The organism is Caballeronia sp. LZ028, assembly GCF_031451415.1.
GTDB classification, from domain to species: Bacteria; Pseudomonadota; Gammaproteobacteria; order Burkholderiales; family Burkholderiaceae; genus Caballeronia; species Caballeronia zhejiangensis.
Genome location: NZ_JARUXN010000018.1, coordinates 1 through 42,161, shown reverse-complemented (window position 1 = coordinate 42,161; position 42,161 = coordinate 1). Strand labels below are relative to the sequence as shown.

Sequence of the window (42,161 nt, the reverse complement as noted above, 5' to 3'; positions counted from 1 at the left end):
AATCCGATGACGGTGATGTCGCGCCTGCGCCTCACGCGTCAGTTGAGCGAGCAGGGCTGCGCGCTGTCCGAGCGCTCGGTCGATGCGCTCGTGTGCCGTCTGCGGCAGGTCGTCGAGGACGATCCCGCAGAGCCGCGCCTCATTCAGACGATACGCGGGCGCGGCTACGCGTTCAGTCCCAGCGGCGCGGTCATGCCAGTTCATTCGTAATCGCCGAACACGGACGGCGCCGGACTCTTCGCGGGCAACGGCGTATAACCGGGCACGCTTGCCTTGAACTGCTCGGATATACCGCTGCGCCGCAATGCCGACCGACCAGCATTGCGCATCGTATTGAACACCGATGAGTCCCGCCGTCACGCGATGCGCGCATATCGAAGTCCATGCGGTCGACGCTCGACAGATGCTGGATGATCGGCTGATCGGCGGGCGCCACGAGATCGGCGCGCATGAAACGATATCCCAGGTTGAGCATGCGCGCCTTAAACTTTGCGCGAAGCCAGCCGTGGAGCGCGCCAGCTAATTACCGTCCTGTTTGAACTGCGCGGTTGCTCGATTGCCAGGCACGGGCCGAGATCGAGCGTCGCGACCGCGACCGATCCCAATTCGCCAATTAATGCGTGTCGCCCGGGTAAAGGGACACGCGCTGGGTGGGAACGACGCACGACTGGGCAACATCGCATCCCAGGTAGCCGCCATCGGCAGCGACCTCGTTCTTTCGATCGTGTCGGAAACCGGAAGACGCAGCGCCGCTTCCTTCGTCCTCGAACACGGAGACAGGAGACCGCACGTGTGTTAGTGGCGTCTGTTTTCGACCCGACGATCGAAGTCGTCTAACGAAAAAAAACGACTCACCAGAAGTACGATGGCGAGCCGCAAGAGGGATCGGCAGACAACTTTCGCGAAACCAGATTAGCACCGGTTCCACGCGTGAAATAGCATTTGGAGGACGCCTATTGCTTCACCGACGCGACGTTAAATCCCTCAACGCCTTATCCGCCGGGGTTCTCGCCGGTTTTTGATCGCTCCCTCGGCTCGAACGTCGATAAGAATTTTAGATAGCTCAGATGTAATTTTGCATAGCAGGCCTGAGGTGGGCGGCTTTGCCCGATCCCCGGATCCATCTGGTGCGACGGCATGGCGCACCCGCATAGCTGCTATGCATCGCATGCCGTAAGCATCGTCGCTCCCGCTTGCATACTTTCTTCGCCAGTAAGCGAAGCGTTTCAGAGGAATTAAAAGAGATTCAACGAGCGCTGCAACGCGCGATACGAAGGAGACGACAGATGCAACCGTCGTATCGGAGCGTGGTGCCCGTGCACCAACGCACTTTCTGGGCGTGCTTTCTCGGCCGGGTTCTGTGCAGTATGGACGCCCAAACACTACGCGGCGCGAGGTCTTTGTGCGCCATCGGCCACCGCTCAATGCTCCAGCCAACCTAGATATAGTCCGCAACGCAGTTCGCAATGCCGCAGAACGGCGCGATTTACAAGAGTGCGTGCGTGGCACCCATGTTTTCCGTCACACCATGGCTTGCCGGATGGTACAAGGCGGTGCTCCATTCAAGGAGATCGGCGACATGTCGCGCCACCGTGAACTCCAGCGACGACACCTTGCAGACGATCGAGCTCTCGCTCGACTTGCGGCCGCAACGAGAGTGCGCTCAATAGCCGGATCTCGAGCTGGACGAGCTCGCCCCTTCAGCAATGAATGGGCGTGAACGAGCCCTCGCTCAGCGACAGCGAGAGCCTCGGCGCTCGCAAACACGCGCAGTGATAGCTCTCCAACGTTTGCGGCAATAATCTCGCCGGCCTTACAACGTCTTTTGCCCAAGGGCTTCATCGCGCGGCATTGCGCAGCGTGAAGACACGTCGATGCAGAGATCTCCGCGTGGTCGGGTGCACCACCGTCACGCTCCGAGAGGCGTCGCGACTCATCGAACTATTCGGATGGGTAGGCAGGTCGCGCTGCGCGGCATTCGGAGCGCCTTCGGCCCAAGATGCCCCGCGGCGTGCATCCGTGGGGCGTGTTGGAAGCGGACTGCATCGTTGCTTTCGCGATGCAGGCGTTGGTAGTGCGTTTCCTTCATGTGCCGTTGAATCGGGCTACCGCATCCAAGTCGTCACTGGTCGGCCGCGCGAGCCTTCGCCGCCAGCACCACCGACTCGGCCAGTGCCGCCGGGAGATAGGACACGTGATTTGCACCTGGGTATAGCCCCACCGATACGTCATATGCAGAATTCTGCTCTAGCGTCGCTGCCAGTGCGTGCAGGTTATCAAGCATTGCTGCGCGCCGAACCCGCTCGATGCGCGCAGGCGTTGCATCGGGGCTCACGGTTTGCTCCTCGCCGCCGGCACGAAGAACGATCGTGAGCGACCCTTCACGTGTCCCGAGGGACGGTGTCCGAAGCAACTCACGGTCGTTCCACCATAACGACGGGCTGGCAGCCACGATGCGCGAGAAGCGCGACGCCGGTCTCGACAGCGCGTGATGAAGTACAAAAAAGCCGCCGAGCGAGTGTCCGAACAACGTACGACGTGTCCGCGATACAGGAACACGCGCTTCGATCGCGCGTAGCAAAGGGCCGTCGAGCAAATCATCAAAAGCACGGGCACCCCCAAACTGCAGCATTCGACCGTCCGCACCGCGTGGCACGCCCCATGTGTCTGAGGCGGCCGTGGTGAAGTCGCGAAAGCGTTGCCGCTCGTCGAAAATTGCCTCGTTCGGCGCGGCGATCGCGGCGATCACCACGGGGCCGATCAGCCGCGCCTGCAATCGAGCCGCGCTCACCGCGAGAGCGAAGGTCGCGTTGCCATCTAGAAGGACGAGAAGCGGCGGCGCGTCACGTCCGCCAGTTTCGTTCGGCGCTTCACCATCGGTCGACGTTTGTGCCGCGCTCGAATGTGCCGATGAGGGTTTGTACAGCCAGATTCGATAGCATGGCGCGTCAGCAGTGACACGCAGCGTGAATGACTCGACATCTGGCAGTAGCGCCAATGCCGGCGTCCGGGCCGTCGGCGTATCGTAAAGATCTTCCGCGTGCGCCTGCACCGTCAAGATGGCCAACGCGGAAAGCATGACGCAAAGTGTGCGTTTCACGTGGGTCCTCACCATTGAAAGCGCGCGGTGCCAAGCACTTCGCGGCGCGCGCCGTAGAAACATTGCGTCGCGCTTGCGCAGGCAGCCACATATTGACGGTCGAACAGATTCGACGCATTGAGCCCAAAGCGCCAGTTGCGCCATTCGTAATGCAGTGCCAAATCGAACAACGTGTAGGAACTCACGCTGAAAGAATCATCGCTCGCGCCATATGTGCTGCCGATGAAGCGAACGCCCGCGCCGGCGCCGAAGCCCTTGAGCGCGCCGCGATGCAGCGTGTAATCCGCCCATAGCGACGCGGCGTGCCGGGGCACCGCGACGGGCGTGTGTCCGAGGGAGGTATCGTTGGCGCTCGCAACCCACGCGCTGATGTAGCTGTACGCAGCAATCAGCGACAATTCGCGCGTCAGGTCCAGGTGCGCTTCTACCTCTGCACCCCGGCTGCGCACTGTGCCCGTTTGCACGCGATACGCCGAGTTGACCGGATCGGGGGTGGAGACGTTATGCTGTTCGAGATCGTACAGCGAGACGGACGTAAAGCTGGTGGTTCCGGGAATTTGATACTTGATGCCCACTTCATACTGCCGTCCCGTCGACGGATTGAGCGCGGCGCCGCTTGATGTGGTGCCGGACGTGATCGGCTGAAACGACTCGGAATAGCTCGCAAAGGGCGACAAACCGTTGTCGAAGGCATATGTGCCGCCGACCCGCCACGTGAAAGCCTGGTCGAATTGCTGAGAGGAAGTGTGTTTGACGTATTCATTCAGGCTCGTCGATGCGTAATCCTCCCGCCCGCCTAGCACGAACGACCACTGGCCCACTGCGATCTGGTCCTGTACGTATAGCCCAAGATCGTCCGTGCGCTGGCGGGTATAGCTTGCGAGCGTCGGCGATGCGATTGCGACGCCGTACACGGGCGCAGTGATATCGAGCGACGGGGCCTTGCCGGAAGAAAGCGCGCGGTCGGCCATGACCGTCTGATAGTCAATGCCCATCAGCACCGTATGCGCGAGGGGCCCGGTGCGGAAGTTGGCTTGCGCCTGGGTATCGGTGGACAGCGCATCGAAGTGTTCGTGCGACGCGCTCGTCAACCGGTTCAGATAGCGCATGCTGCCGTCTGTATAGCCGCTGGAATAGGCGGTGCGATTGTCGCTCCACATGTGCATGTAGCGCGTGTTCTGGCGAATCGTCCATACATCGTTGATGCGATGTCGAACCGACACACCCACCGACGCTTGTTCGCGTCGGAAATAATCGAAGTCAGGGTCGCCGTCGTTGAAGCCGGTGCCGAGCATGCCGTTCGGGTTATATGACACCGTGCCGTAGCGCGGCAGAAACCCGTAATAGCCGTTAGCCGGGTCGTATTGATAGGTCGCGAGCAGCGTAATGTCCGTATCCGCGCTCGGCTTGAGCGTCACCGTGGGTGCCAGGTAGATGCGCTGCTCCTTCGTGCCGGAGACCTGCGTGTCGGCGTCGCGCGCGAGGCCAACGAAGCGGTACAGCACGCGTTTGTCGGCATCGACTGCGCCGCCGAGATCGAACGCGCCCTCCCAGCGATCATGTGTGCCACCCTCGAGCATTACCTCGTTGACGTGATTGGCCTCAGGCTGCTTGCTTTCGAGCACGACCACCCCACCAGGATTCGCTTGTCCGTAAAGGATAGAGCTAGGTCCGCGTAGGACCTCGATCCTTTGCAATCCATACTGCTCAACTTGCGGCACGGCATAGGATAACCCGCGCCCCATGTTCAGCCCGTCCAGGAAACTGACGTAGACAGCATTGCCGCCGAAGCCACCGAACCCGCGCATTTGCACGCTGTCGTACCGGTCGCCGATACCGCGCGTCTCCGCCACCACGCCCGCCGAATAGCGCAACGCCTGCGCGACCGATTGCACGTTCTGTTCGTCCATCTGCGCGCGCTCGATGACAGAGACGCTCTGCGGCGTTTCCGCCAACGGCGTTCGCGTCTTTGTTGCTGCTATTGCGACGGTGGGATCCTCATCGACGATGCTACGGCCCACCACGCTCACGGCCGGAAGCATTGTGGGCGCCTGAGCGTCAGATGCCAGTTCAACGGGTGCGTCGGGTTGCAGGACATAACTCGCGTCTTGCCCCGGCACGGCGTGCATGCCAGTACCCTGAAGCACGGCGGCTAGCGCCGTATCGCGCTGTGCCCGCCCGGAAAAACCCACTGAGCGCTTGCCTGTGACCAACCCAGGCCGATACGCGAGCTGCACGCCGCTCGCCTCCGCGAAGGCGTTGAGCACATCGGTCAGTGCGCCGGCAGGGAGGTTGAAATCGACTCGCGTATCGTGGCCGGCACCAATGTGATCCGCTTGCGCGGGCAGGCTTTGAGCACGAATGGATGCCGTCGTAAAAAGCGCAGCGAGCGCTGCGCATAATGCGAGCCGACGTGACGGCGAGGTAGCGTGTAACACCGGTATTCCCCCGTTTGTTGACTGTTTAGGGGGATAGACGTTCGAGCCATGAAAAACCGGACGTCGTCCGCAAAATTTTTTTCCGGCGGAGCGCGCGTTGTTCTCGCCGATTGTTTAGCAAGCTGCTGAAATCCGCCCCGATGTACACGGACTGCGATTAGTCCAGCACCGATGCGGATGCACAGTCGTTCAAGAAGAGTCGCGGTACGCCGTCGGTGCTGTGCTATCAGGGACACGTTCTAATCGAGAACCGCTCGGGTCTGGTGGTAGGCGCTGTGGTGAGTCATGCCGATGGCTTTGCCGAACGAGCCAGCGGCTTGCGTTTGCTCGACCGCGTGCCGGGGCGTCACGCCAAGACATTGGGCGCTGACCTGTTAGGCATTAGTTGGCGTGCAGGACGACGACTCGTTGAACAACGGTGAAGGTGTGAAGGCCGAACGTCTCGGCGAGCGTGCCAACGGCCTCGCGGGGAGCGTTGAGATCGAAATTGCCGGAGACGCGCAAGCGCGCCGCGCGTCCGATCACAACAAGGCTGTGGCCGCGCCAATAGCGGTTCAGGGTTGCGACAACAACGTCGAGCGGTGTGTCGTCAAATATCAGCCGACCGCGTTGCCAAGCGGTCTCACGACCCGCGGTGACATCAAGCCGGACGGGAGGATGTGCGTCGTCCGTGTAGGCGACCGTGGTGTTCTCGCCGGCGATCGTGCCGCCCGATGCATTGACCACCCGCACACGCCCCGCCGTGACGGTAACGCGAACCTCTCGGCCGGGCGCATTGGCATCAACTTGAAACGATGTGCCGATATCCTGTGTCGAGCCGCCGCGCGCCACGACGGTGAAAGGCCGGGTATCACCATGACGCACGTCGAAGGCCGCGCGGCCTCGAAGCAGCACTACCTCCCGGCGGCTCGAGGTATATCGGACATCCACCGCGGAATCGGCATCGAGTTTGAGTGCACTACCGTCTGCAAGCGCGACCCTGCGCAGTTCGCCCGTGCCGGTCGCGAAGTCAGCGCGCGAATACAGATGAAGCCCGCCCGCGACGAGCGCCATGCAGAAGGCAAACGCGCTGACGGTCAGCCAGGGCGCGCATCGCGCCACGGGCTCGCGAGCAGCCATCTGCTCGCGAGCCCGTAAACCATCCGCACTGCGCCAACGTTGCATCGCGCGCTCGAACGCCAGACGATGATCGGGGGAGCGGGCGCGCCATTTGTCGAGCCGCACGTCGTCGATGCCCGCGCGCCCCGTGTCAACGCGAATAACCCAGACGGCGGCTTGCGCATCGAGCCGGCGACGACGTGCGAGTTGCTTTGCCGACGACAAGTCCCGGATGTCGTCGGTCATGAAACGTCGTCCTCGTGCAGATCAATCGCCGCTGCCCGCCCGGCGCTCTCGAATTCGACCAGCGAAACCAATGCGCGCCTCAAATGTTTCTCAACCATGTTCTTGCTGATCCCGAGCCGCTCCGCGATGGCCTCATGGGAGAGCCCTTCTACCTTGCGCAAGAGGAAGGTCTCGCGGCAGCGCGCGGGTAACGCACTGATCGCGTGATCCAGCGCGGCGGCCGTCTGCGACGCTTCAAGCAATTGACATGGACCGACAGAGTCGACGATGTGCTCGTCCACCCGGTCGTCATCGTTGTGGCCGGAAAGTGCGCCGACCACATGCCGCCCCGCAGTCCTCGCGTGGCGGACGCGATCGATCAACAGGTTGTCGATCATGCGTGCGAAGAACGCCTGGGGCTGACGCACCGTTTCCGACGTCTGCAGTTGCGCGACCTTGACAAAAACGTCGTGAACAAGGTCCGATGCCATTTCCGCGGACCGCACTCGCCGCCTCGCGAATGCCAGCAATGCACGGTAGTGCATCGAGAAGGCGTGGACGAGACTTTGAGCTGGTTGCACGAGAATATCGAGAAGTGAAATGCGAATTATTATCATTTGCGATGGTTTATGCAAGCGTCGGCCGTGCGCGCGCGTAGATGCATCGCCGAACATACGCCCTCCGATGCGGCGCCGAGCTGGTCATGACGTGCCGGCGGAATACCGGCTCTGGCCTTCAGTCGCGCGCGCATCGCGCCTTTCGCGAGAGGTCCGTCATGAGGCGAACCGTGCGTCATTCCGGTCGGGGCGTGTGCCGATGCATTCCGTCCTGCGCCGGCCTTTTTGGGATCCCGAGCAAACCTTGGAAGTCCGGTTGTTCAGATTTCAAGCAAACGGTTTTCAACGATACACTTCGCCGCAGCGACGATAGCCTCGCTTGGCGAGCGCGGTGTCCAGCCCAGTACTCGTCGCGCCTTTTCGTTCGAAGTCTTTTTCGCATAACCGAGCTCAGGCAGGAACGCGCGAAGCTCGGGCTTGACTAGCGAAAGCACTCGCACAACCACATCAGGGAGAGTGCGCGTGGGAACGCGCTGGCTGGTGGGACCGAGATTCGCTTTGATGATGGCGCCGATCTCCCGCAGTGCAAGCGCCGGCCCATTCGAAAGTAAAAAGCGCTCCCCGGCTGCACTCGCATTTTCCATCGCGAGTATGTGCGCTTTCGCGACGTCACGAACATCGACAATAGGGATAAACAAATTGGGGAACGCCGGCAAGGCACCAGCGAGCATTCTCTGAATGATATGATTGGCGCCAGAGACGCTACTACCGATTACGGGCCCCATGACGGCCACGGGAAGCATCGTGATGAGCTCCAGCGGACCGCCGTTCGTCGCGATAAATTCCCATGCTGCCCGCTCAGCGAGCGTTTTGCTTTTACCATACGTATCGACTCCCGGACCGTCGAGCCTCGTCCAGTCTTGCTCGGTGAAGGTTCGATTATTGTGGCCGTGTCCCCATCCCACCGCGTGAAATGCGGAGGTGAGGACAACGCGTTGCACACCAGCGGCGCAAGCCGCACGCAACACCCGTAATGTGCCTTCACGCGCGGGAACAATCGTTTTCACGCTGGACATGCCCGGGCTGGACTGGCGAAGCGACATGAAACACGACATTGATGCCGGATGCAGCGTCGGCCCAGCCGTCATCGGACAGCAGATCGGCGGGAACAAAGCTCAAATTGGTGCCGCGAATCATGCCAGCTTCTGCAAGGACACCACGGACGGCGGATTCTTTCGCGAAGGACCGAATTGTGCTGCGGACCTCATACCCTTGCTCAAGAAGCTGAAGAATGCAGTGTCCGGCGATGAAACCCGATCCACCCGTGACAAGAACGCGTTGGAGATTCATAGGCCTATGTCCTTCGTTGCAGACAGCGACTGCTCGGTATGGCGGTCACGCCAGCGCTGCGGAGTGGTGCGCTCCCACGAGCGGAACGCGCGCGCAAACGAATTTGGTTCGGCAAACCCGAGCAGCAGAGCAATGGCGATCGCATCAAGATCAGTGTTGGCCAGTAAGCGGCGTGCTATGGTGTGTCTGACCGACGCGAGCTGACGCTGATAGTTCGTCCCATATGCGCCGAGCTGACGTTGTAGTGTCCGGCTGCTGAGACCAAGCCTGCGTGCGACATCGCTGATGCTCGGCTGACGCCCCTCACTTAACTGGCGCGCAATGGCCACGCGCAGTTCACTGACGGCCATCGAAGGCCCCTCACCGCTCGCGAACCGCGCCTCAAAACTCTTCAGTACGTGCCCGAATGCGCCGCTGTCGGCGGTGACAAATGGTGTCGAGCGCGGCCCGCTCGAAAACCATAGCGTTCTTTTGTGCGCTGAAGACAATCTGGCATCCGAAGTGTCGGTTCAGCAGCGCTTCGTCCGCAGGCAAACGAGCCAGTTCTAAACGAATGGGTGACACCCGTCCTGCGGTCCCCCGGCGCGCCATCGCGCATAGAGACGCCATAGTTGTGTCTACCAGTAGGCGTGGCACGTCGCCGGTTGTCAGGAGCCAGCGATATCGCACGCTGACCTCGTCGTCCTCGACTTCTATCTCAACAAGTTCTGGACACGTGCGCCGCTTGTATCGGGCCAGCGCCGAGAGTGCATGTCGAAGGTCTGGGGCGTGGAGCGCCACGATGGCGGCAACGGCATAACCACGCGCGACGCCCTCTGCACCAAAGCGCAGCCCTGCCGACCGGTCGCTCAACGCGTCATCAGCGGCGCTCCACAGCCGGAAGAAATCGCTCGTCGCCCAGGCGTCGGATACCGCGACACCCGCGCGCGCGCATAGCTCCTCCAAGGAGAGATCGAGTAACGCGAGCGTGCGCGGGGAAATGGAAAAAGTTTCAGGGCTAGCCATCAACGTAAGATAGCCTCTTCCGGCGTTTCAGAAAAATCCGATCGCGCCAAACCAACCTTTCGCCCGATTTCTCTACGGCTATGCGTTTGCCCCGCCGTCCACGGTAACTATGGAGCCCGTGAACAAGCTGGCCGCGGGGCTGGCCAGAAACGCAACGGGGCCATCACCTCGTCTGGCTTACCGTGTCGCCCGAGTGCCGGGCTGAACGCAAGCCACCGAGCGCTTCGCTGGCCGACATCATGTGGCTCTGCGCAATAGCATTGGCGCGAACCACCGCGTCAAACGCTTGAAATATGCGTGAACGTGAGCCCCCCTGTCGAACCGAACCGCCCGTGATCGCGCCGGGCCGACGAGTGCGCCATGGCGGCGACGCTCGCTAAACGTCTAAAGCCCGAAGGACGCCCCGCCACAGTGGTTCGTTGTTACGAACGTTTGACGAGGCAGCGCTATCAGGACGGCTGTTGGAACTCGGCTACGTCGAGCGCTTCACGCAATGGCGTGGCCGCGCGCCGCAGGCTTTTTGTGGTGTCGCAATCGAGACCGCGCGAGAATGACTGCGTAAGCGCGAATAAGCAACGATTATCTACCTAGCCAAAGCGCCGGTGGTTTGCCACGTTTTTGCTATGCGGTTTATCGAACATTGGCGCATCGATTATTGTCAATTGAAAGACTTTAAAAGGCAAACGGCTGTCATATCAAATCACGTAAAGCGATCGGTAAGAAAGCGTTACAAGTAGCAAATCCGTTCTGTGTTAAAACGGTCGAGGCGGTTGCGTGGCGCCTGCACAAGCGGCTTCTCGGCGCGCAAAGCATGTTTATTGGCTCCCACCAATTTTCTATGTTCGCTTTTCCTGAATCGGCGCCTGACGCTTTGGCGTCGATTATTCCGTGGTTAAGAGTTTGAGTGTCGGAGGTATCCCAATGCTGGCCCCAGCGGCAAAACTGGTCAGGCGACGATTAAACGGCGTTCATCAGGACCACAAAAGAATCGCGCGAAGCGCGGTCGTTCTCCTTGCTTTTGTTTTAGCCGGAAAATGCATAGGTGCATCGAAGGAAATGGCGATCGCCTATCGCTATGGAATCAGCGGTGTCGTCGACGCTTATCAGCTTGCGCTGACGCTCGTCACCTGGCTGCCGACGATGATCACGAATCAATTGAGCGTCCTATTGGTACCCGCGCTCGTTGCGCTGCGCAAGGACAAGTCGGAGCAGGATGGGTTTCTCGGCGAACTGGAAGGCATGGGGCTCGCCATCGGCATCGGGTCTTGTCTGCTACTGTTCGCATCTTGGCCGTATATGGCGGAGCTCGTCGCCAAGAATCTCGCCGAATCCACGCGCGAAACGGTACGCCACATGATCCTTGGCATGATGCCGGCGGGCGTGCTCACTTTCACGATCTGTATTTCGGCGTCGCGGCTTCAGTCGTTGGGCCGGCATATCAACACCTTGCTCGAGTGCGTGCCGGCCATCGGACTTCTAGTCTTCGTCCTGGCCGCACCGGATGACGAATCGATCATGCCACTTCTTCTCGGCATTTCGATCGGCTTCGTCGTTCAAGGCGTCTGGCTACGCATGCTCGCGCGTCGCGCCGATTCGCTTCGCGCCGTGCCGCGCCTCACCACGCGCGCGCAACAATGGCCCGGCACCATCCGCTCAATGGGCACCCTGATGATTGGCTCGGTCGCCGCAGGCTTGTGGTTGCCGGTCGATCAATACTTCATGGCTCAACAAGGCGACGGCGCCATTGCCACGCTCGGCTACGCGAATCGCTTGCTTTCGCTTTTGCTCAGCATGGGCGCGCTCGCCATCAGCCGCGCGACACTGCCGATTCTTTCCGAAATTCTGCTGCAAGGCGACAACGGCCGCGCGCGGAGCACCGCGCTCAAGTGGTCGGGCATCATGTCAACGGCCGGGTTCCTCGGTGCGTGCATTGCTTATGCGCTTGCCCCTTATCTTATCAAGCTGCTGTTTGAGAAAGGCGCGTTCACGCCGCAGGACACCGTCGCCGTGACGGAACTGTTTCGCTACGGACTCGTGCAGGTGCCGTTCTACTTCGGCATGTGCGTGCTGGTACAACTGTTCGCGAGCGAAACGCGCTATCGCACCATCTCGCTCATTTCCCTGTTGGGCTTCGCGGTGAAGATCCTTGGCAATGTCGTGTTGGCCAAGCTTTACGGCGCACAAGGCGTCCTGCTCGCAACGGGCGTCGGCGCGGCGAGCGTGCTCGCGTGCTATGTCTTCAGCACCCGCTACACGCTGCCCGCTCGCGACAACTGATCAGGACGTTTCTTCGTGCCGCTCCGGCCCGCGCGTCGGCGCACCCGGTTGTGCGAACTTTACTGCGCGGTCGGGGGCGCGGATTCGTAAATCGCACGAATCGATCGAGATTGCCGAATTGCCGTGCCTCGACGCGACAACCGCTCTTGCGTATGCGATGCCACGACTCGATCGTCCAACGTCGGTCGTACCATTCCGGGCGCTCCAGTGCTTCGCTTCGCGAGTATTCGTGGTACTTGAATGACGTCCAACGGATGCTTCACCGTAAAGTTCCCAGGTGCGACCTTCGTTTCCGGAAGCTCTGCGCGCCGCAGCGCGTCCTGCTCGTGATGTTCCGACCATCGCCGGGCGACAGTTGGCCGGCTTGGTGGCGTCAACCCTGCCGCGACGCATCGACGTCGAACCTCAAACAACAGATCGGTAGCTGAGTGGGCGCGATGGTGCTGTGCCGGTAGCCAGGACTGCACGACTTCATCAATCACACTGTTCCTATGCGATCCAGCGGTGAGCGCACTCGGGAAATCTTAGACCTCGCTCCAAGCCCAATTACGCGGCGTTAGGGCAGATCGGCCATTAGTGGCATCTCTGGAGACCACTAGCACGAAAAAGGAACATCAACAACAACTGTCATCGCCGCGCCTGCCGATTTGAGACGTTTTTGCTCACATGAATGCGCTGCCGACCTCGAACGCCTCGCCACCCGGACGGGTTCGCATCCCTTGCGCAAGGCGTGTCCAAGGCAAGTCAGCCGGGTCGGCCACCATTGGCCCCTGGTGCCTTCGCCACAAGAACGGCCTGTGCGATCGGCTCGAAATCAGCCCGGAAATGCACCGAGCTTTTGTTGACCAGAATTTTCATGTCCTCGGGGTGGATGCCTGCGACGCGATAAAGATTTCGATCCAGCATCTGCGCCTTGCCCGAACTCACCGCGATCAATACGCCATCAAAACGCAGACACGCCACCGGGCCGAGTTCGGCCTGCATCCCGTTCATCATCGGGCCGTCGTAGCGGCAACGTCCGTCAGATAGCGATACAACCTCGAATACGCCTGTGAACGGCGCATCGCCCGGCACGTTGGATTGCCCGCCCAGCGACAGCTCCAGGCGCGCGCCGACTCCTGCACGGTGCGCCGCCGCGGCCGCAGCGGGATCGTAGATCAGGCCGAAGGCCGCGCCGTTCGCGCCGTTGCGTACTAGCGCACGCAGCATCTCCATCGTATTGGCATCGCCACCCGCGCCAGGATTGTCCTGCGTATCCGCGATGACGACCGGGCGGCTTGCACCTTCGGACAGGCGCATCGCTTCGCGGACGGCTTCGTCGGGCGACAGGAACGGCACGCACCAGGCGGGCTCTTCAGCGAGCATGCGGCGGTACAGCGAGTCGACGGCCGCGTCTACCGCCTCGGCCGAATGTGCGTAAGCCCAGATCACTGGACCGCATTCGGCGAAATCCGCGGCCGGAAAACCCGGCGCGAACGACGCGGACACCACCGCGCCCGCCTCCGCCGCGCTCACGGCTTCGTACATGCCGCGCGACGGCTCGAGCAAGGTGCACATGCCGTTGATCGGAATCAGGAATGGCAACCGCCGCGACGCGCCATGCAGCGTCTCGCCCGCCAGGAGCCGTTCGAGCAGTGCGGCCGCGCGCGCACCGGTGTCCGCCATATCGACGTGCGGATACGTGCGGTATGCGACCAGCGCATCCGCGTTACGCAACATGCGCTCCGTGACGTTTGCATGCAGATCGAGCGAAGCGACGATCGGCACATCGCGCCCGACGGTTTCGCGTACGCGCGCGAGGACCTCGCCTTCGCCGTCGTCGACATGCTCGGCGACCATCGCGCCGTGCAGATCAAGGTAGACCGCGTCGAAGTCGCGCGCACTCGCGGCCTCGACGATTTCGCCCACGATCCGCTCGAAGGCGTCGCGGGTGACGTGCGCCGATGGACTCGCGCCCGCCCAGATGACTGGCACAAGCGTGTGCCCCGACGCTTGCGCCGCGCGGATGAATCCGCCTGCGGGAATGTTGACCTCCCGCAGCGCGAGCACGTCATCGCCGCGAGACATCAGCGGAAAACCTTCGCCGCGCTCAAAATTTTCATAGGTGGCTTTCGACGGCGCGAACGTGTTCGTTTCGTGCTGGAAGCCGGCGATGAGAATGTTGCGATCGGAATTCGGCAAGATGGAAACCTCTCGTTTAGTGGTCTGTTCGATGAACGGGCGAAGGTCAAGCCGTCCGCACGGGACGCATGATGACCAGCACGAGCGCGCCAATGGCGAGCAGCGCGACCATCACGTACAAGCCGGCGTGCAGGCTGCCGGTCGCGCTTTGCGCCCAGCCGATGATCGTCGGGCTGAGAAAGCCGCCGATCAGCCCGATGGTGTTAATCAGCGCGATTCCACCCGAGGCGGCGTCGCCCTTCAAATGCTCGGAAGGCATCGCCCAGAACACCGTGTAGGCGGACCACATCATCGCGGTCGCGATGGTCATGCAACTCAGCGATATCGCTAGGTCGCCGCCGAAGAAGGTTGCGAGCGCAAGCGCCAGCGAGCCGACGAGCGCCGGAATCGCGCTGTGATAGCGCCGCTCGCCGCGCCGGTCGGAACTGCGCCCGATGACAATCATCGTGATTGCGGCGGCGGCATAGGGAATCGCGGAATACAGGCCGATCTGCATCGTGTCCTTGACGCCCGCCGCCTTGATGATGGAGGGGAGCCAGAAGCTCACGGCATAGATGCCGCAGATGAAGCAGAAGTACGGCACGGCCATCAGATAGACACGGGGATCGCGCGCCACCTGCGCGAACGAATGATGACCGCCGGATGTATCGAGTTCGGACGCGAGCAGACGTTTTTCATCGTCAGAAAGCCAGCGTGCGTCGGCAGGACGGTCCGCGAGCACGAACAGCGCGAGCATACCGAACAGCACACACGGAAGTCCTTCGATGAGGAACATCCACTGCCAGCCGTCGAGACCATGCGCGCCGGAGAAAGACGTCATGATCCAGGTCGAGAGCGGCCCGCCGAAGACGCCGCCGATCGGCCCGGCGAGCATCACGATCGCCATCACTTGGGCCATGCGCGCGCGGCCGTACCAGTACGTCAGATAGAAAATCATGCCCGGCGCAAATCCAGCCTCGAACACGCCCAGCAGGAAGCGCATTCCATAGAAGGTCGTTTCGCTGCGCACGAACAGCATCGCCGCCGACGTCACACCCCAGAGAATCATGATGCGGCTGATGGTCTTTCGCGCACCGACCTTCGGCAGCAAGAGATTGCTCGGAACTTTGAACAGTACATAGCCGAGAAAGAAGATACCCGCGCCGAGGCCATAAACGGCGTCGGAGAAACCTAGGTCGCTCTGCATCTGCAGTTTGGCGAATCCGATATTGACGCGGTCGAGGTACGCGAACGTGTAGCAAACCAGCAGGAACGGAAGGAGCCGCCAGTCGAGCTTGCGATACAGCGCCGCGTGCATTTCGGTCATGTGCGTCGAGGGAATGGCGGACAAGGGCGTTCTCCGATGAACATTTCGGTCGTAAGGTCTATTCATCTTCGTCAACCAATATGCGACGAGCAAGAGCAACCGAAGTCGGCTATCGTTGCCTCTTGGGCAACGCTCGAAAGTGGTCGTGAGATGCGCGAACTGAATCAACGAAGGCTGCGGTATTTCCACGAAGTGCTCACGCAAGGCTCCATCCGCGCGGCGGCGGACAGTCTCAACACGGCGGCATCCGTCATCACACGGCAAATTCGCTTGCTCGAGGAAGAAGTCGGCGCGCCACTGTTCGAACGACAGGCGCGCGGCGTGAAGCCGACCGAGGCGGCGGCGCATCTGCTCGAATACTGGCGCGGCTGTCAGGCACAGCAGGAACAACTCGAAGACCGGCTACGTGCTTTGCACGGCCTGCAGCGCGGGCACATCCGGCTTGCGATCAGCGAGGGTTATATCGACGGCCTGATGGAAGAAGTGCTGCGCGACTTCCACATGCAGTATCCAAAGCTCGATGTCGCGGTCGATATCCTGCCCGTCAACGATGTTCTGGAAGAAGTCGCCCAGAGCCGCGCGCACATCGGCCTTGCGTACAATCCGCCGGCCCATCCCGATATCGTGTATCGGGCGACGTCATCGCAGCCGGTGGTATTGCTGGTCAATGCGGCGCATCCGCTTGCAAAACGCGGCGGCGCCGTGACCATCGGCGAGATGTTGCGGTATCCGCTCGCATTAATGCCGCCGGCCTTCGGCCTCGGACAAGTCATCGAAATGCTCGCCTACACGGAAAATGTCGAGGTCAGACCAACGCTCGTCACCAACTCGTTGCAGGTACTGCGCCAGTTCGTGACCCGCGGCGAAGGCGCGACGTTGATCGGCGTGTTTTCCGTGTACCGGGAGATCGATGCGGGCGAGTTGGTCGCGTTACCCATCCTTCACCCGCTATTCGAGGCAGCGAAAGCACGCATTCTCGTGAAGGCGCGACGGCCGCTTTCCGGCGCGGCGGAAGAACTGCTGAGTTGGGTTCTGCGTCGGATGAGCGTATTCGCGGCGAGTGCCTAGGGCGCGCTCAACGAGGCCTACATGCGCGATGTCGCAGACGCATCGGCCGATAACTGAACGAGCGGCGAGCAATACGCCGGAAACTGGCCAACAGCGGACGCGGGGACATTTCGGCTGTTGCGAATGCTCGCCGGCCTGTCGCTCCGCGACGACTGCGTACTGGCCGCCGCCGTCAGAATGCAGAAGATCAACCTCGGAACCCAAGAGGGTGAACGAAACTTCACCGCCTCCCTGATGCCACTCGAGTCACCTGGCAAAAGTAACGGCCGCGCCGACGCGCACCCGCCCTGACAGCCCCATCCGACGATTCGCGCACCGAGTGCTGCGCGCGATCTGCCTCTTCGATGGCGAGGCACGTGTTCTTAGAACCGCTGACCAGCGTCCGTTGGCACCAGCCCCCGGGTCGAGCGAATTAACAGCCGGGCATTGAGGTGAGCGACGAAGGTTTCCATCGCAGCCAGACGAGACATGGCGTGTGTATCCCGGGAAAGGGCTCTTCCAGTTCCGCGATCGATTTCGAGCCGGCCGGCTGTCCGATCTTAAGCCGCCGCGCTGGAGCCCAGAACGAGCCCGCCTCTACCACACCGGAACGGGAGGCGCGGCGAGTTGAAGTGGGACACATGTTGTCGGCGACAAACGTTCGATTGAGTCGTCCGGTCCGCTACTAAACGGCCGCATGCAACGCGTCCTCGACTCACCGCGCTTCGGGGCAAGATGTGCGGATTAACCAGCGTCCGCCGCGCCTGCGATCTTGACAAGTACGCCAATGGCCTCGGCGAGCTTCCTACGCTCGCTTTCGCTGGTTCTGGCAAGCAGCACCTCGGTCAGCCACTCGGTTCGCGCCTTTCTATCCTTACACAGTTGTGCTTTGCCCGACTGCGTGAGATGCACGAGATAAGCGCGTCCGTCTTTGGCATCCTGCATCAGGTCGAGCAGGCCGGCATCGACGAGCTTCATTACGATGAGACGCATCGTCTGATGCGTGACGCCCCTGCTTTGTGCGAGCGCCGATATGCTCACTGGTCCGACGCGCTCCATCTGAGCAAGCGTTTCGTTCTGCGCATTCGAGCGTGTGCCGCTGTGCTCCCGCACGGAGCGCACGAAACGCCCCACGACATCGCGAATGGACTCCGCGAGAACCATGACCTCGTCCTTGGACACATACGCATGCGGTCGTGCAAGTTGGTCGATAGCCATGTTCACTTGCTGCTCAGTTGAGCGATGACGGCGGAAAGCGTGTTGATGCCCCAGTGTTCGACGTACTGCCCGCCTCGTACGCGCACGATATCGATGACGTCGATCGACAGCGATTGACCTGTCGGCTCAACGCCCAGCAACGGCCCGATGTGTTTGCCGCGCAGCGTCTTGCGCGTCGTGACCTTGTCGCCGTCCAGAAGCTGGTCATGAATCACGACGTGCAGCCCCGAGAGCGCGGGGCGCAGTACGCCGTCAAAGGTCTTCCACATGTTCTCGCCGCCGCGAAGCGATGCATCGGGCGCCGTCCAGTTCACGAAGTCCGGCGCCATCAGCGCTTCGAACGACGAGCGGTTGCCGTCTTCGATGACTTCGCGATTGAAGCGCAGCACGACGTTCTTCGGGTTATTGGTTTGCATGGCAAAAAGGAGTGGAATGGCTGAACTGATATTATACAGCATGGCTGTATATATGGCATTCCGATGCGCGAAGCAAGGAGTCCCTGCATGTGTTCCGACGTGCAGCAGGAAATCATAGGAAACTCCGATGGAGGCGCATCGAAATTTCCCACTTGTTCGGCTGGGCCGGCCTTCCTACACTCGCCCTGACCATAACTACCGACAACGGAGACAACGCATGCTCATCGAACCTATCGGTCCTGCGGCACGGCAGTTCGGCGCGGTGATAAGCGGCCTGCACGCAGACGAGATCGCCTCTGACGCCACCCTCGATCTGTTGAACAGTACGCTCACGCAATATGCCGTCGTGGGCATCCGCGACCTGCCGCTAGACGACGAAGCGCAGCTTGCGCTTGCAGACCGGTTCGGTCCGGTTCATCAGTCGATCCTCGATGCATCACGGCGGCGTCTCGCCGACCGGAGACTGAACGACGTCGGCAACATCGACGTGCAGGGCAACCTCAAGGACGCCTCTGCGCGCGGCTACGGCGACTCGAATCTGCTGTGGCACGCGGATCTGTCGTTTCTCGCGCGTTCCGCCCGCATCACGCTGTTGTCCGCGCGCGCCCTGCCGCCCGAACCGCCGCCCACGGAGTACGCCGATATGCGCGCCGCATGGGACGCCCTTCCCGCCGCGCGTCAGGCCGAGCTCGCGTCGCTAGACGTCGTGCACAGCGTGTTCGTGCAGCGCGCCAAATGCGGCTTCACGGAATTCACCAGCGAGGAGCGCCACCTCGCGCCGCCCGTGCGCCATCCGCTCGTGCGCCGCCATCCCGTGAGCGGTCGGCGTGCCCTTTATCTCTCGTCGAGCGCGTCGCATATCGCTGGCTGGCCCGAGGACGAAGGCCGCACGTTGATCGACGAACTGACCGCGCACGCGACACAGCCCCAATTCATGCTGCGCTACGAATGGCGAGCGAACGACCTTCTGATGTGGGACAACAGCGTCACCATGCATCGCGCGACACCGTTCGAATCGACCGAGCACCGGCGCGAGTTGCGCTGGACCGCGGTCGTCGAAGCGGCCTGACCGAACCCACTTGTACAGAATGCACCGCAGTGCATCGCAAGGAGACACATTTCAATGAGCACAGTTTCCCCTTCGGTCCCGGCCGATCTCTCGATGGTCGAACGCAGTGCCTATCGCAAGATCGATCTGCGCATCGCGGCAGTGCTGTTCGGCTGCTTCGTGCTGTCCTTCATCGATCGCGTCAACATCAGCTTCGCGCACTTGCAGATGCGCGAGGACATCGGACTGACTGACGGACAGTATGGTTTCGCGGTCGGGCTACTGTTCTTCAGCTACGTGCTCTTCGAAGTGCCCAGCAATCTGTTAATGGTGCGCATCGGCGCGCGCAAAACGCTTTCACGCATAATGATTTTATGGGGGATCGTCTCCACGCTGACCTTCGCCGTACAGACGCCCGCGCAGTTGTATGTGGCGCGTCTCGCGCTCGGCGCGGCTGAAGCGGGATTCTTTCCCGGCGCGCTGCTGTTCTTCACGCACTGGTATCCGGCCAAACGGCGCGCGCGCGTGATCGGCATCTTCGCGCTGGCGGTGCCCGTCTCCGGCTTCGTCGGCGGACCGCTGTCCGGCTGGATCCTGCACGCGATGAACGACGTCGGCGGCATGCACGCGTGGCGCTGGCTGTTCTTCATCGAAGGCCTGCCCTCCATCGTCGTGGGCGCCCTGCTCTACTTCTTCCTGACGGAGCGGCCTGCCGACGCGCGCTGGCTCACGAACGCCGAGCGGTCGCTGATCACCGGCGCGCTGGCCGCAGAACAGATGGCCAAGGGCCGCGAAGCCGCGTCGCATCACTTCGGGGCGGCGCTGAAAACACCCCGCATTTACATTGCGGCGCTCGTCTACACGGCAGTGCCCTGGGTCGCCAACGTCATCACGTACTGGAGCCCTGCCATCATCAAACAATCCGGCGCGGGTAACGCCTTCGACGTCGGGCTCTTCTCAATGATTCCGTATGCCATCGGCGGCGTCTGCATGTTGCTGATCTGCCGCAGTTCGGACCTGCGACTCGAACGACGGTGGCATTGGGCGGCAAGTGGCACGCTCGCGTCTGCGTCGCTCGTCGCGCTGACCTTCGTCATGCACGACCTGACCATGACGATCGTCGCCATCACCTTCATGACGATCGGCTTTCTCGGCATCGCCGCCCTGTTCTTCACGATACCCCTCGCTTACCTGTCGGGCACGGCGGCGGCGGGCGGTCTCGCGTTGATCAGCGCGCTCGGGCAACTGTTCGGCTCGTTTGCGCCGATGGTGATCGGCCATGTCAAGCAAAGCACTGGCAGCGTCGCGGGCGGCCTGTATGTCGTCGCGGCGGTCGTCATGTGCGCCGTCCTGATCGTGCTATTGCTGATTCCCGCCCGATCGCTGCACGAGCGGACTTGACCGCTCGCTGTTCCCGCATCGTCGTCGCTTGATCGCGACCATCGCCCACAACAAAGACTGGAAACATCATGATCAAAGTGCAGCGCCTGTGCGCGCTTGCGCTCGGGGCAACCTGCGCGCAACTTTCACACGCGCAATCGAGTGTCACGCTATACGGGCTTATCGATACAGGGATAACCTGGTCCAGCAATCAGCATGGCAGCAGCAATCTGGAGATGTCATCGGGCAAGCTCTCAGGCACGCGCTGGGGCATGCGCGTGACCGAAAACTTCGGCGGCGGATGGCGTGCGCTCGGCGTGCTGGAGAACGGCTTCAACTCGGCAAACGGCGCGGCCTTGCAGAACGGGCGGATGTTCGGCCGCCAGGCGTACATCGGCGTATCGGGCGTTAGCTACGGCACGCTGCTGTTCGGTCGCCAGTACACGCCGCTCGCACTGTACGGCGGCTTTCTGACCGCCGCGTTGCGCTGGGGAACATCATTGATGGTGCATCCGCTCGATCTCGATCTGCTCGGCGGCACGACGCGCTTCAATAATGCGGTCGACTACGAAAGCCCGAATTACGGCGGCGTCACTTACAAGCTGCAATACGCCTTCAGCAACCAGGCGCAAGGCGCGGCCGGCACAGGCTTCACGAACAATCGCGAATGGGGCGGCGCGATACGTTACGTGGGACACGGGCTCACGCTGTCCGCCGGCTACACGCAGATCGACCGGCCCGATGCCGCTTCCAATGCGAACGGCGCCGTGGTGGGTGATTATCAGTCGGCGCTGCCGTTGTGGGTGAGGCAGGTGGACATCACCCTGTCGGGCGCGGCATCGTCGACTGCCGCGCTCGTCGTCGGCAGTCAGAAGACAGGCATGATCGCCACGCTGTATTCGCTCGACCGATGGAGCGTCGGCGCGGTGGTCTCACGCACGCTACTCAACGACAACAGCGTCACGCGCGCGAGCACCGCGAGTCTGAACGGCAAGGGCAGCTTGTCGCTCAATGTCGCCGAGTTCAATCTGACCTATCAGGGATCCCCCGCCAACTACACCGGCGTGATGGTGACGTACTCGGGCGCACAGTTCCGCAGCGGGGCCACGGATACATCGCCTCACTGGTGGCAAGTCGGCATCGCCAACGACTACTTCCTCTCGAAACGCACGGACGTGTATGTCGCCGCCGCGTACGAAACCGGCTCGTCACGTGATGCAATCGCGCAGATCACGCTCAACGCCCCCTCTTCGAGCCGCACGGAAGCCGGCGTGAGCGTTGGCCTGCGTCACCGTTTCTGAGGGCGTCGACGATGAAACTGCTCTCCTACAGCCATGCCGGCCATGCGGCATGGGGCGCATGGATCCCGGCCGACGCGCAAGGCTACGACATCGTCGATGGAACGCGCGCGACCGATGGGCATTACGCCACGCTCGATGCGGTTATCGATGCCTGCGCGCTCGACACCGTGGCCACGGCCCTCGCGGACTCACGGCCTTCGGTGCGTGCGAGCGAGATCGAGTGGCGGCTTCCGTTACGGCCGCGCAAGCTGCTGGCAGTGGGCGGAAATTACCGCGAGCATGCGCAGGAGATCGGCATGACCGCGCCCGCTGCGCCGGTCTTTTTCAGCCGTTTCGCCGATTCGCTCGTTGCGCCGCATGCCGCAATCGTGCGCCCTCGCGTATCGATGCAGCTCGACTTTGAAGGGGAACTCGCCGTGGTCATCGGCAACCCGGGGCGTCATATCGCCGAAGCCGATGCCGCGCGGCACATCGCCGGCTACACGTGCTTCAACGACGGCAGCGTGCGCGACTTCCAGAAGCAGTCAATCGAGGCGGGCAAAAACTTCCATGCGAGCGGATCGCTGGGTCCCTGGATTGTGACGGCCGACGATGTGGACGATCCGACGCGCTGCGAACTGCGCACACGCGTCAACGGCGAGTTGATGCAGCAGGCGAGCACGGGCGAGCTGATTCATTCCGTGAGCGCGTTGATCGCCTATGCATCGACCTTCACGCCGCTCGCGCCCGGCGACGTCATTGCGACCGGCACGCCGGCGGGTATCGGCGCGCGGCGCACGCCGCCCCGCTGGCTGCGTCCCGGCGATGTAGTCGAGATCGATATCTCGGGCATCGGCGTGCTGCGCAATCGTGTGACGGACGAATAGCCGTCAGCGCGTGCGTTGCGCGCGGCGATGCTCGTCGTGCTCGACGATCCGCTCCACCACGCGCCTGATCATCGACTGGCGTTCGTCGGTTCGATAGACGAGCGTGAGATCGTAGGCCTCCGGCGGCAGGTGCGGGGAAAGATCAATCACGCGCCCTGAGTCGAGCAGCGGCCTCGCAAGCGCCATCGCGACGAGGCCGATGCCGCCGCTTTGCTCGATCATCTGCAGCATGCCGATCATGTTGCTGCACGTATTCACGCTGCGCAGCGCGGCCCCCCGTTGCTTCAGCGTGTCCAGTGCCCGGGGAAAGAAGTCGGACGGGCGCGACACGAACCATAGCGGCCGGGTATCGAGCCGCGACACGATATCGCCGGGAACATCGTCTGCCGACGCCCCCATGAGCCAGCGCAGTTCTTCCGGCCCGAGCGGCACCGTCGCGAGCACAGGGTGTTCGATACGTCCTGCCACCACCGCGAGGTCGAGCTTGCCCGACTCCAGCTTGTGCAGCATGTTCATGCTGAGATCGGTGTCGATGTCGTACTGCACGAGCGGCATGTCGCGGCGCAACTGCGCGAGCACCGCGCCGAACCACGTCATGGTGACGATACCGATGCCGAGACGCACCGTGCCTCGCGCCGATGAGGTGTCCGCGTGCGTCGATACGGCTTCTTCGAGTTGCGCCACGATCGGCTCGACCCGCTCGATAAACTGACGTCCTTCTTCCGTGAGTTCCATCGTGCGCCCGCGCTTGCGAAAGAACCGGATGCCCAGCGACTGCTCCAGTTCGCGCACGCGTCCCGTGACCGTGGGCTGCGACGCATTGAGGCGCTCGGCGGCGGCGGAGAAGGTGCCGACGCGTGCGATACAGCAGACGGTCTCGAGATTGGTCAGGTTCAGGCGGCTCATAGGCGCGGTGCGATGCACGAAACGATCGGAAAGACCGATCGGACGGTATCGGAACTTCCGGCTTATTTGAATAGGCGCAAGTACGTATGCTGACCAGACAGGAGACAATCATGACGGCAACTTACGTCGAAAGACTTGGCGCATTCATCGCCAGCCGCAAGGCGGACTCAATGACGGAAACCGTCAGGCAAAAGTTGCAGTCCTGCCTGCTGTTTAACCTGAGCGTCGCCTTCGGCGCTCCGCATGCCGATGCGGTACGCCTCGCTCTGGAAGCGCTGCACGCGGCATCGGGTAACGCTGCTTGCTGGCGCACGGGCGCATCCCTCACGCCCGCCGATGCGGCGTTCCGCAATGCCGCGTTGATCAGCGCACGCGGCCAGAACGACACGCACGCCGCCATAAACGGCCATATCGGATGCGTTGCCATACCGGCGGTGTTCGCGCTTGCGCAGGCAACCGGCGCGACCGCCGCAGACGTTCGTGCCGCGCTTCTCTGCGCCTACGATGTCGCACCGCTGATCGCGCACGACGCCGCGATGAAAAGCGGCGAGCGCGGCTTTCGTGGGACGTCTCTCTATGGCGTGTTCGCCGCTGCCGCGGGCGCGGCGCGAGTGCTCCGGCTTGATGCGCGGCAATGCGCGGTGGCCTTGTCTCTTGCCAGCCAGTTCTGCGGCGGCACAATGCAATGCTGGGCGGAAGGAACACCGGAATGGCTGATGCAGGTCGGACTGGCGAGCCGGGCGGGCGTCGTGGCCGCGCTGCTCGCACAGGACGGCATGACGGCGACGAGTCTCGCGCTCGAAGGGCCGAACGGGTTCTATCGGGCTTTTTCCGGCGCGATTCCCGACTGGCACTGGGATGGCGAACCCACGAACGAAATCCTCAACGTCACCTTCAAGCCTTTCCCGGGATGCACGATCAATCAGTTGCCCGTGAAGACCATGCTCGACTGCAAAGCACGCGAAGCATTCAACGCCGCCGAGGTCGAACACATGTCGCTCGCGTTGCACCCGGCCTACGCGCGCTATCCAGGCATCGACCGGTATGGCCCGTTCGATAGCGCGGCAAGCGCCATCATGAGCGCGCCATACATGCTTCAATGCGCACTCGTCAACGGCACGCTGACGCTGTCGGATTTCACGCCCGGTCGCGGTGCTTCATCCTTGCACGCTTCGAGCCGCCGGATCACCGTAGTCTCAGACGGGTCAATCGCGCCTTTCCATTGCCGAATCCAGATCCGTATGCGCGACGGTCGAACGATCACGGCTCTGTCGGAGCCGCATTCCGTCTTAAGCTATTCTTTCGGTGAGACGGTGTCGTTGACCGAAGCGATCTCTGAGGAATGGCGGATACGGGACAGGAGTTTCGCGCATGCACGCCTGACAAACCAAATTGTGAGCTTGTGCAGTGACACGGCAAGCGAGCAACCGTTCACTGATCTATTCGACGCCGCCGAGTTCCGTCCGCTGGACGAAGACCCTTGAGGCAATTGATCGGTCAACGCGACGGCCAAACATATAACGACGGTCCACGCTCCACATCCGGTGGCGCAACATGGCGCCTCATCCCGTAAGGCTCTTGGGATGGCGTGCTGCTGGAGAGTCGCTCTTGCTCGTTCCTGAGTTGCGGCATGCTCAGGCGACGCGAGAGCGATGCGATACGCAAGCAGCGAGCTTGGCCGCCGTCGGCCCTGCCGAATGTGCGCATCCCATAACTAGCTGCGGGGTTCGAGCTCGCGCTCAAGACTTGCACAATCCCGCACTGGCCCACCGCACCAAGAGGTGCAAGCGCTCCTTCGCGGAAGGAGCAACGCATCAATAGAGACAGATCTCGGCGGAATAGCGCTCATCAAAAGCGCGTATTCAGATAACTACCATTATCTTTTGGCTGTGTTTTTAGGACTAAAGTCGCATTGCACGAAAGCGCGCCTGCCCTCCTCCGCGCCGGACCCCCGCGCGTCTAATCTAATCGATTTGCTCAGCGCCAACGAACTTGCCGGGCTGCGCGAGTGGTGCTCGGGCATCCCCTCCCGTGAACCGGTCCGCCGCTTTCTCCGCCGGCTCGTGTCAAGCAGTGGTACTTGAATGCCCAACCAGTTCCAACAACTTCGTCGCAACCAGCCACTCAGCAGAATCGATGTCCAGACAAAGTACGGCATCGAGCTGCAGTTTTGCAAAAACTAGTCGGCCTTGGGGAACGAAGCGAAGCTAGGCGGCGTCACTGACGCGCGACTAACGACAATGCACATCTCCAATAGCTCCAATTAGTATCGTTGACAATCGCAAAGCGGCACAGTGCCAACAACCTCGCCCCAGGTATCAAGTTTCCGCGTAATGAGCCGTTATCAAAATGACAGGCGACTTGAAGGCAACGCTGCATGGGAGCTGAAGATCCCGATCGACGCAGCTTCGCCCGCCTCCGGGCAGAAGGTTCGGCGACGCGCATAACGCTCGCGCACTTTCTTCAATTTCCAATTCAGAAAAAACGAGAACAGCTTATGTCGAGGGAATGCCACTCGGGCAAGCCCGGTATCAGCACGCACGTCGTCCGGGCTTACCCGCAAGTGCTTGCAGCCGCGCTCGCATCCATCTTTCTTTTCGGGTGCAGCGGCGACGATCATTCGGATTCCGAGATGCAGAAACCGGTCGCGGGGTATCTGACCGTCGCCAACGCGGGCGCCAGCGCGGCGACCTGCTCGATAAACGCCGCCGGAGCTATCGTCGATTGCGAAGTCAATAAGGACGCCGCGCTGACCGCGCCCGGCAGTGTAGATGCAGCAAGCGGGCACGTCTGGTTTTCGAACCTCGACTCGAATTCCATCGCTGCTTGCAAGCTTGAGCGTGGCCTTCCTTCGGCGTGCGCGACCCTGCCTCAAAGCGGCATGAAGTCGCCTCTGGGCGTCGCGGTTTCCGCCAATACGCTCTACGTGACGAACGCCGACAACACGGTATCAATCTGCACGCTAGACGGTTCGGGCACGCCCGGCAACTGCAAGACCGACAATGCGGGCGGCACGCTCAGCAATCCGATGAACCTTGTCGCGAGAAACAACCTGTTGCTCGTCACTAACCAGAACAGCAACTCGATCACCGCCTGCCGTACAGGCGCCGACGGCGCACTCTCGAATTGCACGACGCACGACGGTAGCGGAGCGTTCAATCTGCCCGCAGGCATCGCCATGACCTCCAGCGCGGTCTACGTGACGAATGTCGGCGATGATTCGATCACGGGATGCCGTCTCTCGACCGACGGAAGCATCAGCGCCTGCGTGAAGATGTCCGACCCGGCGAATCTCGACAAGCCGATGGATATCGCCATCAATGGTTCGGTCGCGTATGTGACCAACTTCGGAACCCAGTCGCTCGCGCAATGCGTGGTGAGCGCAAACGGCAGCATCGGTAGCTGTCAGGTCGGCAGCAGCGCAGGTAAATTCCAGTTCCCCGCGGGCATTGTCTTCACGCCCGCTGCCCTCTGACGCCCCTTTGAGAACGAAGAAATGAAGAAGCTTTCGATTGCGGCCGTCATCGCCTTGTGGGGCAGCGCTGCGCTTGCCGGCACGGATACGCTCGTGCATTTTGCCAATTTGTCGCCGTATCAAGCCACCGTGAGCTTCACCGGTGGTGACAACAGCTGCTGGTACGACAACGGTCCGGAAGATTCACGCATCGCCGAATATGCGGACTATTTTAAGCGCGATGCAGTGTCCGATAGCAGTTACAAGGGCATGCTGACAACATTCAAGTCGTCCTTCGGCATCAACGACATCACGACCGTGCCGACCGTCACCATGAACAACACGACGCTCGCGTTGCCGGCGGCGACTTCGGCCAAGGTCTCCTCCGGTTTTGCGCAGGGCGAGACGTCGGCAGCGGCCAGGCCGTTTCAGTCCGACAACTGCAAGTGGGTCACGTCCATGCGCGGCTTCAACGTCACCTTGACCGGCAGCGACGGCAAGGTGCTGAGTTCGCAGCATTACGTACTCACCGATCCGCCGGGTGACCAGTGGACACTGAGCCGCACTAACGGCAACAGCCTCACCAGCGTCCAGCAGACAATGAACCTCGGCTCCGGCGGCAAGGGCAACCCCGTTCAGATCGCGTTGACGGCCGGCACGATCATCGTTACGGCGGTAAGTATTGGCACAGCAGCGCCCGAACTGGCGCTCGCACGCGGGCTCATTGGCCGCGTCGCCGGCCTGTGGAGCGCGGAAGGCCTCGGGATGACCTTCCGTTATGTGCTGGTGGGCGGCATCCGCACCGAGGTGACGGCTATCACTGGACGGGAAGTCTTCAGCAAGGGCCTCGCCAGCGGGACGACCATCCTGGCGCGCATGCTGTATACGTCGCTTGCCAATGGCGGACTCAAGGTCTATCAGGCGCAGAAAGACAGCGGCGGCAAGGAATCGCTCGTTCCAGTGACGGATCTGGCGACGGCGTACAAGGACATCGGCATCGACTTCTCGACGCCGACGCTCGCGCCGGTAGCGGGCCTGCCCGAGAGCCGCTCGATTTGCGCGTATCAGACAACGACGCTCGGAATCGACGAATGCCGTCTAGTCGGCATCAGCGTCGCCATCATGCCGGACGGATCGCTGACATTCGTTCCGCTGCCCTCGGTAGGATCAGGCGACTGATCGGCTAAGCCTCTCGCTGCAACGGCCCGCGCATTCTCCGGAACGCGTGGGCCGTTCGCGCTCCGGCTTGACGACGTTACACGCTTCTCTTTCGGACCGATATCATCGCTCATGTACATGTTCCTTACTTTTCTGCTTCCGCTGCTCGCCTGCGCAAGCCTCTTCTCCGGCCGCACGCAATGGAGTCGCGGGCTGTGGCTCGCCACGGCAATCGTCACGGTCCTGTGGTTCTTCCACCATGCGACCGACCCGCTCAACTTTTCATTCTGAAGGCACCACGATGCAACTTATCGAACAAGACCGGCACTTGCCGCCCGTCGTCGCGACAATGAACCTTCTCGGCTTGTTCGGCACATCGGCGCTGCTGGCGGTTGCTTTCTGGTATCAGCTCGCGCACGGCGAACTGCCCTGCCCGCTCTGCCTGTTACAGCGTGCAGGATTTGTCGTGATCGGCATGGGCTTTCTGTTCAACGTACGCATCGGCGAGCGCCCGACGCACTACGCGATGGTGCTTACGGGCAGTCTCATCACCGGTCTGATTTCGATGCGCCAGGTATCGCTGCATCTCGCGCCCGGCGACGCAGGCTATGGCTCCACGTTGTTCGGCCTGCACTTCTATACGTGGGCGCTGCTCGCCGCCGTGGGCACGGTCATCTACGTCGCGCTGTTGTTCGTTCTGAAGGACGCGGCACGCGGTGTCCACCGCGAAGGCTCGCAGCGAATGCGCGCGCTTTCCGGCGTGGGCTTCGCGGTGTTCGCGCTGCTGATCGCGGCCAATCTCCTATCGACCGTGCTCGAATGCGGCGCAGGCCAGTGCGAGGACAATCCGACGCATTACCTGCTGCTGAAGTAACTAGACGTGGCGTCGAATCGCGGCGGAAAAGTCGGGGCCGATTAGCATGCCGTCCGGGCGTCGCACGACACTGCGACGCCTGAGTTCATCGAAAGGCACGCTCGAGTCGAGGAGGCCAAGCTCGTAGCTGTAGCGGTCAGCATGACCGCTCAGCAGCACCTTCCAACTGTAGCGAAGCCGTGGCGCCAGCGACTGCGCGTGGCTGAGGATATTCGTCGTGCAGTTATTGAAGAGCGTGTGATAGAACTCGGGCTGCTCGTTCAGCTGATTCACGCGTCTGACGTAGTCGCGAAAGAGGCCTTGCGCCGTTTTGGCGCTCACGCTCGAGCGATACAGGCTGACCCGTTCGCGGCGCACGTCGGTGCGTACACCGATCAGATCGCGCTCATCGGCAACTACGTAGATCAGCCGGTATTGCCTCAAAAAACCTCTCCAAGTCGAATAAACCTGCCCCTGACGGCGACGCGTTTCGATCGAGATGGAGAGATATCGACCATCCTCGAAACCGAAGCTCACGAACACGTGAGCGATCGCATCATGTGCCCAGCGCGACACCACCAAGTCGACCGTGCGCAATTGCGAGACATCGTAGGCGGCATCGAAGTACGCGGGTGCGAAATCGAATTTCGTCCGGTACCTAAAGTTGCGTATGTTGCGAATACAGACCACGTCGCCGCACCATGCGGCCGATGCGGTACGGCCGTATTCCTCGATCCACGGTGCTTCACCGTTCACGCGTGTGTCCACGACATCTTCGCCACAAATAATAGTTGCGCGGTCAAATTGAGCGCGACGAAACTCGCGTGATAGACCTGATTGCGCGTGCGCATTGCGATCAGCGCGCCGAGCGCGACCGCGGCGGTCTTCAGCCAGTACATGTCGCCCAGTCCGGCGACGTGTATTTCGCCCTTGATGAGCGAATCGCCGATGTCGATCAGGCTTTCCGCCAGCAGCAAGCCGAAGAACCAGGCTCGGCGCGACATGAAGTAATCGCAATAGTCGCGATACTCCTTGATCGAATCGGGAAACAGCATCGCGCACATCAGGTAGATGATGAACGCGTAAAAGATGAGATACAGATAGATGCCGAACGTCCACACATGAATCTCGCTCAGCGAGAACTCCCACCACCAGAACTGCAAGACGTTCAGAATGAGCGAAGCTACCCACGCCATGTGGATGGGATACGGGTTCGACTGCGCCCGATGATGGATCGTGGTCGAAATTCCCTTGAGCATATGTGTCAACCCCAGGCTGACGATCATGCCCATCACGATGCGTACGTGAGTAAACTTCTCCATCACGCGCCTTCCGTGCGGCGCGCGCGCCGCACATGCCGCACGGTAAGCATGGCAAGCGGAATCCAGCCGATGGCAGGCGGATGCGTCACCACGCGCAGCGCCCGCGCGTAATCGAGCACGAGGCCGGGTGTCCAAGCCATCGTATGCGCGCGGTGACGGATCTGCGCCGCGATCCACAACTCCGGCATGACGACCAGACGAAGCACGTCGGCCCATCCGCCCTTTCGATATTCCGTGCCTTCGAGCGCTGCTTCCAGCGCTTCGGCGACCGTGCTTGAACAGTTGCGGCTCGTGAGGTTATAGACCGCTTTGGCCTTGAACTGTTCTGCGAATGTCTCGAGGCGCCTGGCGTCATAACGGCGAAAGGCAATCTTTACCGTTGATTCGCACCAGCTCGCTGCTTCCTCGGGGTAGCTCGGCAGGTAACGGCCCGCCACGTCGTTCGACGCATCTGCGCGAAGCAGGTGCGCGAACTCCTCGGGTGCACGGTCAATCTCGACCGCAGGATAGAGGCTCAAATACAAGCTGCCCGCTTCGAGCGCGGCGTGGCCTGTCGAAATCACGCCCTTCGAATCCACCGCGGCAATGTAACGATCGATCACCGGGCGTCGAATAGCCTTGTCGCGTGCAGAGCCTACCGGCGTCCAGACGTGGATGACCATCGGCGTAAGCGACGCCTCGCCAATGGGCGATTCCATGCCCTGCCCACCCGCTGACGTGCGAAGACGCAGATAGAGCCATACCATGCGAGCGCCGCCAACCACGAACCACATGCCAATGCAATACGGAACGGTGCCGCGATAGTGCGTCGGATAAGGCTGAAAGAAGATGATCGCAAGTACGATGCTCAGCAGCCCGAGCGCGACAGTGGCGCGCCAGTGACGATAGCGCACGATATACGCCGCCGCGATCAACAGGCAGCCTTCCAGCGCGAATCCGATCCCGAACAGCATGGCCAGCGCGAAATCCGTGTAGCTATGGCGGATGATGACCAGCACGCCGATCAGCGCGCCAATCAGGCCTTTGGCGTAACGGAAGCTCGTCTGCAACGAAAGCCCACTGCGCGTCATCCCGATCGTGAAGATACCTTCGAGCAGCAGGAGCAGGCCGAATGCCTGCAACGGGAACCACAGTGCGCCGTCCAACGCATCGAAAACCACGAACGCGCCGATCGCAAACCATGCCACGCCAAAGGCCAGCAGCTTGGGTAGATGTCGCTGAGCGAATTGAGCACCGAGCAGGAGCAAAAGAAGCTGGATCATTTGACGGACCTTGCAAGGGAATGGACGCGGCCGGGTTCATCCGCTTCGTCGGACGCCTGCGCATGGTACGAAGCCATGCTGCCGCGCAGGCAGAGTTGCAGCGCGTCAAGGGCGCGCGCGTGGCGCAGTATCGCCGCCCGGCCGTCCCTGCCCGCAAGTGGCGAGTCGACTTCCGCGCGGGCCTGTCGCTCGTCTTCGAGCAATGCGGTGACAACCGCATCTCCGCGACGGCTATCGTCTAGAAGACGCACGAATGCCTCGACGTTCTCGCGCGATATCGACCGCGCTTTTTCGTCAATGGCCAGTGCCCGGTTCCAGATCGAGATTGCGATCGCGGCGACCCAGACGAGCAGATTGGCAGGAACGACCCACACAGGCAGCGGCAAAGTCTGCTCGGCGCCGCGCAGCCACGCCTGATGCTCGGCAGCCGTCATCTTCGCGATGACACCCGCATTGAGCACCGCGTCTTCCAGCGCGTGGTGCCGGGCGACTTCGATATCCACGCCCTTCGACGCAAGGAGCAATGCAACGACGAAGATCACAATGCCCGCGACGAAGATGTTCTGCCGGTGCTCGCCTTCGTAGATGGAGCCGATCGCCTCACGTAACGAATCGAGCATCAACACCGACGCGACGATCGGCAGTTCCGCGCTGCCGAGGAAGTTGACGATGCCATGGTTACCGCCGACCTGCGCGTGCAGCATCACGAGCACGGCGGTGACGAACACGGTGAGGATGACACCGCCGACGGCGTCTGCAAACACAGCCTTCTTCATATCTGTCAGATTGATAAATGGATTTCCGAACGCAGCCATGGCGGCCGACGCGCCATTCGCACTCAAAGACGTGTCTGCTTAACGGATCGCGAGCGGAAAACTTGAGGACGTTTGGAACGTATGAATTCTCGGCGTCCGAACCGCAGGCAGACAGTGGCTTATTGCGCTATGGCTGCAGCGCTGTGCAAATAAAATCGAAGTGTCTGACAACATGTTGCAAGGGCGATTTGCAAACAAAATCTGTTCTGGCGTCGGAAAAGCCTTGTCCAGGAAGGCTTCTTAGCGAGCTCTGCATAAAGTACGGCCTTTCTCAGCGACATGCGTTTCGTTACCTTCCCGGCCGATTGCGATGCGCTTGCCACTCAGCTGCGACAAGGACGTCAAGACGGCGCCGCGATAGAACACCAGCAACGGCACGTAAGTCACGCTACCGAGCGACATCAGTTCGGCCGCTTGCTGTTCTCTCGCTACGCCGCCCTGAACCAGCGCCACGTCGACTTGCTGCGCCGGATCGAGCAGACGCTCGAGGTTCTGCCGCGAACGGTCGGAGGGCACGACTTTAAGCGTGATGCCATAGCGCGCGAGAACTTTGGCGTATTGCCTGCCCATCCAGTTCAGCGAACTGTCGGGTTGACCCGTACTGATGGTGATGCTGCGAGGAACCGCGGGTCTCAACAGCCAGCAGACGAGCATCGTCGCCACGACCACGGACAGGATGCCAAGCGCGACCTTGCCCGGAAGGCTGCATGCCATCTTCCTCGCGACGCGCCATAGGTAAAGAGCACGCATCACTTCTTGCGGCGGTCAGGCGTCGGACAGAGGGATGATCCGGCTTCGGTGAGAATGAGGGCAATCATGGCGTCAGGAGCGATTCCAGGAGGCTGTCACAACGACAGCGTTTCGCTCATCTCTGAGGCGGCCATCTGGCATGACAAGTTGGTTTGAAAAGCTTAAGGCACTGGTCGCACTAGCGATGCGCCGAACAGCAGTGCAAAACTGCCGTTGATTGCGCGTTCCCTTCGGCTGCGCAGCCACTGCCTGCAACACCGTGAGACCGCCGAAGTTCAACTTAGTGAACTCAAACATCCTCAAAGCCAATGCGCGTCGACAGCAGGCGAGTACGAGCGTAAAGCGTCCGTCAGTACGCCTCGCGACCGACGCCTCGGGCTCCATCTTTTAGTGCTAGATCGATCATCGCGCGTTCGGGCGCAGGAAATTCTTGCAGGCTGAGGCGGATCATTCACTGCCCGAGTTTGACGATGTGCGGGCCGTATCCGTGGCGAGAAGACGATCGGTAGCATTCGCGGTATCTCTCAGACCCCACTGCGGGGTGCATTAGAGTCCTGTGCAATTTGCGGGATAGGAGTGTTGGTCCTTACAAGGCGCCGTCTTCCGTCACGGAAGCCCGCCAACTTAAAACCAGAGGACTCGCTGCTGCCGTCCCGCCCGCGCGAGATCGACGTGCTCGCGACCATCCCTCCCACGGTTATGAAGGCGAAAACCGCGTCGCTCCCGCACGCTGGTAAACCACTATCGCGCGTGAATGCCTATGCCAGTACTGTCTGACGCGAACGCGTACGCGCGTGCCCTTCCGTCACAAGTCCGTCAAGGCAATTCCAGAAGCTTCGGTGCTCTTCGCACCAGCGTCGCCAGTCACTAAGTTCATGTGCATCCGCAGTCGGTAGGTTTACTCCAACAAACGGGAGACAACATGCTTACAGGAATCCACGTGCTTCGAGCGGCGGCGACCGCGGCATTGGCGCTATGCGCAGGTGCGGCCTTCGCACAGGCATCGATCGTATCCGGACCGGCCAGCGACCCCGCTTGCATGGTTCCCTGGAAGAGCGACACGAAGTTCGTCAAGTATCCGAAGAAGAATGCGCCCTACCGGATCGCACTCGTGAACGGGTATATCGCCAACACCTGGCGCATTCAGATGATCAAGACTGCCAAGGCCTACACGGCCCAACCGGCGGTCGCGGCGAAACTCAAGGAATTCAAGGTGGTCTCGACCGGCGAGGACGTCCCCGCGCAGATCTCGGCCGTCAACAACTTCATCGATGCCGGCTATGACGCGATCATCGTGGATGCGCAGAATCCCTCTTCGTTCGGCCCTGCGATTCGCCGTGCGAAGAAAGCCGGCGTCGTGCTGATCGCGTTCGACAACACGCTCGACAGCGAAGACGCGATCAACGTCGATGTCGATCAGTACGGGCTCGGCGTGCTGTGGGCCAAGTGGCTCGCGCAGCATGCGCCGAACGGCGGCAAGGTGCTCGAAGTGCGCGGCGTGGCGGGCACGTCGGTCGATACGGACCGCCACAACGGTTTCACGAAAACGCTCGACGAGACCGGCAAGAAGTGGAACGTCGTGCAGGTCTATGGCAAGTGGGACGACGGCGTCGCGCAGAAAGCCGCCGCCGACGCGATCGCGGTGCAGGGCCATTTTGACGGCATCTCCGCGCAAGGCGGCGATACCGGCGTCGTGCGCGCGATGCTCGACGCGAAGCATCCGTTCGTGCCGTTCGGCGGCGAGACGGAAAACGGCTTTCGCAAATTCTGCGCACAGTATGGGAGCCAGGGCCTGAAATGCACGTCGGCCGGCAGCGGTCCCGCGCAGGTCGCCGTCGCGATCAAGACGGCGCTCGCCGCGCTCGACGGCCAGACGATTCCCGTGGCGATCAAGCTGCCGCTCGACATCACGGACGATTCGAAGCTCAAGGCGGGCGTGAACTACTTCCCGGACGAATCCGACAACTTCTTCGTCGGCAACTCGTTTCCGACCTGCGGCATCAACTTTTCCGCGCAGGAAATCATGAAGCAGAGCCAGGGCAATCAGTGACCGGGCGATGACCGGCGACGCGGCGGGAGACCCAGCATGCGGCAGGACGCACAGCGGCCGTTCTTTCAGATGTCGGGAATATCGAAGAGCTATGGCGGCGCTGTCGCGCTGGATCACGCGGAATTGTCGGTGCGCAGGGGCCGCATTCATGCGGTCCTCGGCGAGAACGGCGCGGGCAAGTCCACGCTGCTGAAGGTCATGTCGGGCGTTGTGCAGCCCGACGAAGGCACGATGCAGCTCGATGGCCGCGAGGTCTCGTTCGCGTCGCCCGCCGCGGCGAACGCGGCCGGCATCGTCTGCGTGTATCAGGAACTGTCGCTGATCCCCGACCTGAGCGTGGCGGACAACATCTTCGCTTCGAATCCGCCGCGCCGCTTCGGCATAATCGACCGCCGGACCCAGCGCCGCCAGGCCGAGTCCGCGCTCGCCCGCGCGGGCGCCGCCGACATCAATCCGCTCACGAAGGTCCGCGACCTGCCGCTGTCGCGACAGCAGATGGTCGAGCTTGCGAAGGGGCTCGCGCGCGAGCCGCGCATCCTGATTCTCGACGAAGCCACGTCGGCGCTCACGGCCGCCGACGTGGCGCGCGTGATCGACGTGCTCAAGCGGCTGCGCGAAGAGGGGCTCGCGCTGCTCTTCATCTCGCACCGGATGCACGAAGTGAAGGCGCTCGCGGACGAATGCACCGTCTTTCGCAACGGCCGTCATGTGATGAGCTTCGAGGCGGGCACGCGCTCCGACAACGAAGTCGTCGAGATGATGATCGGCCGGAAGTATCAGCACGTCTTCCCCGACAAGCCCGAAGGCAAGCCCGCGAGCGGCGGCGGCGCGCAACCGGTGCTCGCCTGCCGCGACCTCGCGTGGAACGACGTGCTTCGCGGCGTCAGTTTTTCGTTGCGGCGCGGCGAGATTCTCGGGCTGGGCGGTCTCGACGGACAAGGCCAGCGCGAACTGCTGCTCGCGCTGTTCGGCGTGCTGCGCGGTTGCGCGGGCGAGATCGAAATCGACGGTAGATCGGTGTCGATTGCGAGCCCCGCCGCCGCCCGCGCCGACAGGATCGGCATGGCGCTCATCCCGGAAGACCGCAAGACCGAAGGGCTGATGCTGCCGATGTCGGTGCGCGAAAACCTGTCGTTCGCCGCGCTCGATCGCATGTCGACGGCAGGCGTGATCGATCGCGCGCGCCAGCGGACTTTCGTCGACCGGATGATGCAGCTTCTCGCGATCAAATCCTTCAGCGTCGATGCGGCCGTGGGCTCGCTATCGGGTGGCAATCAACAGAAGGTCGTCATCGCGAAGTGGCTGGTCCGGCAGCCGAGAATCCTGCTGCTGTGCGATCCGACGCGCGGCATCGACGTCGGCACCAAGCAGGAGATCTATCAGTTGCTCAGACGCCTCGCCGACGAAGGCGCCGCGATCATCTTCTATTCGACCGATTACGACGAGCTGATCGGCTGCTGCGACCGCGTGCTCGTGCTGTACGAAGGCCGCATCAAGAAGGAACTCGCCGGACCGGCGATCACTGAGCAGAGTCTCATCGCCAGTGCGCTGGATCTGCCCGCCGGACAAGTTTCGCCATCCACAGGAGTCGCGTCATGAGCGGCCTGCGCTACTGGTATGCGGACAATCGCGGGGCGGCGCTCGCGTTCGGCCTGTTCGTGCTGATGTTCGCCATTTACCTCGTCAACTATCCATCGGCGCTCTCCGCGAACGTTTTTCAGACGGCGGCGAACAAGGCCGTGCTGCTCGCCCTCGTGTCGATGGGACAGGCGCTCGTCGTGCTGACGGCAGGCATCGACCTGTCGATCGGCATGATGCTCGTGCTGACGAACTGTCTCGGATCGTGGATCGTCACCGGCGATGCGCTGCACACCGCGCTCGGCATCGCCGGCGTGCTCGCGGCGGGCGCGCTGTGCGGCGCGCTCAATGGCGCGATCATCATCTTCGGACGTCTGCAGCCGATCGTGACGACGATCGCAACCGGCGCCGTCTATTACGGACTCGCGCTGCTGCTGCGCCCGGTTCCCGGCGGCGCCATCAACGAGGATCTTGCCGACGCGCTGACCGGCAAGGTCGCGGGCGTCGTGCCGGCGAGCCTGCTGATGCTGCTCGCGGCGATCGTCATCGTCTGGATGCCTTTCAAGCGGACGGCGATCGGGCGCGCGGCTTACGCGACCGGCTCGTCCGAACCCGCGGCTTTTCTGTCGGGGATGCCGATTCGCCGCGCGAAGTTCGTGAGCTATACGCTCGCCGGCCTGCTCGCCGCGATCGGCGGCCTCTTTCTCACCTTCTTCACGGACACCGGCGAAGCCAGCCTCGGCAGCGCCAATTCTTACACGCTGTTTTCGATCGCCGCGGTGGTCATCGGCGGCGTGTCGCTGCTGGGCGGGCGCGGCAGCGCGACCGGCGCGGTCTTCGGCGCATTCGCGTTCCGCTCAATCGGCGATCTGCTGTTCGTCTTCAACGTCGATGCGCTGTGGCAGCCCCTGTTTCAGGGCGTGATCCTGCTGCTCGCCGTCTCGATCGGCGCGTGCGGGCTGTTCCGGGTGCGCAACCGCCTGGAGTGGTTCCGATGAGCGAGCTCTCCGCAACGTTCGTGTCGCGGCTCGCGCGCCGGATCGACAAGCCGATCCTGATCGCCTTCGCGTGCATCGTCGCGCTGCTGCTGGTCGGCGGGATGTTCTCGCGCAACTTCACATCGCCCGAATACATTCTGCTGCAACTGAAAGTGGGCGCGTTCCTCGGCATCATCGCAACCGGTCTCATGATGGTGATCCTGCTCGGCCATATCGATCTGTCGTTGCCGTGGACGATCACGGTCGGCGCGATGATGGCATGCGCCGTCGCGGGACACGGCGAGATTGGACGCGTCCTCGCGATTCCCGCCGGCATCGGTTGCGGCGTGCTGATCGGCATCGTCAACGGCATGCTCGTCGCGCTGCTGCGCATCCCGTCGATGATCGCGACGCTCGCGACCAACGCCGTCGCGCAGGGCATCATGATCGTCTACACGGGCGGATCGTCGCCACAGGATTCCGCGCCCGACGTGATGCGCTGGCTCGCGGCCGGCTGGCTCGTGCCGGGCGTGCCGAACGCGGTCGCGCTGTGGATCGTGATCGGCGGCGTCACGCTGTTCCTGCTGTCGCGAACGACCTTTGGCCGCACGCTCTACGCGATCGGCAACACCGAACGCGCGGCGTATCTTTCAGGCATAAATACGCGGCCCGTGACCGTGGCCGCGTTCGCCGTGTGCAGTGCGTTCGCGGCGTTCGGCGGCGTGCTGCTGGCGGGCTATGCGTCGAAGGCCGCGCAGTCGATGGGCGATGCGTATCTCCTGCCCGCGATCGCGGCGGTCGTGCTCGGCGGCACGTCGATTCTGGGCGGCCGGGGATCGTATCTCGGCACGGTAGCCGGCGCGATCCTCATCACGCTGCTGCAATCGATCCTCTCGGTTGCGCAGATGCCGGAGGCGGGCCGTCAGATGATCTATGGCGTCGTCATCGCGGCGATGCTGCTGCTCTATGGCCGCAGCAAGCCGGATGCGTAGGAAGCGGACTCAGATCTTAAAGCTCTCCAGCGTCGCAGGGTGAAAGAGTTCCTCGGGCTGCAGCAGCCGGCTGGACAAGCCTTCCTGATGATGTCGTTCGAGGAAGCGCGACAACACGTGCCGGTTCGGCTCGAAGCCATACGACCAGGAATCGTGCCCATGAGACGCCGCGCGTTGCGCAACTGTTCTTCGACGAACGGCAACGTCACCTTCGTCGCGGACGTATCGCGGAGTCTCGCGAGCGCCAGCGCCTTGCTCTTCTCGAACGCCTTCGCCACCGCGCCGGGCAGCCACGGATGCGGCTCGGCGAGCGTGCGCCGCACGCCCAGCAGATGCATGATCGGGAACAGTTTCGTGCGCGTGTCCGCGAAATCGAGACAGCGCGCAAGGTGCATCATCGAGAATCTCGCGGATGATGAGTCGGGCTCGACCAATCCCATGCGACGCGTCTCTCGCCACTTCAGCTTGGAAACGCGATGAAGCGCGCGTTCGGCACAGCGCGTCCATACCGCGCTCAATCAGCCATCACTTGATAAGCGCCGATCCCTCGCCGCGGCTTCCGGCGCGGCTCCCGCCGATCATCTCCGCGAGCCAGCCGACGACCAGAGCGGTATAGGCGCGCTGACTGCCTTCATCGGAGAGACCATGATCCGCACCGTCAATTACGCGATACGTCAGCGAATGCGCACTAAGGAAAGCCTGTAGATAGCTCGCGAGCACCGCGTGGGGCACGGTCTGGTCGTGCTCGGATTCGACAAGGAGAACGTCGCCGCGAAACGCGGCAGCCGCTCGCAGCGCGCGGTTTTCACTCGCCGGGACGATGCGCCTGCGATAAGCCGCGAGATCGTGCTCCTTGTGCAAGGCGCGCTTAGGCGTCGTCCAGCCCTCGTCAAGATAGAGCGCCGGTACGCGCATACCGAGCCAGCGCACGGGCCGCATCGACGTAACGATCGACGCAAGATAGCCGCCGTAACTGCTCCCGATGACGGCGATCGACGTACTGTCGACGAGCGGATGGGCGGCGAGCCTGTCGTAGGCCGCGAGCACGTCGTTCAGGTTCGTTTCGCGCGTCACCGTCTCCTGTTCCTCTTTGGTGCGCGCGTGTCCGGTCAGGTCGAATGTCAGGCAGACGCAGCCGATGGCCGCCGCCTGCCGCGCACGCTCCATGTACTGTTCCTGATTGCCAGCCCAACCATGCACGAATAGCACGCCCGGAATCGCAGTTTGGGGCGTTACGAACGTGCCGTCGAGATAGCCGCGCTCGACGCGTATCTTGATCTGCTGCCGGATTGCTGTCATCCGCTTGGCTCCTCTTTGATGGCGTCGATGCCGGTGCCGACCGTGTAGAGCTTCGTCACGAGCCCTGAATGCGCATCGACCCCCTGATAGACGATGCACGCGCCCGCCGGCACCTTGGGTTGTCCCCCGTAAATCTCGACCGAGGATGCGCAGACGGTCGTGAGTGCGGGATCGTCCGCGAATGCCTGCAGAGCACCAATTTCCGCGCCGCTCGCACCGCCGATCCGCCACGATTGTTCAAGCACGCCCCTGTAACGATGCCCGTATTCGTCGATGCCCGAAGCCACGTCGTAATTCCTCCGGGATGCGATGAAGCCGGGAAAGGCGCTGCGGATAACGGCATCGAATTCGCGGGCGCACTCTACGGAGCTGCGCGCCTCGGGAGGTATCGGCGTGCGCTCAAGCGCATCCAGGCCGCCGCGCACGACGACGAGGTCGGAACCGCCATAGACCGAATGTCCGTGGTTGTTCCGCGTCAGGCGCTGCACGCCGCAATAGCTTGCCCGATGCGCACGAACGTGCACCTCCCCAACGCTGAACGTCGTGAGAGAAGGCAAGTTGCGCTCAAGCACGACGCCTTCGTTCAGAAGCGTGGCGGCGCCCATGTCCTTGAGTTGCGAAGCGAGTTCGCGTCGATCGGCAATGACTGCCTGCCCCGTCCCGCCGATGCCTGACGGGCGCTTAAGCCGTACCGAGCCGCCACCGGCCAACAGTGCGGCGGCCGCGTGTGCGTCGTCGGCAGTAAAGGCCGAGAAGCCGGGCAGGACCAGATGACGCAGCCGGTCGGCGAGTGAGTCGTCCCATCCGTCGGGCTTCACGCTCGCTCCTGGCGGCAAGCCGTGGACGACCACTTTCGTCGCGATGAACGGAAACGGCACGACCCCGCCGAAGAGGTCATCGTCAGACGTGACGCCGATTTGTTGCGCCACCTCGGAAGGCAGCGTGTCGACAGGGACAAAGTAGCGTTGCGGAGGATAAGCGCGACCAGGCTCGAATTCGACACAACCGTTGGAGCCTAGAAGAGCCGCGATGCGGCCAGCAAGCGCGCGCTGCGTCTCGATCTCATGGCGGGCTAGCGCGGCGTTTCGACCGCCGCTGTACACAACGACGATCGACGGGGTCTCACTAGACGGGGTATGCATCCGCACGTCCTCCGTTGGAAGGCTACGGCCGTGTTTCAAAGCTTGAAGGAGGCCTGCTTTCAGGTTGCGTAGCAAGGTGTGCTACGCACGTCCGGCGAGGCGAAGGCTGAAGGGGTCGCCGCTTCGCTCCTCACCTGTGCGCAACAGGCGTGCCTCCCTATCCTTTTGCTCATCCCCCTGCTATCGTCAGGTGCCGGTCGACGTAAGCTTCAAAGGCGGACTCAAGGCGGTTGGCCGTTGGGCGAGCGCGACGGTCTGCGGACACCCATGCTTCCTTTCAGTAGGTTCACACATCACTCCAGAACCTCCCGCGCGCGCTCGCTACAGTCGACACCCCGCGCAGCCGTCCGTTGTGCCAGTTACGGAGAAGCCATAGAAGCCCGTCGAATTCACATTGCGTTGCCCGCACGTCATACGCTAGGTCCGCTATCGGGCCGCTTCGAGTCGCATCCGCTGCCGGACTTCGGCCATTGCGGACGTTGGAGTGTCGGCCACTGTGAGGCAGCTGAATCCCGCTTTGCCGCCGTTCACGCCGTCGTAACCGCGAATGTCAGTGCCGATGCGAGTGAATGAGTACTCGCGACCCCTTTCCGCCATTGAGACGGTTGGTCTATGACTGGCTGCTGATGGGCCGGGTACGGCCTATCGTGGAGACCTCGGACGGGTCTTTCGCGCGCTCCTGACAAACTGATCGGGAGCGTCCGAACCTCTCCCAAGCACCTTCCCAGCGACGAGCGGCCATGTCGCCTTGATTGACGGCCTTGCGTCAGCCGCGTATACCGACTTCCGC

General features: G+C 62.1%; 37 protein-coding genes and 4 pseudogenes. 18 read left to right on the top strand and 23 right to left on the bottom strand.

Translation table 11 applies throughout. The features are described from left to right. A partial coding sequence (locus QCE58_RS33145; RefSeq protein ID WP_309781143.1) for a helix-turn-helix domain-containing protein occupies positions 1-210 on the top strand: 210 nt, incomplete at its 5' end. A gap of 133 nt (positions 211-343) precedes the next feature. Continuing rightward, entirely contained in the window at positions 344-523 is a 180-nt protein-coding gene (locus QCE58_RS33140) for a hypothetical protein (RefSeq protein WP_309781141.1), read from the top strand. A gap of 1,599 nt (positions 524-2,122) precedes the next feature. Here the strand turns inward: QCE58_RS33140 and QCE58_RS33135 are convergent. After that, complete coding sequence (locus tag QCE58_RS33135; protein WP_309781139.1) at positions 2,123-3,100, bottom strand: alpha/beta hydrolase-fold protein; 978 nt, start codon at positions 3,098-3,100, stop codon at positions 2,123-2,125. An 8-nt stretch (positions 3,101-3,108) separates the two neighbouring features. Then, complete coding sequence (locus QCE58_RS33130; protein WP_309781138.1) at positions 3,109-5,538, bottom strand: TonB-dependent siderophore receptor; 2,430 nt, start codon at positions 5,536-5,538, stop codon at positions 3,109-3,111. Between the two features lie 161 nt (positions 5,539-5,699). Here QCE58_RS33130 and QCE58_RS33125 point away from each other — a divergent pair. Further along, positions 5,700-5,909: pseudogene (locus tag QCE58_RS33125) on the top strand (IS5/IS1182 family transposase); the annotation flags it as partial. A gap of 10 nt (positions 5,910-5,919) precedes the next feature. On the opposite strand, the gene QCE58_RS33120 reads toward QCE58_RS33125, so the two are convergent. The 6 genes from QCE58_RS33120 to QCE58_RS33095 all read right to left on the bottom strand — a co-directional run bounded on the left by QCE58_RS33120 (position 5,920) and on the right by QCE58_RS33095 (position 9,773). Continuing rightward, the gene (locus QCE58_RS33120) at positions 5,920-6,882 is read right to left on the bottom strand and encodes a FecR domain-containing protein (protein WP_309781137.1); all 963 of its coding nucleotides are present in this window, start codon (positions 6,880-6,882) and stop codon (positions 5,920-5,922) included. After that, positions 6,879-7,535: a sigma-70 family RNA polymerase sigma factor gene (locus tag QCE58_RS33115; protein ID WP_309781136.1), complete on the bottom strand. Its 657-nt coding sequence runs from the start codon at positions 7,533-7,535 to the stop codon at positions 6,879-6,881. Before QCE58_RS33115 ends, QCE58_RS33120 begins: the two co-directional genes overlap by 4 nt. Before the next feature lie 203 nt (positions 7,536-7,738). Then, entirely contained in the window at positions 7,739-8,494 is a 756-nt protein-coding gene (locus tag QCE58_RS33110; RefSeq protein ID WP_309781135.1) for an NAD-dependent epimerase/dehydratase family protein, read from the bottom strand. Continuing rightward, positions 8,460-8,768 (bottom strand): NAD-dependent epimerase/dehydratase family protein, encoded by a 309-nt coding sequence (locus QCE58_RS33105; RefSeq protein ID WP_309781133.1) that lies wholly within the window; start codon positions 8,766-8,768, stop codon positions 8,460-8,462. The genes QCE58_RS33110 and QCE58_RS33105 overlap by 35 nt, the downstream gene beginning before the upstream one ends. Continuing rightward, positions 8,765-9,118, bottom strand: a complete 354-nt coding sequence (locus QCE58_RS33100) for an AraC family transcriptional regulator (RefSeq protein ID WP_309781131.1) — start codon at positions 9,116-9,118, stop codon at positions 8,765-8,767. Before QCE58_RS33100 ends, QCE58_RS33105 begins: the two co-directional genes overlap by 4 nt. A 31-nt stretch (positions 9,119-9,149) precedes the next feature. Continuing rightward, on the bottom strand, positions 9,150-9,773 hold the full coding sequence (locus QCE58_RS33095; RefSeq protein ID WP_309781129.1) for an AraC family transcriptional regulator ligand-binding domain-containing protein: 624 nt from the start codon (positions 9,771-9,773) through the stop codon (positions 9,150-9,152). 921 nt (positions 9,774-10,694) lie between these two features. Here QCE58_RS33095 and murJ point away from each other — a divergent pair. Further along, positions 10,695-12,050 (top strand): murein biosynthesis integral membrane protein MurJ, encoded by a 1,356-nt coding sequence (gene murJ, locus QCE58_RS33090; protein WP_409014199.1) that lies wholly within the window; start codon positions 10,695-10,697, stop codon positions 12,048-12,050. Between the two features lie 662 nt (positions 12,051-12,712). Here the strand turns inward: murJ and QCE58_RS33085 are convergent. Next, positions 12,713-14,231: pseudogene (locus tag QCE58_RS33085) on the bottom strand (M81 family metallopeptidase). 46 nt (positions 14,232-14,277) lie between these two features. Next, positions 14,278-15,537 (bottom strand): MFS transporter, encoded by a 1,260-nt coding sequence (locus QCE58_RS33080; protein ID WP_309781146.1) that lies wholly within the window; start codon positions 15,535-15,537, stop codon positions 14,278-14,280. A gap of 150 nt (positions 15,538-15,687) precedes the next feature. On the opposite strand from QCE58_RS33080, the gene QCE58_RS33075 reads away from it, so the two are divergent. Then, entirely contained in the window at positions 15,688-16,605 is a 918-nt protein-coding gene (locus QCE58_RS33075; protein ID WP_309781125.1) for a LysR family transcriptional regulator, read from the top strand. 249 nt (positions 16,606-16,854) lie between these two features. On the opposite strand, the pseudogene QCE58_RS33070 reads toward QCE58_RS33075, so the two are convergent. From QCE58_RS33070 to QCE58_RS33060, 3 genes and pseudogenes are all read right to left on the bottom strand, one after another. Beyond that, positions 16,855-17,227: pseudogene (locus QCE58_RS33070) on the bottom strand (LysR family transcriptional regulator); the annotation flags it as partial. A 101-nt stretch (positions 17,228-17,328) separates the two neighbouring features. After that, entirely contained in the window at positions 17,329-17,802 is a 474-nt protein-coding gene (locus tag QCE58_RS33065) for a MarR family transcriptional regulator (protein WP_309781124.1), read from the bottom strand. Positions 17,803-17,804: 2 nt separating this feature from the next. Next, positions 17,805-18,218: an ester cyclase gene (locus QCE58_RS33060; protein WP_309781123.1), complete on the bottom strand. Its 414-nt coding sequence runs from the start codon at positions 18,216-18,218 to the stop codon at positions 17,805-17,807. A gap of 217 nt (positions 18,219-18,435) precedes the next feature. On the opposite strand from QCE58_RS33060, the gene QCE58_RS33055 reads away from it, so the two are divergent. The 4 genes from QCE58_RS33055 to QCE58_RS33040 all read left to right on the top strand — a co-directional run bounded on the left by QCE58_RS33055 (position 18,436) and on the right by QCE58_RS33040 (position 22,813). Further along, complete coding sequence (locus QCE58_RS33055) at positions 18,436-19,287, top strand: TauD/TfdA family dioxygenase (RefSeq protein ID WP_250519184.1); 852 nt, start codon at positions 18,436-18,438, stop codon at positions 19,285-19,287. A 54-nt stretch (positions 19,288-19,341) separates the two neighbouring features. Continuing rightward, positions 19,342-20,667 carry an MFS transporter gene (locus QCE58_RS33050; RefSeq protein ID WP_250519183.1) on the top strand — a complete coding sequence of 442 codons (1,326 nt, stop codon included), beginning with the start codon at positions 19,342-19,344 and terminating at the stop codon, positions 20,665-20,667. Between the two features lie 68 nt (positions 20,668-20,735). Beyond that, positions 20,736-21,947, top strand: coding sequence for a porin (locus QCE58_RS33045; RefSeq protein WP_309781121.1), 1,212 nt, complete (start codon positions 20,736-20,738; stop codon positions 21,945-21,947). Between the two features lie 11 nt (positions 21,948-21,958). Then, positions 21,959-22,813 carry a fumarylacetoacetate hydrolase family protein gene (locus QCE58_RS33040; protein WP_309781119.1) on the top strand — a complete coding sequence of 285 codons (855 nt, stop codon included), beginning with the start codon at positions 21,959-21,961 and terminating at the stop codon, positions 22,811-22,813. 3 nt (positions 22,814-22,816) lie between these two features. Here the strand turns inward: QCE58_RS33040 and QCE58_RS33035 are convergent, their stop codons facing one another. Continuing rightward, on the bottom strand, positions 22,817-23,719 hold the full coding sequence (locus QCE58_RS33035; protein WP_309781116.1) for a LysR family transcriptional regulator: 903 nt from the start codon (positions 23,717-23,719) through the stop codon (positions 22,817-22,819). A gap of 110 nt (positions 23,720-23,829) precedes the next feature. On the opposite strand from QCE58_RS33035, the gene QCE58_RS33030 reads away from it, so the two are divergent. After that, entirely contained in the window at positions 23,830-25,203 is a 1,374-nt protein-coding gene (locus QCE58_RS33030; RefSeq protein WP_309781113.1) for an MmgE/PrpD family protein, read from the top strand. Between the two features lie 860 nt (positions 25,204-26,063). Here QCE58_RS33030 and QCE58_RS33025 read toward each other — a convergent pair. Next, complete coding sequence (locus QCE58_RS33025; protein ID WP_309781112.1) at positions 26,064-26,339, bottom strand: hypothetical protein; 276 nt, start codon at positions 26,337-26,339, stop codon at positions 26,064-26,066. Between the two features lie 12 nt (positions 26,340-26,351). Here QCE58_RS33025 and QCE58_RS33020 point away from each other — a divergent pair, with 12 nt between their 5' ends. From QCE58_RS33020 to QCE58_RS33005, 4 genes are all read left to right on the top strand, one after another. Next, entirely contained in the window at positions 26,352-27,194 is an 843-nt protein-coding gene (locus QCE58_RS33020; RefSeq protein ID WP_309781111.1) for a hypothetical protein, read from the top strand. Between the two features lie 21 nt (positions 27,195-27,215). Continuing rightward, complete coding sequence (locus QCE58_RS33015; protein ID WP_309781108.1) at positions 27,216-28,352, top strand: hypothetical protein; 1,137 nt, start codon at positions 27,216-27,218, stop codon at positions 28,350-28,352. A 111-nt stretch (positions 28,353-28,463) separates the two neighbouring features. Further along, entirely contained in the window at positions 28,464-28,622 is a 159-nt protein-coding gene (locus QCE58_RS33010) for a DUF5993 family protein (RefSeq protein ID WP_309781107.1), read from the top strand. A 10-nt stretch (positions 28,623-28,632) separates the two neighbouring features. Beyond that, positions 28,633-29,205 (top strand): disulfide bond formation protein B, encoded by a 573-nt coding sequence (locus tag QCE58_RS33005; RefSeq protein ID WP_309781105.1) that lies wholly within the window; start codon positions 28,633-28,635, stop codon positions 29,203-29,205. Here the strand turns inward: QCE58_RS33005 and QCE58_RS33000 are convergent, their stop codons facing one another. The 5 genes from QCE58_RS33000 to QCE58_RS32980 all read right to left on the bottom strand — a co-directional run bounded on the left by QCE58_RS33000 (position 29,206) and on the right by QCE58_RS32980 (position 33,297). Continuing rightward, the gene (locus QCE58_RS33000; RefSeq protein ID WP_309781145.1) at positions 29,206-29,874 is read right to left on the bottom strand and encodes a DUF4105 domain-containing protein; all 669 of its coding nucleotides are present in this window, start codon (positions 29,872-29,874) and stop codon (positions 29,206-29,208) included. It abuts the gene before it with no gap. Positions 29,875-29,936: 62 nt separating this feature from the next. After that, positions 29,937-30,506, bottom strand: a complete 570-nt coding sequence (locus QCE58_RS32995; RefSeq protein WP_309781103.1) for a hypothetical protein — start codon at positions 30,504-30,506, stop codon at positions 29,937-29,939. Further along, on the bottom strand, positions 30,506-31,768 hold the full coding sequence (locus tag QCE58_RS32990; RefSeq protein ID WP_309781102.1) for a DUF308 domain-containing protein: 1,263 nt from the start codon (positions 31,766-31,768) through the stop codon (positions 30,506-30,508). Before QCE58_RS32990 ends, QCE58_RS32995 begins: the two co-directional genes overlap by 1 nt. Further along, positions 31,765-32,583, bottom strand: coding sequence for a hypothetical protein (locus QCE58_RS32985; protein ID WP_309781100.1), 819 nt, complete (start codon positions 32,581-32,583; stop codon positions 31,765-31,767). Before QCE58_RS32985 ends, QCE58_RS32990 begins: the two co-directional genes overlap by 4 nt. Positions 32,584-32,823: 240 nt before the next feature. Next, on the bottom strand, positions 32,824-33,297 hold the full coding sequence (locus QCE58_RS32980; RefSeq protein WP_309781099.1) for a hypothetical protein: 474 nt from the start codon (positions 33,295-33,297) through the stop codon (positions 32,824-32,826). Between the two features lie 958 nt (positions 33,298-34,255). Between QCE58_RS32980 and QCE58_RS32975 the strand changes: the two genes are divergently transcribed. The 4 genes from QCE58_RS32975 to QCE58_RS32960 are packed head-to-tail and all read left to right on the top strand — an operon-like array spanning position 34,256 to position 38,930. Next, positions 34,256-35,383, top strand: a complete 1,128-nt coding sequence (locus QCE58_RS32975) for a sugar ABC transporter substrate-binding protein (protein ID WP_409014198.1) — start codon at positions 34,256-34,258, stop codon at positions 35,381-35,383. A gap of 36 nt (positions 35,384-35,419) precedes the next feature. After that, positions 35,420-36,982, top strand: a complete 1,563-nt coding sequence (locus QCE58_RS32970; protein WP_309781094.1) for a sugar ABC transporter ATP-binding protein — start codon at positions 35,420-35,422, stop codon at positions 36,980-36,982. Then, a complete protein-coding gene (locus tag QCE58_RS32965) occupies positions 36,979-37,959 on the top strand; it encodes an ABC transporter permease (RefSeq protein WP_309781092.1) in 981 nt (326 codons plus the stop codon). The genes QCE58_RS32970 and QCE58_RS32965 overlap by 4 nt, the downstream gene beginning before the upstream one ends. Further along, the gene (locus QCE58_RS32960; protein WP_309781090.1) at positions 37,956-38,930 is read left to right on the top strand and encodes an ABC transporter permease; all 975 of its coding nucleotides are present in this window, start codon (positions 37,956-37,958) and stop codon (positions 38,928-38,930) included. Before QCE58_RS32965 ends, QCE58_RS32960 begins: the two co-directional genes overlap by 4 nt. A gap of 9 nt (positions 38,931-38,939) precedes the next feature. Here QCE58_RS32960 and QCE58_RS32955 read toward each other — a convergent pair. The 3 genes and pseudogenes from QCE58_RS32955 to QCE58_RS32945 form a co-directional block, all read right to left on the bottom strand. Next, a pseudogene (locus QCE58_RS32955) lies at positions 38,940-39,289 on the bottom strand (ABC transporter substrate-binding protein); the annotation flags it as partial. Positions 39,290-39,455: 166 nt separating this feature from the next. Then, positions 39,456-40,229 carry an alpha/beta fold hydrolase gene (locus tag QCE58_RS32950; protein ID WP_309781088.1) on the bottom strand — a complete coding sequence of 258 codons (774 nt, stop codon included), beginning with the start codon at positions 40,227-40,229 and terminating at the stop codon, positions 39,456-39,458. Then, positions 40,226-41,371 (bottom strand): DUF3182 family protein, encoded by a 1,146-nt coding sequence (locus tag QCE58_RS32945; RefSeq protein WP_309781086.1) that lies wholly within the window; start codon positions 41,369-41,371, stop codon positions 40,226-40,228. Before QCE58_RS32945 ends, QCE58_RS32950 begins: the two co-directional genes overlap by 4 nt. Positions 41,372-42,161 lie beyond the last annotated feature (790 nt).

Excerpts from the sequence above, each read along its gene's own strand:
- QCE58_RS33140 (WP_309781141.1), top strand. The coding sequence starts at position 344 with ATGAGTCCCGCCGTCACGCGATGCGCGCATATCGAAGTCCATGCGGTC.
- QCE58_RS33120 (WP_309781137.1), bottom strand. The coding sequence starts at position 6,882 with ATGACCGACGACATCCGGGACTTGTCGTCGGCAAAGCAACTCGCACGT.
- QCE58_RS33115 (WP_309781136.1), bottom strand. The coding sequence starts at position 7,535 with ATGTTCGGCGATGCATCTACGCGCGCGCACGGCCGACGCTTGCATAAA.
- QCE58_RS33110 (WP_309781135.1), bottom strand. The coding sequence starts at position 8,494 with ATGTCCAGCGTGAAAACGATTGTTCCCGCGCGTGAAGGCACATTACGG.
- QCE58_RS33105 (WP_309781133.1), bottom strand. The coding sequence starts at position 8,768 with ATGAATCTCCAACGCGTTCTTGTCACGGGTGGATCGGGTTTCATCGCC.
- QCE58_RS33100 (WP_309781131.1), bottom strand. The coding sequence starts at position 9,118 with ATGGCCGTCAGTGAACTGCGCGTGGCCATTGCGCGCCAGTTAAGTGAG.
- QCE58_RS33095 (WP_309781129.1), bottom strand. The coding sequence starts at position 9,773 with ATGGCTAGCCCTGAAACTTTTTCCATTTCCCCGCGCACGCTCGCGTTA.
- murJ (WP_409014199.1), top strand. The coding sequence starts at position 10,695 with ATGCTGGCCCCAGCGGCAAAACTGGTCAGGCGACGATTAAACGGCGTT.
- QCE58_RS33080 (WP_309781146.1), bottom strand. The coding sequence starts at position 15,537 with ATGACCGAAATGCACGCGGCGCTGTATCGCAAGCTCGACTGGCGGCTC.
- QCE58_RS33075 (WP_309781125.1), top strand. The coding sequence starts at position 15,688 with ATGCGCGAACTGAATCAACGAAGGCTGCGGTATTTCCACGAAGTGCTC.
- QCE58_RS33065 (WP_309781124.1), bottom strand. The coding sequence starts at position 17,802 with ATGGCTATCGACCAACTTGCACGACCGCATGCGTATGTGTCCAAGGAC.
- QCE58_RS33060 (WP_309781123.1), bottom strand. The coding sequence starts at position 18,218 with ATGCAAACCAATAACCCGAAGAACGTCGTGCTGCGCTTCAATCGCGAA.
- QCE58_RS33055 (WP_250519184.1), top strand. The coding sequence starts at position 18,436 with ATGCTCATCGAACCTATCGGTCCTGCGGCACGGCAGTTCGGCGCGGTG.
- QCE58_RS33050 (WP_250519183.1), top strand. The coding sequence starts at position 19,342 with ATGAGCACAGTTTCCCCTTCGGTCCCGGCCGATCTCTCGATGGTCGAA.
- QCE58_RS33045 (WP_309781121.1), top strand. The coding sequence starts at position 20,736 with ATGATCAAAGTGCAGCGCCTGTGCGCGCTTGCGCTCGGGGCAACCTGC.
- QCE58_RS33040 (WP_309781119.1), top strand. The coding sequence starts at position 21,959 with ATGAAACTGCTCTCCTACAGCCATGCCGGCCATGCGGCATGGGGCGCA.
- QCE58_RS33035 (WP_309781116.1), bottom strand. The coding sequence starts at position 23,719 with ATGAGCCGCCTGAACCTGACCAATCTCGAGACCGTCTGCTGTATCGCA.
- QCE58_RS33030 (WP_309781113.1), top strand. The coding sequence starts at position 23,830 with ATGACGGCAACTTACGTCGAAAGACTTGGCGCATTCATCGCCAGCCGC.
- QCE58_RS33025 (WP_309781112.1), bottom strand. The coding sequence starts at position 26,339 with ATGATCGTCGCCGCTGCACCCGAAAAGAAAGATGGATGCGAGCGCGGC.
- QCE58_RS33020 (WP_309781111.1), top strand. The coding sequence starts at position 26,352 with ATGCAGAAACCGGTCGCGGGGTATCTGACCGTCGCCAACGCGGGCGCC.
- QCE58_RS33015 (WP_309781108.1), top strand. The coding sequence starts at position 27,216 with ATGAAGAAGCTTTCGATTGCGGCCGTCATCGCCTTGTGGGGCAGCGCT.
- QCE58_RS33010 (WP_309781107.1), top strand. The coding sequence starts at position 28,464 with ATGTACATGTTCCTTACTTTTCTGCTTCCGCTGCTCGCCTGCGCAAGC.
- QCE58_RS33005 (WP_309781105.1), top strand. The coding sequence starts at position 28,633 with ATGCAACTTATCGAACAAGACCGGCACTTGCCGCCCGTCGTCGCGACA.
- QCE58_RS32995 (WP_309781103.1), bottom strand. The coding sequence starts at position 30,506 with ATGGAGAAGTTTACTCACGTACGCATCGTGATGGGCATGATCGTCAGC.
- QCE58_RS32990 (WP_309781102.1), bottom strand. The coding sequence starts at position 31,768 with ATGATCCAGCTTCTTTTGCTCCTGCTCGGTGCTCAATTCGCTCAGCGA.
- QCE58_RS32985 (WP_309781100.1), bottom strand. The coding sequence starts at position 32,583 with ATGGCTGCGTTCGGAAATCCATTTATCAATCTGACAGATATGAAGAAG.
- QCE58_RS32980 (WP_309781099.1), bottom strand. The coding sequence starts at position 33,297 with ATGGCATGCAGCCTTCCGGGCAAGGTCGCGCTTGGCATCCTGTCCGTG.
- QCE58_RS32975 (WP_409014198.1), top strand. The coding sequence starts at position 34,256 with ATGCTTACAGGAATCCACGTGCTTCGAGCGGCGGCGACCGCGGCATTG.
- QCE58_RS32970 (WP_309781094.1), top strand. The coding sequence starts at position 35,420 with ATGCGGCAGGACGCACAGCGGCCGTTCTTTCAGATGTCGGGAATATCG.
- QCE58_RS32965 (WP_309781092.1), top strand. The coding sequence starts at position 36,979 with ATGAGCGGCCTGCGCTACTGGTATGCGGACAATCGCGGGGCGGCGCTC.
- QCE58_RS32960 (WP_309781090.1), top strand. The coding sequence starts at position 37,956 with ATGAGCGAGCTCTCCGCAACGTTCGTGTCGCGGCTCGCGCGCCGGATC.
- QCE58_RS32950 (WP_309781088.1), bottom strand. The coding sequence starts at position 40,229 with ATGACAGCAATCCGGCAGCAGATCAAGATACGCGTCGAGCGCGGCTAT.
- QCE58_RS32945 (WP_309781086.1), bottom strand. The coding sequence starts at position 41,371 with ATGCATACCCCGTCTAGTGAGACCCCGTCGATCGTCGTTGTGTACAGC.